The sequence below is a fragment of the Sphingomonas hankookensis genome (genome assembly GCF_022664465.1).
GTDB lineage: Bacteria > Pseudomonadota > Alphaproteobacteria > Sphingomonadales > Sphingomonadaceae > Sphingomonas > Sphingomonas hankookensis.
The window spans coordinates 230687-285275 of sequence record NZ_JAKREV010000005.1 but is presented as its reverse complement, the minus strand read 5'-3'; the positions used below and the strand labels follow the sequence as shown (position 1 = coordinate 285275).

The 54589-nt window shown below is 69.2% G+C and carries 57 protein-coding genes and 1 pseudogene (1 of these 58 only partly in view); 32 read left to right on the top strand and 26 right to left on the bottom strand.

Annotated features, from left to right (window positions below; genetic code table 11):
- The 5 genes in view from MF610_RS14710 to hemC are tightly spaced (at most 30 nt apart) and all read right to left on the bottom strand, a layout consistent with a single transcriptional unit that may run on beyond the window.
- Nucleotides 1-14, bottom strand: the beginning of a protein-coding gene (locus tag MF610_RS14710; RefSeq protein WP_242199041.1) for a GNAT family N-acetyltransferase. It extends 490 nt beyond the left edge of the window; only the first 14 of its 504 coding nucleotides appear in the window; its start codon is at nt 12-14; the stop codon falls past the left edge of the window.
- Nucleotides 14-1198: an acyl-CoA dehydrogenase gene (locus tag MF610_RS14705; protein WP_242199038.1), complete on the bottom strand. Its 1185-nt coding sequence runs from the start codon at nt 1196-1198 to the stop codon at nt 14-16. The genes MF610_RS14710 and MF610_RS14705 overlap by 1 nt, the downstream gene beginning before the upstream one ends.
- Nucleotides 1199-1208: 10 nt before the next feature.
- Nucleotides 1209-2129: a hypothetical protein gene (locus MF610_RS14700; RefSeq protein WP_242199022.1), complete on the bottom strand. Its 921-nt coding sequence runs from the start codon at nt 2127-2129 to the stop codon at nt 1209-1211.
- Nucleotides 2130-2159: 30 nt separating this feature from the next.
- Nucleotides 2160-2831, bottom strand: coding sequence for a uroporphyrinogen-III synthase (locus tag MF610_RS14695; protein WP_242199018.1), 672 nt, complete (start codon nt 2829-2831; stop codon nt 2160-2162).
- Entirely contained in the window at nt 2828-3739 is a 912-nt protein-coding gene (gene hemC, locus MF610_RS14690) for a hydroxymethylbilane synthase (protein WP_242198999.1), read from the bottom strand. The genes MF610_RS14695 and hemC overlap by 4 nt, the downstream gene beginning before the upstream one ends.
- An 84-nt stretch (nt 3740-3823) precedes the next feature.
- Between hemC and tsaD the strand changes: the two genes are divergently transcribed.
- The 3 genes from tsaD to MF610_RS14675 are packed head-to-tail and all read left to right on the top strand — an operon-like array spanning nt 3824 to nt 6236.
- Nucleotides 3824-4864, top strand: a complete 1041-nt coding sequence (gene tsaD / locus MF610_RS14685) for a tRNA (adenosine(37)-N6)-threonylcarbamoyltransferase complex transferase subunit TsaD (RefSeq protein WP_242198996.1) — start codon at nt 3824-3826, stop codon at nt 4862-4864.
- The gene (locus tag MF610_RS14680) at nt 4861-5835 is read left to right on the top strand and encodes an NAD(P)H-dependent glycerol-3-phosphate dehydrogenase (protein WP_242198977.1); all 975 of its coding nucleotides are present in this window, start codon (nt 4861-4863) and stop codon (nt 5833-5835) included. Before tsaD ends, MF610_RS14680 begins: the two co-directional genes overlap by 4 nt.
- A complete protein-coding gene (locus MF610_RS14675; protein WP_242198974.1) occupies nt 5832-6236 on the top strand; it encodes a hypothetical protein in 405 nt (134 codons plus the stop codon). Before MF610_RS14680 ends, MF610_RS14675 begins: the two co-directional genes overlap by 4 nt.
- Here the strand turns inward: MF610_RS14675 and MF610_RS14670 are convergent.
- The 4 genes from MF610_RS14670 to metX form a co-directional block, all read right to left on the bottom strand.
- Complete coding sequence (locus tag MF610_RS14670) at nt 6172-6972, bottom strand: DUF72 domain-containing protein (protein ID WP_242198971.1); 801 nt, start codon at nt 6970-6972, stop codon at nt 6172-6174. The two genes, MF610_RS14675 and MF610_RS14670, sit on opposite strands and share 65 nt — an antisense overlap.
- A 41-nt stretch (nt 6973-7013) precedes the next feature.
- Nucleotides 7014-7730 (bottom strand): hypothetical protein, encoded by a 717-nt coding sequence (locus MF610_RS14665; RefSeq protein ID WP_242198969.1) that lies wholly within the window; start codon nt 7728-7730, stop codon nt 7014-7016.
- Between the two features lie 74 nt (nt 7731-7804).
- Complete coding sequence (gene metW, locus MF610_RS14660; RefSeq protein WP_242198966.1) at nt 7805-8392, bottom strand: methionine biosynthesis protein MetW; 588 nt, start codon at nt 8390-8392, stop codon at nt 7805-7807.
- On the bottom strand, nt 8389-9516 hold the full coding sequence (gene metX / locus MF610_RS14655; protein ID WP_242198962.1) for a homoserine O-acetyltransferase MetX: 1128 nt from the start codon (nt 9514-9516) through the stop codon (nt 8389-8391). Before metX ends, metW begins: the two co-directional genes overlap by 4 nt.
- A gap of 217 nt (nt 9517-9733) precedes the next feature.
- Here metX and hisC point away from each other — a divergent pair, with 217 nt between their 5' ends.
- Both hisC and MF610_RS14645 read left to right on the top strand, forming a co-directional pair.
- Nucleotides 9734-10828, top strand: coding sequence for a histidinol-phosphate transaminase (hisC, locus tag MF610_RS14650; RefSeq protein ID WP_242199224.1), 1095 nt, complete (start codon nt 9734-9736; stop codon nt 10826-10828).
- Complete coding sequence (locus tag MF610_RS14645) at nt 10828-11736, top strand: prephenate/arogenate dehydrogenase family protein (protein ID WP_242198949.1); 909 nt, start codon at nt 10828-10830, stop codon at nt 11734-11736. The genes hisC and MF610_RS14645 overlap by 1 nt, the downstream gene beginning before the upstream one ends.
- Before the next feature lie 138 nt (nt 11737-11874).
- On the opposite strand, the gene MF610_RS14640 is transcribed toward MF610_RS14645, so the two are convergent.
- From MF610_RS14640 to MF610_RS14610, 7 genes are all read right to left on the bottom strand, one after another.
- On the bottom strand, nt 11875-13803 hold the full coding sequence (locus MF610_RS14640; protein WP_242198931.1) for a CocE/NonD family hydrolase: 1929 nt from the start codon (nt 13801-13803) through the stop codon (nt 11875-11877).
- 174 nt (nt 13804-13977) lie between these two features.
- Nucleotides 13978-15939, bottom strand: coding sequence for an ATP-dependent zinc metalloprotease FtsH (ftsH, locus tag MF610_RS14635; RefSeq protein ID WP_277924130.1), 1962 nt, complete (start codon nt 15937-15939; stop codon nt 13978-13980).
- Between the two features lie 69 nt (nt 15940-16008).
- Nucleotides 16009-17127 carry a tRNA lysidine(34) synthetase TilS gene (gene tilS / locus MF610_RS14630; protein WP_242198928.1) on the bottom strand — a complete coding sequence of 373 codons (1119 nt, stop codon included), beginning with the start codon at nt 17125-17127 and terminating at the stop codon, nt 16009-16011.
- A gap of 370 nt (nt 17128-17497) precedes the next feature.
- A complete protein-coding gene (locus MF610_RS14625; protein WP_242198906.1) occupies nt 17498-18487 on the bottom strand; it encodes a tetratricopeptide repeat protein in 990 nt (329 codons plus the stop codon).
- A 68-nt stretch (nt 18488-18555) separates the two neighbouring features.
- A complete protein-coding gene (locus MF610_RS14620; RefSeq protein WP_242198904.1) occupies nt 18556-19380 on the bottom strand; it encodes a helix-turn-helix domain-containing protein in 825 nt (274 codons plus the stop codon).
- A 251-nt stretch (nt 19381-19631) separates the two neighbouring features.
- Nucleotides 19632-21908: a phosphoenolpyruvate--protein phosphotransferase gene (gene ptsP, locus MF610_RS14615; protein ID WP_242198898.1), complete on the bottom strand. Its 2277-nt coding sequence runs from the start codon at nt 21906-21908 to the stop codon at nt 19632-19634.
- A gap of 206 nt (nt 21909-22114) precedes the next feature.
- Entirely contained in the window at nt 22115-22675 is a 561-nt protein-coding gene (locus MF610_RS14610) for a helix-turn-helix domain-containing protein (RefSeq protein ID WP_242198894.1), read from the bottom strand.
- A 100-nt stretch (nt 22676-22775) separates the two neighbouring features.
- Here MF610_RS14610 and MF610_RS14605 point away from each other — a divergent pair, with 100 nt between their 5' ends.
- Nucleotides 22776-23231, top strand: coding sequence for a DUF6456 domain-containing protein (locus MF610_RS14605; protein ID WP_242198876.1), 456 nt, complete (start codon nt 22776-22778; stop codon nt 23229-23231).
- Nucleotides 23232-23268: 37 nt separating this feature from the next.
- Here the strand turns inward: MF610_RS14605 and MF610_RS14600 are convergent, their stop codons facing one another.
- On the bottom strand, nt 23269-25689 hold the full coding sequence (locus MF610_RS14600) for a DUF2339 domain-containing protein (protein WP_242198858.1): 2421 nt from the start codon (nt 25687-25689) through the stop codon (nt 23269-23271).
- A 67-nt stretch (nt 25690-25756) separates the two neighbouring features.
- Between MF610_RS14600 and MF610_RS14595 the strand changes: the two genes are divergently transcribed.
- Together MF610_RS14595 and dapF are read left to right on the top strand one after the other, a co-directional pair.
- Entirely contained in the window at nt 25757-26416 is a 660-nt protein-coding gene (locus MF610_RS14595; RefSeq protein WP_242198855.1) for a glutathione S-transferase family protein, read from the top strand.
- Nucleotides 26413-27363, top strand: coding sequence for a diaminopimelate epimerase (gene dapF / locus MF610_RS14590; protein WP_242198824.1), 951 nt, complete (start codon nt 26413-26415; stop codon nt 27361-27363). Before MF610_RS14595 ends, dapF begins: the two co-directional genes overlap by 4 nt.
- Before the next feature lie 284 nt (nt 27364-27647).
- Here dapF and MF610_RS14585 read toward each other — a convergent pair whose 3' ends face one another.
- Entirely contained in the window at nt 27648-28016 is a 369-nt protein-coding gene (locus MF610_RS14585) for an antitoxin Xre/MbcA/ParS toxin-binding domain-containing protein (RefSeq protein ID WP_242198821.1), read from the bottom strand.
- Complete coding sequence (locus tag MF610_RS14580; protein WP_242198817.1) at nt 28013-28183, bottom strand: hypothetical protein; 171 nt, start codon at nt 28181-28183, stop codon at nt 28013-28015. The genes MF610_RS14585 and MF610_RS14580 overlap by 4 nt, the downstream gene beginning before the upstream one ends.
- A 256-nt stretch (nt 28184-28439) precedes the next feature.
- Between MF610_RS14580 and MF610_RS14575 the strand changes: the two genes are divergently transcribed.
- The 3 genes from MF610_RS14575 (at nt 28440) to MF610_RS14565 (ending at nt 31769) form a co-directional block, all read left to right on the top strand.
- Nucleotides 28440-28928, top strand: a complete 489-nt coding sequence (locus MF610_RS14575; RefSeq protein ID WP_242198814.1) for a hypothetical protein — start codon at nt 28440-28442, stop codon at nt 28926-28928.
- Nucleotides 28925-30232: a DNA-packaging protein gene (locus tag MF610_RS14570; RefSeq protein ID WP_242198811.1), complete on the top strand. Its 1308-nt coding sequence runs from the start codon at nt 28925-28927 to the stop codon at nt 30230-30232. The genes MF610_RS14575 and MF610_RS14570 overlap by 4 nt, the downstream gene beginning before the upstream one ends.
- Nucleotides 30233-30647: 415 nt before the next feature.
- Nucleotides 30648-31769, top strand: a complete 1122-nt coding sequence (locus tag MF610_RS14565; RefSeq protein ID WP_242198778.1) for a phage portal protein — start codon at nt 30648-30650, stop codon at nt 31767-31769.
- Nucleotides 31770-31817: 48 nt separating this feature from the next.
- On the opposite strand, the gene MF610_RS14560 is transcribed toward MF610_RS14565, so the two are convergent.
- Nucleotides 31818-31967 (bottom strand): hypothetical protein, encoded by a 150-nt coding sequence (locus tag MF610_RS14560; protein ID WP_242198775.1) that lies wholly within the window; start codon nt 31965-31967, stop codon nt 31818-31820.
- A gap of 38 nt (nt 31968-32005) precedes the next feature.
- Between MF610_RS14560 and MF610_RS14555 the strand changes: the two genes are divergently transcribed.
- From MF610_RS14555 to MF610_RS14475, 17 genes are all read left to right on the top strand, one after another.
- Nucleotides 32006-32314, top strand: coding sequence for a DUF6127 family protein (locus MF610_RS14555; protein ID WP_242198773.1), 309 nt, complete (start codon nt 32006-32008; stop codon nt 32312-32314).
- Nucleotides 32302-32679 (top strand): HK97 family phage prohead protease, encoded by a 378-nt coding sequence (locus MF610_RS14550; protein WP_242198754.1) that lies wholly within the window; start codon nt 32302-32304, stop codon nt 32677-32679. Before MF610_RS14555 ends, MF610_RS14550 begins: the two co-directional genes overlap by 13 nt.
- 79 nt (nt 32680-32758) lie before the next feature.
- Nucleotides 32759-33790, top strand: coding sequence for a phage major capsid protein (locus MF610_RS14545; protein ID WP_380870562.1), 1032 nt, complete (start codon nt 32759-32761; stop codon nt 33788-33790).
- 75 nt (nt 33791-33865) lie between these two features.
- Complete coding sequence (locus MF610_RS14540) at nt 33866-34360, top strand: head-tail connector protein (RefSeq protein ID WP_242198733.1); 495 nt, start codon at nt 33866-33868, stop codon at nt 34358-34360.
- Nucleotides 34357-34560 carry a hypothetical protein gene (locus tag MF610_RS14535; protein WP_242198730.1) on the top strand — a complete coding sequence of 68 codons (204 nt, stop codon included), beginning with the start codon at nt 34357-34359 and terminating at the stop codon, nt 34558-34560. The genes MF610_RS14540 and MF610_RS14535 overlap by 4 nt, the downstream gene beginning before the upstream one ends.
- Nucleotides 34557-34937 carry a DUF3168 domain-containing protein gene (locus MF610_RS14530; RefSeq protein ID WP_242198726.1) on the top strand — a complete coding sequence of 127 codons (381 nt, stop codon included), beginning with the start codon at nt 34557-34559 and terminating at the stop codon, nt 34935-34937. Before MF610_RS14535 ends, MF610_RS14530 begins: the two co-directional genes overlap by 4 nt.
- Before the next feature lie 295 nt (nt 34938-35232).
- Complete coding sequence (locus tag MF610_RS14525) at nt 35233-35640, top strand: phage major tail protein, TP901-1 family (RefSeq protein ID WP_055788005.1); 408 nt, start codon at nt 35233-35235, stop codon at nt 35638-35640.
- On the top strand, nt 35637-35948 hold the full coding sequence (locus tag MF610_RS14520) for a GTA-gp10 family protein (RefSeq protein WP_242198708.1): 312 nt from the start codon (nt 35637-35639) through the stop codon (nt 35946-35948). The genes MF610_RS14525 and MF610_RS14520 overlap by 4 nt, the downstream gene beginning before the upstream one ends.
- A complete protein-coding gene (locus MF610_RS14515; protein ID WP_242198705.1) occupies nt 35945-36136 on the top strand; it encodes a phage tail assembly chaperone in 192 nt (63 codons plus the stop codon). Before MF610_RS14520 ends, MF610_RS14515 begins: the two co-directional genes overlap by 4 nt.
- The gene (locus MF610_RS14510; RefSeq protein WP_242198702.1) at nt 36129-36677 is read left to right on the top strand and encodes a tail tape measure protein; all 549 of its coding nucleotides are present in this window, start codon (nt 36129-36131) and stop codon (nt 36675-36677) included. The genes MF610_RS14515 and MF610_RS14510 overlap by 8 nt, the downstream gene beginning before the upstream one ends.
- A 3-nt stretch (nt 36678-36680) precedes the next feature.
- Nucleotides 36681-38969: a DUF2460 domain-containing protein gene (locus tag MF610_RS14505; protein WP_242198699.1), complete on the top strand. Its 2289-nt coding sequence runs from the start codon at nt 36681-36683 to the stop codon at nt 38967-38969.
- A complete protein-coding gene (locus MF610_RS14500; RefSeq protein WP_242198696.1) occupies nt 38966-39748 on the top strand; it encodes a DUF2163 domain-containing protein in 783 nt (260 codons plus the stop codon). Before MF610_RS14505 ends, MF610_RS14500 begins: the two co-directional genes overlap by 4 nt.
- A complete protein-coding gene (locus MF610_RS14495) occupies nt 39745-40122 on the top strand; it encodes a C40 family peptidase (protein ID WP_242198692.1) in 378 nt (125 codons plus the stop codon). Before MF610_RS14500 ends, MF610_RS14495 begins: the two co-directional genes overlap by 4 nt.
- Nucleotides 40119-42245: a phage tail protein gene (locus MF610_RS14490; protein WP_242198689.1), complete on the top strand. Its 2127-nt coding sequence runs from the start codon at nt 40119-40121 to the stop codon at nt 42243-42245. Before MF610_RS14495 ends, MF610_RS14490 begins: the two co-directional genes overlap by 4 nt.
- Nucleotides 42242-42742, top strand: a complete 501-nt coding sequence (locus MF610_RS14485; RefSeq protein WP_242198686.1) for a DUF2793 domain-containing protein — start codon at nt 42242-42244, stop codon at nt 42740-42742. The genes MF610_RS14490 and MF610_RS14485 overlap by 4 nt, the downstream gene beginning before the upstream one ends.
- 107 nt (nt 42743-42849) lie before the next feature.
- On the top strand, nt 42850-43965 hold the full coding sequence (locus MF610_RS14480) for an OmpA family protein (protein WP_242198681.1): 1116 nt from the start codon (nt 42850-42852) through the stop codon (nt 43963-43965).
- 121 nt (nt 43966-44086) lie between these two features.
- Complete coding sequence (locus MF610_RS14475) at nt 44087-44896, top strand: APH(3')-I family aminoglycoside O-phosphotransferase (RefSeq protein ID WP_242198679.1); 810 nt, start codon at nt 44087-44089, stop codon at nt 44894-44896.
- Here the strand turns inward: MF610_RS14475 and MF610_RS14470 are convergent.
- Complete coding sequence (locus MF610_RS14470) at nt 44893-45672, bottom strand: DUF5829 family protein (RefSeq protein ID WP_339328535.1); 780 nt, start codon at nt 45670-45672, stop codon at nt 44893-44895. The genes MF610_RS14475 and MF610_RS14470 overlap by 4 nt on opposite strands.
- A gap of 156 nt (nt 45673-45828) precedes the next feature.
- Entirely contained in the window at nt 45829-46065 is a 237-nt protein-coding gene (locus MF610_RS14465) for a DUF3253 domain-containing protein (RefSeq protein WP_242198673.1), read from the bottom strand.
- Nucleotides 46066-46195: 130 nt separating this feature from the next.
- On the opposite strand from MF610_RS14465, the gene MF610_RS14460 reads away from it, so the two are divergent.
- On the top strand, nt 46196-46657 hold the full coding sequence (locus MF610_RS14460; protein WP_242198670.1) for a hypothetical protein: 462 nt from the start codon (nt 46196-46198) through the stop codon (nt 46655-46657).
- 37 nt (nt 46658-46694) lie between these two features.
- On the opposite strand, the gene MF610_RS14455 is transcribed toward MF610_RS14460, so the two are convergent.
- From MF610_RS14455 to MF610_RS14445, 3 genes are read right to left on the bottom strand one after another with little or no spacing between them, the layout of a single operon-like run.
- A complete protein-coding gene (locus tag MF610_RS14455) occupies nt 46695-47948 on the bottom strand; it encodes an ABC transporter permease (protein WP_242198666.1) in 1254 nt (417 codons plus the stop codon).
- Nucleotides 47948-49384 (bottom strand): ABC transporter permease, encoded by a 1437-nt coding sequence (locus MF610_RS14450; RefSeq protein WP_242198663.1) that lies wholly within the window; start codon nt 49382-49384, stop codon nt 47948-47950. The genes MF610_RS14455 and MF610_RS14450 overlap by 1 nt, the downstream gene beginning before the upstream one ends.
- Nucleotides 49381-50118 carry an ABC transporter ATP-binding protein gene (locus tag MF610_RS14445; protein ID WP_242198651.1) on the bottom strand — a complete coding sequence of 246 codons (738 nt, stop codon included), beginning with the start codon at nt 50116-50118 and terminating at the stop codon, nt 49381-49383. The genes MF610_RS14450 and MF610_RS14445 overlap by 4 nt, the downstream gene beginning before the upstream one ends.
- 125 nt (nt 50119-50243) lie before the next feature.
- Between MF610_RS14445 and MF610_RS14440 the strand changes: the two genes are divergently transcribed.
- The 3 genes and pseudogenes from MF610_RS14440 to MF610_RS14430 all read left to right on the top strand — a co-directional run bounded on the left by MF610_RS14440 (nt 50244) and on the right by MF610_RS14430 (nt 53943).
- The gene (locus MF610_RS14440) at nt 50244-52340 is read left to right on the top strand and encodes a TonB-dependent siderophore receptor (protein WP_242198649.1); all 2097 of its coding nucleotides are present in this window, start codon (nt 50244-50246) and stop codon (nt 52338-52340) included.
- Nucleotides 52341-52385: 45 nt separating this feature from the next.
- On the top strand, nt 52386-52658 hold the full coding sequence (locus tag MF610_RS14435) for a hypothetical protein (protein WP_242198646.1): 273 nt from the start codon (nt 52386-52388) through the stop codon (nt 52656-52658).
- A gap of 79 nt (nt 52659-52737) precedes the next feature.
- A pseudogene (locus MF610_RS14430) lies at nt 52738-53943 on the top strand (IS3 family transposase).
- A gap of 203 nt (nt 53944-54146) precedes the next feature.
- On the opposite strand, the gene MF610_RS14425 reads toward MF610_RS14430, so the two are convergent.
- Nucleotides 54147-54494: an Arm DNA-binding domain-containing protein gene (locus MF610_RS14425; protein ID WP_339328534.1), complete on the bottom strand. Its 348-nt coding sequence runs from the start codon at nt 54492-54494 to the stop codon at nt 54147-54149.
- Between the last annotated feature and the right edge of the window lie 95 nt (nt 54495-54589).

The following is a 54589-nucleotide window of genomic DNA, read 5'->3' as shown; positions in this document are numbered from 1 at the left end:
GGCTGGCGGTCCATCAGAACGCGGCGATCCCGGTGATCGCCCGGCCCTGGATCAGCCCATGGACGTCGTGCGTCCCCTCATAGGTATTGACCGTTTCGAGGTTGATCGCATGGCGCATCACATGGAACTCGGCGGCGATGCCGTTGCCGCCATGCATGTCGCGCGCGACGCGCGCGATGGCCAGCGCCTTGCCGCAATTGTTGCGCTTGATGATGCTGATCGCTTCCGGCGCCAGCAGCCCCTCGTCGAACATCCGCCCGGCACGCAACGCCGCCTGCAACCCCAATGCGATCTCGGTCTGCATGTCGGCCAGCTTCAGCTGCACCAGCTGCTTCGACGCCAGCGGCACGCCGAACTGCTGGCGGTCGAGCGTATATTGCCGCGCGGCGTGCATACAGAACTCGGCGGCGCCCATCGTGCCCCATGCGATGCCGTAGCGCGCACGGTTGAGACAGCCGAACGGACCTTTGAGCCCCTCGACGTTCGGTAGGAGGGCATCCTCGCCGACCTCGACCGCGTCCATCACGATCTCGCCGGTGATCGATGCACGCAGGCTCAGCTTGCCCTCGATCTTCGGCGCCGACAGTCCCTTCATGCCCTTTTCCAGCACGAAGCCACGGATCTTGCCGTCATGCGCGTCGGACTTCGCCCACACCACGAACACGTCGGCGATCGGCGAATTGGTGATCCACATCTTGGCGCCGCTGATGCGATAGCCGCCATCGATCTTCTCGGCGCGCGTCCGCATGCCTGCCGGATCGGACCCGGCATCGGGCTCGGTCAGCCCGAAGCACCCGACCCATTCGCCGCTCGCCAGCCTGGGCAAATATTTGCGCCGCTGTTCGTCCGAACCATAGGCGTTGATCGGGTGCATCACGAGGCTCGACTGCACGCTCATCGCGCTGCGATAGCCCGAATCGACCGCCTCGACCTCGCGCGCGACCAGCCCGTACGCGACATAGCCCATGCCCGCGCCGCCGAACTCCGGATCGATCGTCACGCCCAGCAGGCCCAACGCACCCATTTCGACCATGATCTCCCGCGCGAAATCCTCGTCGAGGAACGCGCGGGTCACCCGCGGCAACAGCTTTTCGCGGGCATAGCCATGCGCCACGTCGCGGACCATACGTTCCTCGTCGGTCAGCTGCGCGTCGAGGGCGAAGGGGTCTTGCCAGTCGAACCGGCCCATATCGGCCATGATGATGTCCTTACAGCGTCTGGCCGACCGGATCGGTCTCGGCCGGGGGAATGGGGTCTGCGGGGGCGGGCTGGAGGATCACCGGCGGGGCGACCGGCGCCGGGCGCGGCGTGGTGAGCGCCACCGCTTCGAGGTCGACCAGCGCCTTGCGCGCATCAACATAGCGCTTGGCGGCGGCGGTCCAGCTGGCGGCGCTGGCGGCTCCGGGCATCCGCTCGATCTCCGCCATCGCCATCTCGACCTGTCCGGTATCCAGCCGGCGGCGCGCGCGGTCTAGCCGGTCGACCGGGCGGCTGCTCGGCGTCGGCCCCTGACGCAGCACGATCAGTTGACCGAACTCGCGGCGCAGCGACCGCCACCAGCCCTCGTTCGACGTACCCGCGACCAGCGGCGTCGCCACCGCGTCGAGCGCGCTGCGCAGGTCGTCGAGCGTCACCGGCGATTGCGCGGTGGCGACCAGCGTGCGCACCGCATCGGGACGGCTGGCACCGAACCGGTCGCGCAGCTGCTGTTCGAGATAGTCGAGCGGCCGTCCGCGATCGAGCGCGCGGCGCGTCGCGACGATCACCATCATATCCTCCGCGCGGGTGGCATAGCCTGCGGCGTTGCGCGCGCTACTGTCCAGCCCGACGATCCGCGTTTCCAGATCGGCGATGCGCGCGGCGAGCGCCGCCTCGCGCGCCGACAGGATGGGGAGTGCGGCGACCTGTGCCGGGGGCGGCGCTGCGGTGGCGACCGGGGTCGGCTGCGCGCTCGGCACGGCCGCGACCTGTTGCGTGGTCCAGCCCAGCTGCGGCGCGACATAGCGCAGCACCAGCAGCGTCGCGCCGATCCCGATGGCGAACGCGATGATCGCGATCACCAGCCAGCCTCCACTGCCCCGCCGCCGCGGGCGGTGGGTCGTCGGGAAGGGCGGATCGTCGCTAATCATGCCGCCTTATCCCCGCGCCCGTCCGCCGGGTCAATCGCGGGAGAGCCGGTCGGCCAGCGCCGCCGCCGCCGTGACCACCATGGCATCGTCCGGGCGCCCGGCGATGGCGACGGCACGCCACCCGTCGCCCAGCACCGCCGCGACCGCCGGTGCGATCGCCACGACGGCGATGGTGCCGCGATCGGCGACCAGTTCGACCAGCCGCCGCGCCGCGCGCCGCGAGTGAACCAGCGCGACCGATCCGGCCAGCACCGCAGCATCGACCCCCTCGATCGCCTCGCTGGCATAGACCGCGCGCACCGCCGTCAGCACCGGATGCCGCTCGACCGCCCGGTCGCGCGCGGTCAGCAGCAGCGCGCGGCGCACGCCTGTGCGTTCCGCTGCGTCGAGCAGGGCCTGCCCATCGGCCTCGCCGGTCACCACGACCCGCAGCCCCGCCGCCCGCGCCGCCGTTGCCGTCGCGCCACCCACCGCATGCACCGGCAGTGCCGCATAGGTGGCGAGTGCCGCGCCCGCCTGCCGCACGGCATTGGCGCTGGTCAGGATCAGCGCATCGTGCGCCGCTGCCGCCGGTGGCTCCCACATCATCGGCACGATCCGGAACAGCGGCAGGCGGATCGCCCGCCGCCCGAGTGCTTCGATCGCCTGCGCCGTGGCGGTGTTGCCCGGTTCGGGGCGCAGCACCGCCAGCGGCAGGCTCACCGGGCGAACAGCCGCGCCACGCTATCGGGGGCGCGCGCCAGCATCGCCTCGGCCAGCGCGCGCGGCAGGTCGATATCGTCGATCGCGCCGCTGCCGCTATCCGAAATTTGCGCGCTGCCATCCTGCGCCAGCAATTGCGCGCGCAGTGTCAGAACGTCACCCTCGATCGTCGCCAGCGCCCCGACCGGCGAATGGCAATCGGCCCCCAGCGCCGCGAGGAAGCCGCGTTCGGCGCGCACCGCCTGATGCGTCGGCGCATGGTCGACCACCCGGACGAAGGCGAGGGCGGCATCGTCGTCGGCGCGCACCTCGATCCCGACCGCACCCTGCGACGGGGCGGGCAGCATCGTGTCGATCGGCACGGCGGTCCCGACCTCGTGCCGGCCCAGCCGGATCAGCCCGGCGGCGGCCAGCAGCGTCGCATCGACCTCCCCCGCCGCCAACTTCGACAGCCGCGTGTCAACATTGCCGCGGAACAGCACGATCCGCGCGTCGCTCCGGTGGCGCAATACCTGCGCCGCCCGCCTTGGGCTGCTGGTCCCGACCACCCCGTTCGCCGGCAGATCGGCCAGCGACGCGATCCCGACCAGCCGGTCGCGCACGTCCGCGCGCGGCAACATCGCTGCGATCCGGATCTCGGTCGGACGGATCGTCTCGACATCCTTCATCGAATGGACCGCCGCATCGATCTCGTGCGCGCACAGGGCGCGGTCCAGCTCCTTGGTCCACAGCGCCTTGCCGCCGATCTCCGCCAGCGCGCGGTCCTGCACGCGGTCGCCGGTGGTGCGGATCGCCACGATCTCGATTTCCGCCGGGTCGATCTGGTGGGCCAGCGCCAGCGCATCGCGCGTGGCATGCGCCTGCACCAGCGCCAGCGGCGATCCGCGCGTGCCTAGTTTGAACGTCATGGTTGCTCGCTACGCATCGCGTTCGTCCGGGGCAAGATGAACCAACCTTTCTCCCGCCCCTCAATCCGCGCTACAGCCGGACCAATGGCCAACCCCCTCATCCTCGGTATCGAATCCAGCTGCGACGAGACCGCCGTCGCGCTCGTCCGTGGCGACCGCACCATCCTGTCGCACCGCCTCGCCGGACAGGAAGCCGCCCATGCCCCCTATGGCGGGGTCGTCCCCGAAATCGCCGCGCGGGCACATGTCGAGATACTGCCTTCGTTGGTCGAAGGGGCGCTGGCCGACGCCGGTGTCGCCCTGAGCGACGTCGACGCGATCGCCGCCACCGCCGGTCCCGGGCTGATCGGCGGCGTCATGGTCGGGCTGGTCACCGCCAAGGCTTTGGCACTGGCGGCGGGCAAGCCGCTGGTCGCGGTCAATCATCTGGAGGGGCATGCACTTTCCCCGCGACTGACCGATCCCGACCTCGCCTATCCGTATCTGTTGCTGCTGGTGTCGGGCGGCCATTGTCAGCTGCTGCGCGTCGATGGCGTCGGCCAGTATTGCCGACTGGGCACCACCATCGACGATGCGGCGGGCGAGGCGTTCGACAAGACTGCGAAGGTACTCGGCCTCGGCTATCCCGGCGGCCCGCGGGTGGAGGCGGCGGCGCTGGACGGTGATCCGACCGCGGTACCGCTGCCGCGCCCGTTGCTCGGCACGCCCGATCCGCATTTCTCCTTCGCCGGGCTCAAGAGTGCGGTGCTGCGCGCGCACGATGCCGGCATCCATTCGACCGCGGACATCGCCGCGTCGTTCCAGCAGGCGGTGGTCGACTGCCTGCTCGACCGTACCCGCCTTGCGCTGACGCTGGCCGGGCCGGTGACGGCGCTGGTGGTCGCAGGCGGGGTCGCCGCCAACCGGGCGGTGCGTGGCGCGCTGGAGGGACTGGCGGCTGCCAACGACCTGCGTTTCGTCGCGCCGCCGCTCTGGCTGTGTACCGACAATGCGGCGATGATCGCCTGGGCCGGGGCGGAACGGTTCATGGCCGGGCATAGCGATCCGCTGGACGTGGCGGCGCGCCCGCGCTGGCCGCTCGATCCGTCGGCAGAGAAGGTGCGCGGGGCAGGAGTGAAGGCATGAAGATCGGGGTCATCGGCGGCGGGGCATGGGGCACCGCGCTGGCACAGGTCGCGGCGCGCGGCGGCGACGTCACTCTGTGGGTGCGCGAGGATGAGGTGGCGCAGGCGATCAACGCCACGCGGACCAACCCGCTCTTCCTGCCCGGCGTCACCCTGTCGAGCGCGATCCACGCGACGACCGATGTCGCTGCACTGGACGACGTCGCCGCGCTGCTGGTCGTCGCCCCGGCGCAGCATGTCCGCAGCGTATTGTCGGCGACCGACGTCGGCACCCGCGCGCTCGTGCTGTGCGCCAAGGGGATCGAGGCCGGCACGCGGCTGCTGGTGGGCGAGGTCGCGCGCGCCGTCCACCCGCAGGCGCCGGTCGCCGTCCTGTCCGGCCCGACCTTCGCGCACGAGGTCGCGGCGGGCAAGCCGACTGCCGTCACTCTCGCCTGCGCCGATGCGGCCTTGCGCGACCGGCTGGCCGAGCGGCTCGCGGCACCGGCGTTCCGGCCCTATGCCAGCGACGATGTGATCGGCGCGGAGATTGGCGGGGCGGTGAAGAACGTCCTCGCCATCGCCTGCGGCGTGGTGGAGGGCGCGGGGCTGGGGCAGAATGCGCGCGCCTCGGTGATCGCGCGCGGCTTCGCCGAAATGACCCGGTTCGGGCTGGCGCGCGGTGCCCGGGCGGAGACACTGGCCGGGCTATCGGGGCTGGGCGACCTTGTCCTGACGTGTTCCTCGACCGCGTCGCGCAACTATTCGCTGGGCGTCGGGCTGGGGCAGGGGCGGGCGGCCAGCGACTTGCTGTCCGATCGCCGCACGGTGGCGGAAGGGGCGTTCACCGCACCGGTGCTGTGCGAGGCGGCGACGGAGGCCGGGGTCGACATGCCGGTGACGGCGGCGGTCGGTGCGCTGCTCGCCGGAACGCCGGTGGGTCAGGTGATCGATACGCTGCTCAGCCGACCGCTGCGGCACGAAGGGCTGTGATCCTGTTGCTGGCGATGGCCGGGGCGGTCCGCTGCGCCATGCCGGTACTGTGTCCGACCGATGCCCAGGTCCTCAGCGCGTTGCGCATCCGCGATTCGGCGGTTGCCGATAGCCTGACCGCACAGGCCGTAGCTGGCGATGGCTTCGCGACCTATGCCGCACAACCGGTCGAACGGGTAACCGACGTCTTCTGCGGCAATGCGTTTGCGGACGATCCGATCAAGATCGCCTGCAAATTCACCGCCTATTATCGTTCGGGTCGTGCCTATACCGTCGCACATCTGGTCCAGCGGGGCGAACTCTGGACGATAGCCGACGCGCTGGTAGCGATGCGGCCTAGCGCGACACGCGCTCGACCAGCGCCATCGCCCCATGCGGTGCCCGCACCTTCGCGCCGTTGATGAAGAAAACAAAGGTCTCGCGCGGCCGCTTCGCCGGTGCCGTAGTCTCGACATGGGGCAGCCCCTTCGGCGCCCCGCCGCTTGCCCAGATTCGTGCCGCCGCCGCCCAGCGATCGAGCGCGGCGTCGTCATAGCCGGTGGCGACTGCTTCCTGCGCATTCTCCAGCCGGGCATAGGCAAAATCGCCGGTCACGTCGGCGATCGCCGGATAGTCCGCCGAATCGGCATAGACGATCGCCACCCCGGCCTTGCGCGCCATCGCCACGAATTCCGGCACGGCGAAGCTGTCGTGGCGCACCTGCACCGCATGGCGCAGCTTCACCCCGGCATGGGCATCGGGGAGCAGCGCGAGGAACGCGGCGAAATCGTCGGCATCGAACTTCTTCGTCGCCATGAACTGCCACAGGATCGGGCCGAGCTTGTCGCCCAGCTCGGTAATGCCCGAGCCGACGAACCGTTCGATCGATTCGCCGGCCTCGGCGAGTACCTTGCGGTTGGTGCAATATTTCGACGCCTTGACCGCGAAGACGAAGTCGTCGGGCGCGGTGGCCGCCCAGTTGGCGAAGCTCGCCGGTTTTTGCGTGCCGTGATAGGTCGCGTTGATCTCGATCGCGGTTACCGCGCGCGATGCGAATTCCAGCTCGCGCTTCTGCGCCAGCTTGTCGGGATAGAAGGTGCCGCGCCACGGCGGAAAGCTCCAGCCGCCGATGCCGATGCGAATGGGAGCCTGGGTCATGCCACCGATCGTGCCCCGGCGCGACCGCCCGGGCAAGCGATTCAGCGCGCCGCCATCCGGTATCCGCCGCCGGTCACGTCGGTCGACGCCACCAGTATCTGCGGATCGACGGCCAGCTTCGGCACCTGACCCGCGTGCCACGCCGCCAGTTCGACGCGATACTGGTCATAGGCAAGGTAGAAATCGACGAACGGCTGGTCGAGCGAGGCGATGCCGGGCGCGGCGAAGCCGTCGATCCCGCCTGCCGGCATGTCCGCCACCTGCGCCAGCATCGGTAGTGCGGTGGCACAGAACTGGTCGCGCACCGGCGGCTGGGCGAAGTAGTTGTAGACGCGGGTCATCGAGTCGTCGAACCGGTCCTGCCAGTCGCCCCCGCCGCGGCGATATTCGGCCTCCAGCGCCTTGTGCGCGGCGGCAAAGCGGGCGGCATGGACCTTGAGCAACCGGTTATATTGCGCGACCCCGGTCGGGTCGGCGACGTTGCACTGGAGTGCGGCGACGTTCAGCGCCGACCGCAAATGCCATACCGCGGCATCGGCCGACAGCGCATGGTTCGGCGTCGCGTAATTGCCGTCGGACAGGACGGCGGGAATGGTGAGGCCGGCGGCTGCCCCTAGCGGCGGCCTGGGCTTCGGCGCGGGAGCCGTGGCGACCGGTACCGGCGGCGGCGTCACCACCGCGACCTCGGGCGTCTTGCGCGCGCAGCCATGGAGCAGCGCGGCGCTGCAGGCAGCGAGCAGGAGCAGGCGTGTACGCATCGAACCGATTCCCGTCTTGTCCCCCGACCAACGGAAATATCGGCGCCAAAGCCTTCGTAATGGTTAACGCGACGTCAGCGTTTGAGCAGGAACACCGCATGTTCGGCGCGAAAATTCGCCGCCGCCGCGGTGGTCCGCTTGCCGCCCGACAGGAACCATGCGTCGACGACGGTGATGCCCTGCTTGCCGACATAGGCGCGGAAATCATCGATCGTCAGGTGGTGAATGTTGGGCGTCTCATACCATTCGAGCGGCAACAGCTTCGTCACCGGCATCCGCCCGCCCCACAGTAGCGACGCGCGCACGCGCCAATGGGCGAAGTTCGGGAACGACACGAACGCCTGCGCGCCGATGCGCAGCAGATGGTCGAGCACGACGTGCGGGTGCATCGCGGTCTGCAACGTCTGGCTGAGGATCGCATAGTCGAAGCTGGCATCGGGATAGTCGGCAAGGTCGCGATCGGCATCGCCCTGCATCACCGACAGCCCGCGCGCCATCGCGTCGGCGACATTGCCCGGATCGATCTCCAACCCGCGCGCATCGACGCCGCGTTCGTCGCGTAGCGCCGCCATCAGCTGCCCGTCGCCGCAACCGACATCGAGCACGCGGCTGCCCCGCGCGACATGCGCGGCGATGATCGCGAGGTCGGGACGCAGGCTCATGTCCGTGCCTCCAGAAAGCCGCGCATGATCCGGTCGAGTTCGGGCGAATCGAGCAGGAACGCGTCATGCCCGAACGGCGACGACAGTTCGACGAAGCTGGCCGGTGCCCCGGCGGCGTTCAGCGCATGAACGATGTTGCGCGACTCGGAAGTAGGATACAGCCAGTCGGTGTCGAAGCTGACTACGCAGAACCGCGCCTTCGTCGCGCGGAACGCATTGGCGAGCACGCCGCCATGCTCCTCCGCCAGATCGAAATAATCGAGCGCGCGGGTGATGTAGAGGTACGAGTTGGCGTCGAACCGGTCGGTGAAGGTCAGCCCCTGATGCCGCAGATAGCTTTCAACCTGGAAATCGGCGTCGAAGCCGAAGGTCTTGGCGCCCGCCTGTCCATCGGCGCGCGCCTGCAGCTTGCGGCCGAACTTGGCGGTCAGGCCCGCTTCGGACAGATAGGTGATGTGCGCCGCCATCCGCGCGACCGACAGCCCGGCGGCGGGCGGCGATCCGTCGGCATAATAGTCGCCACCGCGCCAGTTGGGATCGGCCATGATCGCCTGCCGTCCGACTTCGTGGAACGCGATGTTCTGCGCCGAATGCCGCGCGGTCGACGCAATCACCACCACCGCCTCCACCCGGTCGGGCAGCGTCGCCACCCACGACAGCGCCTGCATGCCGCCCATCGATCCGCCGACCACCGCACGCAGCCGCTCAATGCCAAGATGGTCGAGCAGCATCCCCTGCGCCCGAACCATGTCGCGGATGGTCAGCACCGGAAAGCGCATCGCATAGGGGGTGCCAATCGCAGGATCTATGCTGGCCGGACCGGACGATCCCATGCAGCTGCCCAGAACGTTCGAACAGATGACGAAGTGCTTGGTCAGGTCGATCGGCTTGCCGGGCCCCACCATCCGCGACCACCAGCCGGGCTTGCCGGTACGCGGATGGGTGGACGCCACATGCTGGTCGCCGGTCAGCGCGTGGCAGATCAGGATCGCGTTGTCGCGCGCGGGCGACAACGTGCCATAGGTTTCATAGGCGATGTCGATCGATGGCAGCATCGCCCCGCCGTCCAGCGCAAGGCCGGTGGCAAGGGTAGCGCGACGATCGGGGCCGAAACGGGAATCCATGGGGCTTGCGGTTAGGCGGGCGGCGCGGCGGGTTCAAGGGTTGGGGCGTGCGACACCACCCCATCGTCATTCCCGCGCAGGCGGGGATTCATATGCGCTGACGATTGTGCTGGAGCCGCAACCGCTGCGTTTATGGATCCCCGCCTGCGCGGGAATGACGATGGAGGGCATGCCCCAAACCTTGCGTTCACGCCCGGCATTTGCCAGTGCCGACGGCATGAACGCCCCCGCTCCCAAGCCCTGGATTCTCGACATCGCCCCCTATGTCCCCGGCCGGTCGAAGACCGACGATGGGCGTCAGGTGGCGAAGCTGTCCTCGAACGAGAACCCGCTCGGCACCTCGCCGCATGCCCGTGCCGCTTTCGCGACCGCGGACCGCAGCCTCGAGCGCTATCCCGACCCCGCCGCTGCCGACCTGCGCGTCGCGATCGGGCAGGCGCATGGGCTGGACCCGGCGCGCATCATCTATGGCACCGGATCGGACGAAGTGCTGCACCTCGCCGCCGGTGCCTATGCCGGGCCGGGCGACGAGGTGATCTTCGTCCGCTACGGCTTTGCGGTGTATGAGATCGCGGTGCGGCGGGTCGGCGCGACTCCGGTGATCGCACCGGACAAGGATCATGCGACCGATGTCGATGCGATCCTCGCTTGCGTGAACGAGCGGACCCGCGTCGTGTTCGTCGCCAATCCGAACAACCCGACCGGTACCTTCGCCGCGCGCAGCGAGATTGCGCGCCTGCACGCCGGGTTGCCGTCGGACGTCCTGCTGGTGCTCGATCAGGCCTATGCCGAATATCTGGAGCCGGTCGAGGACGATCACGGTCTCGAACTGGCCAAGACCCAGCCCAATGTGCTGGTCACGCGGACCTTTTCGAAGATCCACGGGCTGGCCGCCGAGCGGATCGGCTGGGGCTATGGTTCGGCGGAGGCGATCGACGCGATGCACCGCATCCGCGCGCCGTTCAACGTGACCACCGCCGGGCAGCAGGCGGCGATCGCCGCAATCCGCGACAAGGCGTTCGTCGAGGCGAGCCGGGCGCACAACCGCCAGTGGCGGACGTGGTTCGAGGGCGAGATCGCGGCGATGGGCAATGCCGGCCTGCGCGCCGTCCCGTCCAAGGCCAATTTCGTGCTGGTGCTGTTCGAAGGACCGGTCAGCGCGGGCGATGCCTATCAGGCGTTGATGGACAAGGGCTTCATCGTCCGCTGGCTGCCCGGACAGGGGCTGGCCAACGGCCTGCGCATCTCGATCGGGACCGAGGCGGAGGTGCGCGGGGTCGCCGCCGCGCTGCGCGAGATCGTGGGCGGCTGATGCTGCCCTTCTCCCGCGTCGCCATCATCGGGCTGGGGCTGATCGGATCGTCGATCGCGCGGGCGGTGCGTGCGGAGATGCCGACCGTGCGGCTGACCGGACATGACGCGTCGGCGGAAGCGCGCGAGCAGGTCCGCGCGCTGGGGATCGTCGACGACTGCACCGATCATGCCGGCGCGGCGGTGGTCGATGCCGACCTCGTCATTCTGTGCGTGCCGGTCGGCGCGATCGGTGCGGTCGCCGCCGAGATTGCCGCCGACCTGCCCGAGGGCGTGATCGTCAGCGATGTGGGATCGAGCAAGGCGGGCATCGCCGCCGCGCTGGCGGAGGCATTGCCGGGCGTCGCGATCGTGCCGGCGCATCCGGTGGCGGGCACCGAACGCAGCGGGCCGGATGCGGGCTTCGCCACGCTGTTCAAGGGGCGCTGGTGCATCCTCACCCCCGCCGCCGATGCCGATGCGACAGCGGTCGAGCGGGTTGCCGAATTCTGGCGTCGAATGGGTGCCGAGATCGACACGATGGACGCGCAGCATCACGACCTGGTGCTGGCGGTGACCAGCCATTTGCCGCACCTGATCGCTTATACCATCGTCGGTACCGCGTCCGACCTGGAGGCGGTGACGCAGAGCGAGGTCATCAAATATTCGGCGGGCGGCTTCCGCGACTTCACCCGCATCGCCGCGTCCGACCCGACGATGTGGCGCGACGTGTTCCTCGCGAACAAGGACGCGGTGCTGGCGATGCTCCAGCGTTTTTCCGAGGACCTGTCGGCGCTGCAGCGCGCGATCCGCTGGGACAAGGGCGACGAGTTGTTCGACCTGTTCACCCGCACGCGGGCGATCCGGCGGTCGATCGTTGAGCAGGGGCAGGATGACGCGCGCGAGGATTTCGGGCGGGATCACGGGTAGGGACTTTCCCTCCACCCGTTTCCACAAACGTCACCCTAGCGCAGGCTGGGGTCTCCCGGTTGGATAGCGGATCGCCCACCACGGAGAGGCCCCAGCCTGCGCTGGGGTGACGTTTGTGGCTCGGTCTAGGGGTGCCGGTTATTGCCCCGCCACCACCGGCAACCACACCGCACTCGGGCTGGCACCGCCGCGTTCGATCGTCACCGTCGCCTTCTTGTACGCGTCCTTGGGCGCGGTGAAGATGTTCGGGACGTACGTCTGCGGGTTGCGGTCGTAGAGCGGGAACAGCGACGACTGGACCTGCACCATGATCCGGTGGCCCGGCTGGAACACATGGTTCACCGTTGGCAGGCGGAAGCGGTAGCGCTGCGTCTTGTTCGCCGGGATCGGCGAGGGCTTGGCGAAGTCGTTGCGATAGCGCCCGCGGAAGATGTCGAGGCTGATGGGGAGCTGATAGCCGCCCATTGCCGGCTGGCCCGGTACTACGTCGGGATAGACGTCGATCACCTTCACCACGAAATCGCCATCGGTGCCGGTCGTCTTGGCAAAGATGTCGGCGATCGGCGCGCCGGCGACCTTGACCGATTGGGTCAGCACCGGCGTCTGGTAGGTCATGACGTCACCGCGACCGTCGACATGGCGCTGGTCGCTAACCAGCCATGCCTTCCACCGGCCATCGTCGAAATTGACCGGGCGGGAGAGGTGCGGAACCGGCTTGGCGGGGTCGGAGACATAGCTGTCGCCACCAGCCTTCGCCGGGGCGAAACCGAGGTCGCCGTCCGCACCCAGATAGATGGGTTTGAGCGGGGTGGCGCAGCCCTTCTCGCACGACAGCGGCCATTGGGGCAATTCGTCCCAATGGTTCTCGCCGGTGTTGTAGATCAGCGCCTGCGGCGGGGTGAAGGCGGGGCGGCCATCGCGCAGATACTGGTCGAAGAACGGGAACAGATACCTCTCGCGCCATTGCAGCGCGGTGTCGCCGTTGAACTTGATGTCGCCCAGCGTCGAGCCGTCGTAATTCGCGCCGCTGTGCCGCCAGGGACCCATGACGAGGAAGTTGTTGCCGCCCTTGCCCTTGGCCTTCAGCGCTTCCCATGCGGTGATCGCGCCGTACATGTCCTCCTGATCCCACAGGCCCTGTTCCCACATGGTGGGCACGTTGGAGGGATTGGCGGCAATCAGCTTGTCGAGCGCCTGTCCCTGCCAATAGGCGTCGTAGGATGGGTGCGCGACGAAGCGTTGCCAGAAGGGCAGCTGGGCATAGCCCGACGCCTTGGCCCAGTCGTTGGCGGAGCCGACGTTCCGGAACTGGTCGTAATCGTCATAGGTGGTCGAGGGCGGGGAACTGCCCGAGCCCTTGTAGCCGGTCTGGCTGCCGATCCAGCCGATATTGGCCAGCCGGAAGGCGCCGTAATGGAACCAGTCGTCGCCCATCCAGCCGTCGATCATCGGGCTTTCGGGCGCGGCTACCTTGAGCGCGGGATGCGGGTTCAGCAGCGCCATGACGACGGTGAAGCCCTCGTACGACGACCCGAGCATGCCGACGCGGCCGTTGCTTTCGGGCAGGTTCGCCTTGTTCACCAGCCAGTCGATCGTGTCGTACGCGTCGGTGACGTGGTCAGTATTGGTCGGGTTGAGCGGCCCGCGGACCGGGCGGGTTACGACGTATTCGCCCTCCGACCCATATTTGCCGCGAATGTCCTGGAACACGCGGATATAGCCGGCGCGGGTGAACACCTCATCACCTTGTGGCAGGGCCGCGACATAGCTGGTGCTGTCGGCCCGGGCGACGCGGCCCGAGGCGTTGTACGGGGTGCGGGTCAGCAGGATCGGGGCGTTGGCCGCACCCTTCGGGATCATGATGACCGTATGCAGCTTCACCCCGTCGCGCATCGGGATCATCACTTCGCGCTTCACATAGTCGTATTTGTCGGTCGGGGCTAAGAAGTTCGCCGGGATGTCGCCCTTCGGCGGCCAGATATCGGGGCCGGGCTGGGCGGTCTGTGCGGCGAGGGTCGAGGCACCGAGCGCGAGGGTGCAGGCGAGGAGAAGCGGACGGATACGCATCGGGGGCGGGCTCCACGGATGGGACGATGTTACATCGTTCGACCGCGCGGGCGGGAAGTCAATACGGACGGCTTCGAAGGTTACGAAGTTGGCGCACAGGAACCATTAACGACCAGCGGCGCCCCCCTCTATCCGAAGGGGACGCCGCCGTCGAAGTTGGCATGAATGACGCGGTCAGGCGCCCTGCGGTGTCGGCGATCCGAAGGGACCGCGCGGGCGGCGGGTCTTCGGGATCGAAGTGCCGCCGGCCGCGAGCGGGGTCGACGGGGTCCCCTCGTCACGGCCGATATCCTCGCCCGCGATCAACCGCTTGATCTCGTCGCCCGACAGCGTTTCGAATTCGAGCAGCGCCCCGGCCAGCGTATGCAACTGGTCGACATGGTCGGTCAGCACCTGCCGCGCGCGATCGAGGCCGCCTTCGACGATGCGCTTGATCTCGCTGTCGATCAGTTCGGCAGTCTTGTTCGACATGCGCGCCGGGGCCGACGACGAATAGCCGAGGAAGCTTTCCCCCTGCGGTTCGCCATATTCGACCGGGCCGACCGCATCGGACATGCCCCAGCGGGTGACCATGTCGCGGGCGAGGCTGGTCGCCTGCTGAATGTCGCCCGAGGCGCCCGACGACACCTTGTCATAGCCGAAGATGATCTCCTCAGCGATGCGGCCGCCCATCGCGACCGACAGGTTGGCGTACATCTTGTCACGGTGATAGCTGTATGAATCCCGTTCCGGCAGACGCATCACCATGCCCAGCGCACGGCCGCGCGGGATGATCGTCGCCTTGTGGATCGGGTCCGATGCCGGTTCGTGCAGCGAGACGATGGCGTGGCCGGCCTCGTGATAGGCGGTCATCCGCTTTTCGTCGTCGGTCATCACCATCGAGCGCCGTTCGGCACCCATCATGACCTTGTCCTTCGCCTCTTCGAACTCCTGGTTCGCGACGAGGCGCTTGCCCTTGCGCGCCGCCGTCAGCGCCGCTTCGTTGACGAGGTTCGCGAGGTCGGCACCCGAGAAACCCGGCGTGCCGCGGGCGATGACGCGGGCGTCAACATCGGGCGCCAACGGCACCTTCTTCATATGGACCTGCAGGATCTTGATCCGGCCCTCGATATCGGGGCGCGGCACCACGACCTGACGATCGAAACGGCCCGGACGCAGCAGCGCGGGGTCGAGCACGTCGGGGCGGTTGGTCGCCGCAACGATGATGATGCCCTCGTTCGCTTCGAACCCGTCCATTTCGACCAGCAGCTGGTTCAGCGTCTGCTCGCGTTCGTCATTGCCGTTGCCGAGGCCCGCACCGCGATGGCGGCCGACCGCGTCGATTTCGTCGATGAAGACGATACAGGGGGCCGACTTCTTGGCCTGTTCGAACATGTCGCGGACGCGGCTGGCGCCGACGCCGACGAACATTTCGACGAAATCCGACCCCGAAATCGTGAAGAACGGCACGCCGGCCTCACCCGCGATCGCGCGGGCGAGCAGCGTCTTGCCGGTACCGGGCGAACCGACCAGCAGCGCGCCCTTCGGAATCTTGCCGCCGAGGCGCGCGAACTTCGTCGGGTCCTTCAGGAAGTCGACGATCTCGGTCAGTTCGGCACGCGCTTCGTCAATGCCGGCGACATCGTCGAAGGTGACCTTGCCTTCCTTCTGCGTCAACATCCGCGCGCGCGACTTGCCGAAGCCCATCGCGCCGCCACCGCCGCCGCCCTTCTGCATCTGGCGCAGGACGAAGAAGGCGATGCCGAGGAACAGCAGGAACGGCAGCGACTGGACGAGGATCGCCATCCAGATGTTCGGCCCTTCCTCCGGACGTGCGTTCATGACGACGTTCTTGGCGCGCAGCCGTTCGATCAGGTTGGGATCGTTCAGCGCGTTGGTGCGGAACTTGTCGTCATTGGTGTAGGTGCCGGTGATCGTGCTGGTCGCGATGTTCACGTCGCGCACCGATCCTTCGTCGACCTTGTTCAGGAAGGTCGAATAGGGAATCACCTGCCCCTGACTCTGCGTCGACGGGCCGTTGAACAGCTGGACGAAGATCGCGAGCGACACCAGGATGCCGACCCAGATCAACAGGCTCTTCATCCACGGATTGCCGCCGTTGTTTTCGGGGCCGTTCTGCTTGTCGTTATCGTTCATGCGGACGTGCTACCTCTCAGTGCACCCAAGATAGGCTTGCCCGGGTTAATGGCAATGGAACAACGTCGATCAGTATGATCGGCGCGGCGGGGCGGGGCGGAAATGCCAGATTCCGCGGGTTGCGGAGGCGAGGACGCCGGCGTGGGTCGCCTTTTGGCCCGATTCGAGCGCGTTGAGCAGCGATTCGATGTTGGCGGCGTCGGACCATTGGCCTTCGGTGATGGCATGGTCGCGGCGGACGGCGCCGATCGCGCGGCGGGCGAGTCGGCGGCGCAGTTCGCGGGGCAGGTCGGTCATGTCGATGCGGTGTTCGCCAACTTCGGCGTCGCGGCGGCGGGTGCGCCACAGCCAGTCGACGGTGTCGGTCAGTGCGGCGTCGACCTCCCGGCAATGCGCGGCGGCGGCGGCGAGGGCCACGGGATCGAGGTTGCTGTCGGCCAGCAGTGCGCGGGCGTGGGTGCGATCGTGGCGGGGGTCGGTGTTCGAGGGGTCATCGACGAAGGGCAGGTCGGCGGCGAGGGTGCGCAGTTCGGTGCGGCGCCAGGTGAGGAGGGGGCGGAGGATGGGGATGCGTTTCGTCGCAGTCCCTCGTTCGCCCGGATCGTCACTGCAGCGCAGGTTGTGGTCTCGCGGCTGGCTGGTGTTTCGATCTAGCGAGGGAGATCCCAGCCCTCGCTGGGGTGACGTGTGGAGGTGGGTTGCGTGCCAGCTGGCGGCGTCGAACGCCCAACGCGGGCGGATGCCGGCCAGCCCCGCCGGTCCCGATCCGCGGGCGGCGCGCATCAGGAAGGTTTCGGCCTGGTCGTCGGCGTGGTGCGCGGTGGCGATGGCACAGGCGTTCGCCGCTAGTGCCCAGTCGGCGAGCAGCGCGTAGCGGGCGTGGCGCGCCTGTGCCTGAATGCTGGCGCCAGCGGGGGGGCGGTCGGGGGCGAGCGTGGCGTGGGGGATGTGGTTCGCGTGGCACCAATTTGCGACCATTGCGGCTTCGTGCGTCGAGGCGGCGCGCAGGCGGTGGTCGACGGTGGCGGCGATGATCGCGCCCCGGAAGGCGGTGGTGGCGAGGGCGAGGAGTGCCATCGAGTCGGGGCCGCCGGAAACCGCGATGGCGAGGGGGCGGTCGGTGGTCGGGGCGGGGGTCAGCGCCGTCAGGTCAGTTGTGAAACGGGTGGCGGCCTCGGCGGAGATCATAGGCGTTCTAGTAGTCGTGAGGCAGGGCGGCGGGGCATTAGTTCAGTTCGGCCAGCTACGCCTTCTTCCATGTCTCTAACCCTCCGTTTGCTTCGAGCGCAGGTTCGAGCTTGTCGAGAACCGAAGTCGCGAAGGGGTTGCCCCGAGCAGGGAGTTCTCGACGGACGCTTCTCGACAAGCTCGAAGCTGCTCGAACCGAACGGGGTGGGTGAGGGCGGTCCGTCCACTCCGCTTCACTCCACCCGTTTGTCCTGCATATCTGCCGGGCTTGTCGAAGCAGCGTATCGAAGGAGCCCCAAACGTGCTTCGATACAGGCTTTCGACAAGCTCAGCCCTTACTCAGCACGAACGGAGAGGCACGCGACTGCCTCTACGCCGCACATTTCGCAGCGCTACGACCCCTGGCGACATCGGCCTTCATCGTGGCCGATATCTTCTCGCCATAGACGTCGGTCAGCTCGCCATAGACGTCGCAGGCTTCCTTGGTCTTCTTCAACTTCACCAGCGCATCGGCCAGATAGAACAGGCTGTCGGGGGCGCGTTCGCCTTCGGGCATGTTTTTGTAGTTGTCGTAGAATTCGCGGCTGGCGAGGCTGGGCTTGCCGTCGTCGAGATAGGACCGGCCGATCAGGTTCTGGGCGTAGCTGGCGCGGCGGTGTTTAGGGTATTTCGCGACGACCGGACGCAGCGCGGCGATCGCTTCGGGGTAGAGCTTCGCGCTCCACAGGCGGAAGCCGTAGAGATAGCCGTCCTCCGCTGCATCACCCGAATTGGCCTTTTCGATCGCGGCGATGCGGCTGGCGCGGGCGGGATCGGCGGTTGCGGCGGGGGCGGTGACGACTGGCGGGCGGACCGTGCCGCCGCCCAGCGTCCCGCCGCCATTGCCCGGACCGCGCGGGGGCGGCGCGTCGGTCGAGGTGTCGCCCGCGGCGGCGACCGCGCCGGGGGTGGCGGGGGCGATCGGCGGGGCGCCGGCGCTCTCGATCGCCTTGATCCGCGTGTCGGTCGCGCTCTTGTACGCCTCGAACGACGATTCGAGCTGGCGCAGCTTATACTGCGCCTGTTCGAGCTGGCCGGTCAGCGCCTGTTGCTGCGATTCGAGCGCATCGACGCGCGAGGTCAGCGTGGCGAGCGGGCCGCTCGACGGGCTGCCGGGGATTTCGGTCGGCTGGGTCGGGGCAGTGATCTGCGGTTCGACCTGATTGGGCGCGCCGCCGGGAAAGACCTTCCGCTGCACCGCGCGCATCTCGCGCTCCAGCTTGTTCACGCGCGGTTCGATCTGGGTCGTGGTCTGGGCCGTGGCGGGCAGGGCGGCGAGAAGACCTAGCGCGAGGAGCGGCAGGGCTTTGAGATAACGCATGAAAACTCCCCCCGGAGCATGACGGTGAACAGGCAGTATGACCCTAGGCGACCGACCTGTCGCCATGCTTAACCGACGGGTGCCGGGGTCGGCGATGCTTCGCCGCGGGCGCGTAGCGCCTCGGCGCTGATGCCGACGGTGACCGCGCGTTCGGCGGTGCCGAGCGGCGGCACGTTCGATCCGTTGACGGTGACGGTGATCAGGTCGGGGCGGCCGGTGCGAATCTGCGGGTTCTTCGCGGCCATCGGCACGTCGTAGCGCTCCCCCGCCGCCATTTCCTTGTTCACCAGCGTGCCGGTGTCGTCGAAGATGCGGACCCACGCCGGGCCGGTCGCGGTCAGCGTCACCTGTCCGCCGCCGGCGGGTACGGGGGCCGATGCCGGGGCGGCACCGCCTGTCGTACCGGGGGCCGGGGTCGGCGAGGGCAGCATGCCGAGATCGCCGGCGACGGTCGCGGCGGGGGCGGTCACCGCCTCGTCCCGGCGGAACAGCGACGTGCCGAAATACAGGCCGACACCGAGCAGCAGCACGATCGCGACCGCTGCGGCGATCGCCACCAGCCCGCCCGAGGGGCCACGGCGCATGTCGATCGGTTCGAGGTCCTGCAGCGGTTCGGGCCGCTGATAGTTCGCGGCGAGTTCGGCGCGCAGCGCACGCGCGACCTCGGTCTCATCGATGTTGACGGCGCGGGCATAGGCGCGGCCGAAGCCCATCGCGTAGGTGATCGACGGGAGCGCCTGGAACTTGCCGTCCTCGACCGCTTCGAGGTGGCGCAGCGGAATGCGGGTGCGCTGTGCGACGTCGGACAGGGTCAGGCCCTGCGCCTCGCGTGCCGAACGCAGCATCATGCCCGCCGTCCGCGGCGTGCCCGTGGTGCTGTCGCCGTCCATCATTCGTACCCTTCCAAACCCGCTGTCCGCCCCCGGTCGTCTCGCGGTTTCGGCCAGCGGGCTGCGGCTGTCAACGCCGGAGCGGGCAAGTGGCGAGGAATTGCGGCGAGGACTCGCCTATCCTTCCCGGCACGGGGAGGGGGACCAGCGCAGCTGGTGGAGGGGGTGTCGGCATACACTGCGGTTGCTTTGCGAGGCGATCCCCCTCCACCACCGCTTCGCGGCGGTCCCCCTCCCCGCGGAGCGGGGAGGATTTAGGAGAGTTCCACGTTGTTGGCCCTGGCCCAGTCTTCCAGCGCGGGGCGCAGGGTGCGGCTGGGGGTGGCCAGCAGACGGTCGATCTCGGCCATCGCCGCCTGCCGGTCGAGCGAGCGGATCATCGCCTTGACCGGGCCGACGGCGGCGGGCGTGATCGACAGGCGGTCGATGCCGAGCGCGATCAGCGCCATCGCTTCGAGGGGACGCCCGCCCATCTCGCCGCAGACCGCGACCGGCTTGCCCGCCTCGTGCGCGGCGCGGGTGACGCGGCGGAGGAAGCGCAGGATCGCCGGGCTGAGCCAATCATAACGCACCGCGAGCCGCGGGTCGGCGCGGTCGGCGGCGAACAGGAACTGGGTCAGGTCGTTGGTGCCGATCGACAGGAAGTCGAGTTGCGGCCACAGGAAATCGAGCACGTCGGCGAGCGCCGGCACTTCCAGCATCGCGCCGTAACGGATGTCGGTCGGCAGCGCCTTGCCCCGCCCGCGCAACCATTCGCGCTGCGCCTCGAACAGGGTGCGGGCTTCCTCGAACTCCCAGGGTTCGGACACCATGGGGAACATGACGTTCAGCGTGCGGCCTTCCGCGGCTTCGATCAGGGCGCGGGCCTGTGCCTTCATCAACCCTTCGCGTCCCAGAGCGAGGCGCAGCGCGCGCCAGCCCATGGCGGGGTTCTCTTCGTCATGCCCCTCGGCATGGTCGAGATAGGGCAGCGCCTTGTCGCCGCCGATATCGACGGTGCGGAACACGACCGGGCGGTCGCCGGCCACGTCCAATACGTCGCGATAGAGGCGCTGCTGGCGCTCGCGCTGCGGCAGGGTGGCCGATACGAGGAACTGAAATTCGGTGCGGAACAGGCCGATGCCGTCGGCGCCGGTCAGGTCGAGTGCCGCCACGTCGTCGCGCAGGCCGGCATTGACCATCATCGTGACGCGGTGGCCGTCCTTCGTCACCGGCGGTTCGCCCTTCATCGCGGCGAAGGCGGCGCGGCGCTTCTGCGTGAGCGCCAGCTTGGCTTCGAACGCCTCCTCCATCGCCGGGGTCGGGCGGATGACCAGCAGGTCCTCGACCGAGTTGAGCAGCAGGCGGTCGCCCTCCGCGATCAGGCGGCGGACGTCGCGGACGCGGCCCAGCACCGGCACGCCCATCGCGCGGGCGACGATGACGACGTGCGCGGTCAGCGACCCTTCCTCCAGCACCACCCCTTTCAGGCGGCGGCGGTCATATTCGAGCAGTTCGGCCGGACCCAGATTGCGGGCGATCAGGATCGTGTCCTGCCGCAGGCCCATCTGCGCGGCGGTGCCGAGCTGGCCCGACACGATGCGCAGCAACCGGTTGGACAGGTCCTCGAGGTCGTGCATCCGGTCGGCGAGCAGCGGGTCCTTGATCTCGCGCATCCGCATCCGGGTGCGCTGCTGCACGCGCTCGATCGCGGCTTCGGCGGTCAGGCCGCTGTCGATCGCCTCGTTGATGCGGCGCGACCATCCCTCGTCATAGGCGAACATCTTGTAGGTCGCGAGAACCTCGTCATGTTCGCCGCCGACGCCGAATTCGGCCTGGTTCGACATGCGTTCGATCTGGTCGCGCATCTTGTCGAACGCGGCATAGACGCGGTGGCGCTCCGCCTCGGTATCGTCGGCCACGGTATGTTCGATGACGATGCGCGGCTGGTGGAAGACGGCGACGCCCGCGCCCATCCCCTCGACCAGCTTGAAGCCGGGCACGCGCACCGCGCCGGTCGCCTGCGGCCGGATCGACGCGCCGCCGGTCGCGTCGATCAGGTCGGCATTGGCGATCAGTTCGGACAGCACCATCGCAACGGTCTGCAGCGCCTCGATCTCGACATCGGCATAGCGGCGCGGATCGGCATGCTGCACCGCCAGCACGCCCACCGCGCGTTCGCGGCGGATGACGGGCACGCCGGCGAAGCTGTGATACATTTCCTCGCCGGTTTCGGGGCGATAGGCGAAGTCGGGATGGGTCGCCGCTTCGGCCAGGTTGAGCGTTTCGACATTGGCGACGATGGTGCCGACAAGGCCCTCGCCCGGCGCCAGCTTGGTAACGTGCACCGCCTCCTGCGACAGGCCGACCGTGGCGAAGAGTTCGAGCAGCCCTTCGCGCAGCAGGTAGATCGAGCAGACCTCGCTATCCAGCGCCTCGGCGATGATGCGGACGACCGAGTTGAGCTTAGCCTGCGCCGGACTTCGCGACGCCATCACGTCGTGAAGGTTGGTCAGGATTTCGCGGGCGGAGGCGGTGGCCGAGACGGGCATGGACGAGGGCTAACACGGGAAGGCGGGGGCGTCACGACGCTTTAGGGCGACGTCGGGGAAAGTTGGGGTTGGGGGGCGTCAGCTGCATCGTCATTCCTGCCTGCCGCCGCTTGCGTCACCCCAGCGAAGGCTGGGGTCTCTGCGTGGTGAAGGCTGCGTTCTCCAACCGGGAGACCCCAGACTTCGCTGGGGTGACGTTTGGAGCTTTAGAGATTCCGCACCAGCCGCTCCGCCACCGCGATCCATGGGGCGACCAGCGCCACCGGGCCGGTGCCCAGCGTCGTGGGCAGCAGCGACACCATGTCGCCGTCGAACGCCAGCAGCCGGCCGAAGGCGAAGCGACCGGCGGGGCCGGGGGCCAGCACGTCGCGGTGGAGCGCGGCGATATAGTCGGCGGGGGCGAGGCGGCGGCACCACACCATGTCGCCCGCGCGATAGTCGCCGGTGGCCGCCTGCACGATCATCGCCACCAGTTCGGGTTCGGCGCGCGGCGGGGTGACGCTCATCGCGCGGCGCGGGGCGGCGGCGCCCGACCCGTCGAGAATCGCCGCGACGGGGATGTCGGGACGATCGGGCAGGCGGACGAGGTCGGCGGTGTCGACGGCCAGCGCAGCGGCAATGCGGTTGAGCCAGCCGACGGAGACGGTGCGCGTGCCGGTTTCGAGGCGGCCGATGGTCTGCGCGGTGGTGGGCGGCACGCAGCGGATTGCGACTTCTTCGAGGGTCAGGCCCTGCGCACGGCGGACTTCGCGGATGGCGGTGATCATGGGACGTCCTCTCGAGCGGCAAACCGATTTGGTACAAACGCTTTCCTACAACTATACGTTCGTGACAACCCCGTCGGCGAATCGAACAAGGGAGCGGCGGGTGCGCGAACTGGTGGAACGGCGGCTGGTCGACGGACGGGTGCGGAACGAGGATGGCGGGCGACGGGTGCAGGTCAATCTGCGCGAATCGCCGCTTGACTGGCTGCGGTCGCGCGCGCTGGTCGATGCGCGGCAATATGAGGCGGGCGAGCGTCTGCGCGGCGATTACGAGCGCGCGGCGCTGGGGCTGCGGGTGACGATGCGGTGGGACGCTGCGCCGCGCGGGAGTGCCGGCGTGCCGGCCGATCCGTCGGGTGGGCAGCTGGCGGCGAAGGCGCGGTTCGATGCGGCGATCGCGGCGGTGGGGCCGGGGCTGGCGGATATCCTGTGGCGAACGGTGTGTGCGAACGAGGGGCTGCCGGCGGCGGAGAAGGCGCTGGGCTGGCCGGCAAGGGCCGGGCGGCTGGTGCTTACGCTGGCGCTCGATCGGCTGGCGGGGCATTATCGGTTGAGGTGAAGCCGGCACCGGCCCGCTCCCCGACCCCGCCACCCAATCAGGATACTGTCGTCGGTGGCGGGGTCGGGGAGGGTGCCGGTGCCGCATCGGCTGGCGTGACGAACCGCCGATAGGCCCAGCCGATGCCGATCAGCGCGCCGCCCAGCCCCATGAACGACAGGATGCGCAGCACGCCTTCGAGGGCCGACGCGTCGATCAGGAACACTTTCAGCGTGGTGAGGGTGAGGAGCGCGAGGCCGAAGCGGCGCAGGTCGGCGCTGCGCACGGCCAGCCCGCGCCACAGCCACAGGATGGCGAGCGCGAGCATCGCGGCGGAATAGCCCCAATTCTCCGCGATGCCGACGGGACCGGTAAGCAATGTGCCATGCGCGATCTGGCGGATGGTGGCGAGCGTCGCAGCGAGGGTCAGCAGCGCCGCGATCAGGCTGCGGCGCGGCAGGCCGGTGCAGCGCCACACGACGAGCGCGGCGAAGGCGAGGTGGAGCGTGGCGGCGTTGAGCAGCGGCAGGGATCCGACCTGTTGCGGGACCAGCGCGGGGTTGAGGCCGAGCAGGTCGAACCACAGGATGCGCGCGAGGGCGAGGGTGACCAGCGCGTTCGGCAGCGGGCGGTGGCGGGTCCACAGGAGCCCGCCGGCAAGGAGGGCGAGGTCGCTCAGCAGCGCGCGTTCGATAAAGCCGTGGACGGCGAAGGCTTCGGGAGTCGCGATCGCCAGCGGTTGTTTGAGCAGGACGTAGAGGCCGAGGATGGCGACGGCGGACGCTGCGGGCAGGATCAGGCGGCGGGCGGGGCCGAACAGCGGGCGCTGCCAAGTCGCGGCAGCGAGCAGCGCCAGTGCCGGGAGCAGCAGCAGGCGGGCGGCGTCGCTGGCCGACGGCAGGTGGAGATACGGCAGTTCCTCCCAGATCAGCGATACGCCCAAGGCGAGCGCGACGTCCGACAGCGGGCGGATCGCGAGCGTCAGCAGGACGATGACGGGCAGCAGCGCCAGCCGGTTGGGCACGAGCGGGTCAAATTTGGCGGCTGCGAGCAGCACGCCGAGCGCGGCCAGTGGCGCGAAGACGGCGAACGCCGGCGGGACGATCGCCGCGACCGCGAGGCCGACGCCGAGCGCGGCCACCGCGATGCCGCCGACGAGGCCGATATCGCCGGTGCCGCTGCGGTCGCGCTGGCGCCGGGCGAGGGCTGCGGCGGCGAACGTCAGGATAAGGTTGGCGGCCAGCCAGCCGATCGGCGGCAGCAGGGCCGGCGCGACGATCTGTGCCGCGAGCAGCGGGCCGGCGGTGCCGATCAGCGCGATCGCTGCCCAGCCGGGCGCGCGGCGTCCTCCGGCCGCGGCGAAGAGCAGCAGCGCGATCGGGAGGGCAGCGGGGGTGGCACCCGCGCCTTGCACCAGCCCGATGGCGACCAGCAGCGTCACGAGGATCGCGGCGGCGATGCCGGCGGGGAGCAGCGTCGCGTCGCGCCATGCGAGGAACAGCGCGGCGGCCGACAGCGTCAGGTAGAAGCCCCATGCCAGCGCGGAGAAATCGAGCATCGGTGCGAGTGCGAGCAGCTGGACCAGCGCCGCCAGCAGCGGGGCGCCGCGCAGCCATGGCCGGGCAATGGTGGCGCGCGGTGCGGCCAGCGTGCCGCCGATCGCCAGTGCGATGACGAACGCGCCGATCGCGGCCAGATCGGCGCCGGGCACCAGCGCGATCAGCAGCCCGGCCCAGCCGAACGCCGCGACCAGCGCCGACAGCGCCAGCCATGCCCAGCCGCGCGCGATCGCCAGCGCCAGCAATGCGGCGACGAACAGGCCGAGATAGACGAGCAGCGGCCCGATCCCCGCCGCGTCATAGCCCGCGACCAGCGGCGCGGCGAACCCGCCGAGCAGCGCCATGACCGCGGTCGGCGGCCCGTGGCGCAGCGCCAGGAACAGCCCGAACGCGGTGACGCCCAGCATGAGCGCGAACCCGGCGAGCGGCCCGACCAGATGGTAGAGCGCGGCGGCGAGGTAGAGCGTGGCATAGGCCGAGGCGATGCCCGCCCCGGCCAGCACCTGTCCGATGCGGACATCGTCGCGGGTGGCGGGCAGGCGGCGGGCGACTTCGCTGCCGGCCAGCAGCGCCAGCGCGAACAGCGCGGCGAACAAGGTGCGCAGGCCCGGGGTCAGCCACCCCGCCTCGATCGACAGGCGGACGAGGAAGATGCCGCCGACGACCAGCGCCAGCCCGCCGATCCACACCGGCAGGCGGCTGCCGACCAGCGTTTCGAAATCGATGCGTGGCATGGCCGGGCGCTGGTGGGCCGGGCGGCGTGCTTTCGACGGGATCGGGACCGGGATCGGCGTCGGCACCGCTTCGGCTACGGGGGCTGCCGGGCGATAGTCGCGGGCCTCCAGTGCCGCGACCCGCCGCTGCAGGCGGAACAGCGCAATGCCAAGCGCGATCACGACGATGAGGAGTACTTCCGTCACTGGCGCAGGTTGTGGCACAGGCGGACCATCGGTGTCGCCCCTTTCCGGGCCAACGGAGACCTGCACGATGCAGTTATACGGTTCGACCATCTCGCCGTTCGTCCGCAAGGTCGCGGTCTTTGCCGAGGAAAAGGGCGTCGCGTTCGACCTGATCCCGACCGCGCCCGGCGACGCATCGCCCGCATTCCGCGCGATCAGCCCGTTCGGCCATATCCCGGCGATGGTCGATGGCGACTTCGCGCTGGCCGATTCGAGCGCGATCGTGACGTATCTGGAGGCGAAGCATCCCGAACCGGCGCTGCTTCCCGCCGACTGCCAGGCGCGCGGCCGCACGATCTGGTTCGACGAGGTGGCGGATACGGTGGTGTTTGCGGCAGGGCGGACGATGTTGTTCAACCGGGTGGTCGGGCCGTTGTTTCGCGGCGTAACGGGCGATGCGGCGGCGGCGGATAGGGTGGAGCGCGAGCAGTGGCCGGCGATCCTCGGGTATCTGGACGGGCAGATCGGCGATCGGGTGTATCTGGTCGGCGACGTGCTGACGCTGGCCGATATCGCGGTCACCAGTGCGTTCGCCAGCGCGCTGCACGCCTGTGCGCCGATCGATACGGCGGTCTATCCGAACCTGGCGCGTTATCTCGATACGATGCTGGCGCGACCGGCCTTTGCGACGCGCGTCGCGGGTGAGCGGGCGTTCATCGCGAAGGCGCGGGCAAGGGTAGTGGCATGAGGTTTACGTTCGTGAAGTGCCATGGGTCGGGCAACGACTTTCCGCTGATCGATGCGCGGGCAATCGTGCTGGGCGATGCGGAGTGGGCACAGGTGGCGCGGGCGCTTTCCGATCGGAAGGGCGATGTCGGCGGCGACGGCATTTTGCTGTTGACGGCGTCGGATGACCGTCATGTTTTCGGGATGCGGATGTTTAATCCCGACGGGTCGGAGGCGGAGACGTGTCTGAACGGGCTGCGCTGTACCGCGCGGCTGGGGTTCGAGGTGACGGGGACCGAGGCCGGGCAGGTCCGGTTGAAGCAGAGCGCGGCGCAGGCGCGGGTCGTCGCGCCGATCGCACCGGGCGTGGCGACGATCGAGACGAAGGTCGGGCCGGTGTCGCTCACTCCGCACGATGTCGGGCTGACCGTGGGCGAGGGGCCGTTCGTCGAGGCGGCGATCCCCGGCCTGCCGAGCGACCGTGCCTTCACCGCGGTGGCGATGCCCAACCCGCATCTGGTCGCGTTCGTCGATGCGGTCGACGACGGCGAGCTGGTTCGCCTGGGCGACTGGTGCGAGGGGGCGCCGGCACTGATCCCGACGCGGGCCAATGTGAGCTTCGTCGAGCTGCGCGAGGAGGGGCATGCGCCCGCGCTGTTCGTACGGACCTATGAACGCGGCGTCGGGCTGACCAACAGCTGCGGCAGCGCGATGGCGGCGTCGACGCTGGCGGCGGCGCGGACCGGGCGGATCGGCTGGGGGGTCGAGACCCGCGTCTTCAACCGCGGCGGCATGGTGCGGGCGAAGGCCGAGGTCGGCGACGTGGTGACGATCGCCGGCAATGCGACGTTCGAATGGGACGGCGAGGTCGAGGTCGATCCGGTCAGCGGCGCGCTGGGGCCGCTGCGGATTTTGGGGCGGCGCGAGGACGAGGTTGCGGCGTGGGAGGCGATGCTGGCGGGATTGTGAAGGGGGGCGGTGCCGCCTGTTTAATAGCGCGCCGTTCAGGACCTCGCTGTTCAGGACCAACCCGTTCAAGCACACCCCGTTCAAGGCCTCCCCGTTTGCTTCGAGCGCAGGTTCGAGCCTGTCGAGCACCGAAGTCGAGAAGGGGTGCCTCAAGCGACTAAGTTCTCGACGGACGCTTCTCGACAAGCTCGAAGCTGCTCGAACCAAACGGTGTGGGTGAGACAAACGGTGTGGGTGGAACCGAACCGTGGGGTAGTTCGGTCGGTTTGTCGGCAAAGGCCTCCCTAGGCCGTCCGCTCCGCCATCGCGGCCTCGACCTGCGCCAGCCCTTCCGCACTCGCGATCGCGAGGTCGAGGGGGCGGCCGCCAAGGGCTTCGTCATGGGCGTTGAGGAACGCCACCGCTGCATCGCGCTCGCCGAAGCGGCGGAACGCGCTGGTCGCGACCTGGCCCTGGCGACTGGCCTGTTCGGGGGTCAGGCGGACCGTCGTGTATTTGCGGCGAAACTTCATCGCACCGGGGCGCGGTGCGGGTTCGGCCGGCGTCGCGTCGGCGGGTGCAGCATCGACCGGAGCGGCCGGTGCGGCATCGACCGGTGCGTCCAGCATCTCCGGCAGCATCTCCGGCGCGGTTTGTTCGGCGAGCGCGCTCATGCGGTCACCATCCGGCCCGAGGCGCCGAGCAGGTCACGCAGCGAGGCGATCTGGCGTTCGTAGCCGCGCGCCATGCCGCCATGGGCACAGGCGGCTTCGCGCGTCGTGGCGGAGGCGGCGCGCATCAGCGCGACTTGATGGCGATGCAGCAAATAGTTGAGGTCCATGTTCGACGCTCCAACAGCGTAAGCGGAAGCGCGTGCGTCTCCCGGTCGCTGGCGCCTACGGACCATCTGCCAACGATGGATACGATATGGGGATGCGGTAAGCGTTTCGCCATGGCTGCGAGAAAACGAACCATATGGGAACATCGCGCTTGACATCGTCACGCTGATATGGCACAAAACAGGAACATCGGGAATTGTGGGGATCGGGGCCGGGCGGAAACGCTGTCGGCCCCGCATTGCGTCTGGGGGGCGGGATATGGACAGGGAAGAGGTGCTGACGAGCGGCGGCAACCGTCCGGTGCAGAAACAGCGCATCGCGCAGGGATGGACGCCGAGCCGGCGTGAACGGTTTCTCGATCACGTCGCAGCGACCTGCAACGTGCGGGCCGCGACCGAGGCGGTCGGGTTGTCGCAGGCCAGCGTCTATGCGCTGCGGCGGCGTGATCCGGCCTTTGCCGAGCAATGGCGCATGGCGCTGCTGACCGGGTACGACCGGCTGGAAGCGATATTGGTATCCAAGGCGATCGCTGCGCTGGAGGGAGTGCAGGTCGGCGATCCCGATACGGTCGTGACGGGGACGATCAGTGTCGAACAGGCGATCAAGCTGCTCGACCGGCATCGCGCCGTGGTGAAACCGGGTAGCGGTCGTCGCGAGGCGCAGTTGCGGGCCACCCAAGCCGAAACCGACGCGATGCTGATCGCCCGGATCAAGGCGATGCGCGGCAAGCAGGAGCGGCGGGTATGAGCGGCGTCAACCCGTTGGTCGCGGCGATGGCCGAACTGGATGATACGCAACTCGAACGGTTTCTGTTGAAGGTCACGCCGCACCGCCGGCGCGAGTTGCTGACGCGCTTCACGCTGTGGGCGCATGACGGGCAAACGATCGCCGACAATGACTGGACGGTGTGGCTGATCCAGGCGGGGCGCGGGTTCGGCAAGACGCGCGCCGGATCGGAGTGGGTGTGCGCGCGGGCGGCGGCGCAGCGCGATCTGCGCATCGCGCTGGTCGGGGCGACGCGGCGCGATGTGGAGAGCGTGATGGTGCGTGGCCCCGCCGGCCTGCTGGCGGTCGGGCGGCATTACGGGCCGGTCGTGTACCGGCCGTCGCGCGGCGTGATCGAGTTCGGATCGGGGGCGGAGGCGCATGTCTATGCCGCCGAAAGCCCGGAAGGGTTGCGCGGGCCGGAGCATCATATCGCGTGGTGCGACGAACTGGCGAAATGGCGCAACGCCGATGCGGCGTGGGACAACCTGATGATGGGGATGCGGATGGGGGAGCGGCCGCAGACACTGGTGACGACGACGCCGCGGGTCGTGCCCCTGCTGCGCCGTATCCGCGGGATGCCGGGGGTGCGGATCAGCGGCGGGCGGTCGCGCGACAATGTCCATCTGTCCGAAAGCTATTTCGCGCAGATCGAGGGGGCGTATGCGGGCACGCGGCTGGGGCGGCAGGAGCTGGACGGCGAACTGATCGAGGACGTGGCGGGCGCGCTGTGGTCGCGCGAACTGATCGAGCGGTGCCGGGCGGCGGCGGTGCCGGCGCTGGTGCGGGTGGTGATCGGGGTCGATCCGCCTGCCGGCGTGGACGGCGATGCATGCGGCATCGTCGCGGTCGGGCGCGGGAGCGACGGGCTGGCCTATGTGATCGAGGATGCGACCGTCGCCGGGCTGTCGCCCGAGGGCTGGGCGGGGGCGGTCGCGGCGTGCGCGGCGCGACACGGCGCCGACCGGGTGGTGGCCGAATCGAACCAGGGCGGGGCGATGGTGGCGAGCGTGCTGCGCGCCGCCGATGCCGGACTGCCGGTGACGCTGGTCCATGCGTCGCGCGGCAAGGCGGCGCGGGCCGAGCCGGTGGTGCTGCTGTACGAGGGCGGGCGGGCGTTCCATGCCGGCAGCTTCCCGGCGCTGGAAGACGAGCTGTGCGGGCTGGTCGCCGGCGGCGGGTATGCGGGGCCGGGGCGGTCGCCGGACCGGGCCGATGCGCTGGTGTGGGCGATGCATGAGCTGATGCTGAGCGCGCGGGGCGTGGCGATGATTCGGGTGTTGTGAGGGGGGGCTTTGCAACGGGAGGTCCCGGCCTTCGCTGGGATGACGTTTGGGGGTTGGGGTCGGGATTGGTTCGTCCCGGGCGTATCCCCGCGGAGGCGGGGCTCCAGGGTTGCGGGCGGTGGTGGTTGGGGCTCTGGACCCCCGCCTGCGCGGGGGTTTACGGCTGGGCCGTTCGCCTGCTTTCCTCCTCCCTCCTCTCCCCGCCCGCCCCCGTTTGCTTCGAGCGGAGGTTCGAGCCTGTCGAGAACCGTAGTCGAGAAGGGGTTGCTCCAAACTACCCGTTCTCGACGGACGCTTCTCGACAAGCTCGAAGCTGCTCGAACCGAACGGAGTGGGTGGGTGGGTGTGAGGTGAGGTAGGCGAAATCACAGGCTTCGCGGCGACGCGGGGCCTTTTTTCATTCGGGAGAACAGCCATGAAATGGTTCGGACGCAAGGCTGTGCGCGAGGGCGCGCGGCCGGTGTTGGCGCATGGGGGCGCTACGTTGTGGCGCGAGGGGAGCGGGCCGGCGGCGGGGGGATGGGCGCAGGGGTATGAGGCGCAGGTGCGCGCCGCGTATCTGACCAATCCGATCGCGCAGCGTGCCGTCAGGATCGTGGCGGAGGGAATGGCGGCGATGCCGGTCAGCGGCGATCCCCGCGCGGTGGCGCTGGTGATGGCGCGGTCGGCGGGGCAGGAACTGCTCGAAAGCGTGGCGGCGCAGCTGCTGCTGCACGGCAATGCCTATATCCAGTTGATCGACGACGGCGCGGGCGGGATCGGCGAGCTGTATGCGCTGCGGCCCGAGCGGGTGACGGTCGAGGCGGATGCGACCGGGTGGCCGGCGGCGTATCGGTATCGGGTCGGGGAACGCGTGATGCGGATCGCCGCCGACGATGCTGCGGGGCGACCGGGGCTGGTGCACATCCGCGGCTTCCATCCGGTCGACGATCATTATGGGCTGGGGTGCCTCGGCGCGGCGGCCGGGGCGGTGGCGATCCATAACGAGGCGGCGCGGTGGAACAAGGCGCTGCTCGACAATGCCGCGCGCCCGTCCGGCGCGCTGGTCCATGATCCGGGCGATGGCGGGGTGCTGTCGGGCGAGCAGTTCGACCGGCTGCGCGCGCAGATGGACGATGCCTTTGCCGGCGCGGCCAATGCCGGGCGGCCGATGCTGCTCGACGGCGGCCTCAAATGGCAGGCGATGAGTTTGACGCCGGCCGACATGGATTTCGTCGGGTTGAAGGCGCAGGCGGCGCGCGAGATCGCGCTGGCGTTCGGGGTGCCGCCGATGCTGCTGGGGCTGCCGGGCGACAATACCTTCGCCAATTACCGCGAGGCGAACCGGGCGCTGTGGCGGCAGACGATCGTGCCGCTGGGCAACCGGGTGCTGGGCGCGCTGGGGCAGGGGATCGATGGCTGGTCGGGGACGGGGGCGCTGTCGGTCGATCTCGACCGGGTGCCGGCGCTGTCCGATGAGCGCGACCAGTTATGGGCGCGGGTCGGGGCGGCGGATTTCCTGAGCGCGGAGGAGAAGCGGGGGTTGGTGGGGATGTGACGGCGCTTGTTTGATCCGCTCACGCGGATGGGCGGTGCCGGCCCGCAATCAACGCGGCATGCTGCACGCCAGCGTCGTGCGGTCGAACTGGCCGCCGGCGTCGAGGCAGCGTTTCCCCTTCAGGAACGGCAGCGCGAAGGTGAAGGCGAGGAGGGCGGCGCCGAAGGCGGCGGCGATGATGCGGAGGCGGGGTCTCACCGGGTGGGGCTAGCGTCAGGACAAGCGGGAGGCAAGCGATGGGCGATACGGGGCTGCTGGCGCAATTGATGGGGCAGGCGGCCGACGACGGCGCCGACCTGCAGACACTGCGGGCGATCGCGGAAGAGGCGGGCGAACTGGGCGCGGCACGGGCGATGGCGCGGATCGGGCTGTCGGATGCGGCGGCGGCGGGCGACGTGCAGGAGCTGCGCGAGCTGTTGAAGGCGTGGCGCGATGCGAAGCGGTCGGCGGTGCGGGCGGCGTTCGCGTGGGTGATGCGGATGGTGTTCGCGCTGCTGCTGGTCGGAATCGCGGTCAAGACCGGGTGGCCCGAATGGGCGCGGTGAGGTTCGCAGGGTACGCGGCGATCTTCGGGCGGGCGGACCGGGGCGGCGATGTCGTGCTGCCCGGCGCGCTGGTGGCGGACGGTGCGGTGCCGCTGCTGTGGCAGCACCGGGGCGATCCGATCGGGACGGTCGAGTGGCTGGGCGAGGATGCGCGCGGGCTGGGCGTGATCGGGCGGATCGAGGCGGAAGCGGTGGCGCGGCTGGTGCGGGTCGGGGCGCTGGGCGGGCTGTCGTTCGGCTACCGCGCGACCCGCGTTCGGCAGGGCGCGTGGCGGACGATTGCTGCGGCCGAGCTGATCGAGGTCAGCGTGGTCGCGCGGCCGATGCAGCCGCTGGCCAGAATCCATGCGGTCGAGGACGGGTGATCCGTCGCACGACCGCACAACTTTTCCAAACCGGGGTGTCGCGAGCGTGCGGCGCCCCTTTTTTATGGGGATGACGGGTATGACGATCGAGACGCTGGCGGGCAGCTTTTCGGGTGTGGCGGCAGGCGGGGGTCGGCCGATGCTGAGCGCGGCGGGGCCGGCGCAGGGCTTCGGCGCGTTCGTGCGCAGCGGGACGACGGTGGAGACCAAGGCGGTCGCGGGGACCAGCGATGCGGGCGGCGGCTATGCCGTGCCGCGCGAGATCGACGCGATGATCGGCGCGACGCTGAAGAGCGCCAGCCCGATCCGCGCGATCGCCCAGGTGGTGAGCGTGGGATCGGCGGGGTATCGCAAGCTGGTGACGAGCGGTGCGACGCCGTCGGGCTGGGCGAGCGAGGCGGGCGCGCGGCCGGAGACGGCGACGCCGAGCTTCAACGAGATCGCACCGCCGATGGGCGAGCTGTACGCCAATCCCGCGGCGAGCCAGGCGATGCTCGACGATGCCGCGTTCGATGTCGAGGCGTGGCTGGCGGATGAAATCGCCAGCGAGTTCGCGCGGGCCGAGGGGCAGGCGTTCGTGAACGGCAACGGCACGGGGCGGCCGCGCGGGTTCCTGAACTATCCCAGCAACGCGACCGGCGATGCGGCGCGGGCGTTCGGTACGCTGCAATATGTGCCGAGCGGGGCGGCGGCGGATTTCGGTAGCGATCCCGAGAACCGGCTGATCGACCTGGTGCACGCGCTACGCGGCGCGTACCGGCAGGGCGCGTGCTGGGTGATGAATGCGCAGACCGCCGCGCGCATCCGCAAGTTCAAGACGGCGGACGGCGCGTTCCTGTGGATGCCGGGGCTGTCCGGCGGGCAGCCCGACACGCTGCTGGGCTATCCGGTGGTCGAGGCGGAGGACATGCCCGATATCGCCGCGGGCAACGCGCCGATCGCGTTCGGCAACTTCAAGGCGGGGTATCTGATCGCCGAGCGCGCGGAGACGCAGATTTTGCGCGATCCGTATTCGAACAAGCCGTTCGTCCATTTCTACGCCACCAAGCGCGTCGGCGGAGCGGTGATGAATTCGGAGGCGATCAAGCTGCTGAAGATCGCGGCGGCGTGATCGGTCGGGGCGGGCGTCGCCCGCCCCGAGACGGTTCCGGCCCATCCGCGAGAGCGGAGCAAACAGGAGAATCTTATGAGCGCAGCGCCCTTTCCGGCGGCGGCGATCGCGGGGGTGTGTGCGGCGGCGCGCGATCACCTGCGGATCACGGGACATGCCGAGGATGCGGTGATCGAGCGGCTGGCGGCAAGCGCGCTGGCGCTGGCCGAGGCCTATACCGGCACCGCGCTGATCGCGCGGCCGCATCAGGCGATGATGGCGGCGTCGAACGAATGGCGCGCGTTGCCGGTGGTGCCGGTCACCTCGATCACCGCCGCCCTGCCGGTCGATGCGATCGATATCGATGGCGACGGCACCGGATGGGTGCGGATGACGTCCGCCGCGCCGGTGCATTTCGTCGCCGGGCTGGCGACGGGGTGGGAGGCGATGCCGGCGCCGGTCGCGCAAGGGATCGTGCTGCTGGTCGCGCACCTGTTCGACGCGCGCACGGCGAGCGCCGCACCGCCGGCAGCGGTGGGGGCGCTGTGGCGGCCGTGGCGGCGGATGCGGTTGGCGGGAGCGCAGCGATGATCGGCGCGCTGGAACGGGGCGAGGCGGTTGCCGGGGGACGGGCGGCAGTGGTGCGCGCGCGGGTCGCGGCGGCGGCGGACGCCGTGCCGGGAGTGGCGGTCGAGATGGTCGATGACAGCGTGGTGCTGTCGGGACGGGGGCTGACGCGCCGGACGATCACCGATCCGCGGCTGCACGACATTGCGGGGTGGGGGCGATGATCGCGGGGACGCTGTTGCAGGCGATGCTGGTCGCGCGGCTGCGGGACGTGCTGACGAACGCGAGCGTGTTCGATGCGCCGCCGGTGCGCTCGGCGCGGCCCTATGTGGTGGTCGATACACCGGTGCTGACCGACTGGGGCACCAAGGATGCGGCCGGGCGCGAAGGGCGGGTGGTCGTGCAGCTGTTCGATGGCGGCGAGGTGCCGGAACGGCTGCGCGCGCTGGCGGCGGTGGCGGAGGGGGCGGTGCTGTCGGCGCCGGCCGGGTTGGCCGGATGGCAGGTGGTCAGCGTCGTGTTCGTGCGCGGCCGGGTGCTGCGCGAGGGGGACGGGTGGGTTGGCTCGGTCGAGTTTCGGGTGCGGATGTTGGCGGGGTGAGGGGCTCACCCTCACCATCACCCTCACCCTTCCGCGGCTGCGCCGCTCCCTCCCTCTCCCAGAGGGAGAGGGATTTGGCGATGGGGGCGTGGGACGCGCTGCATCCGATCGGTCACCCCGGCGGAGGCCGGGGTCCAGTTGGTGGCGGTTTCGATCCTTTAGCGGTGGCGCCCAACTGGGCCCCGGCCTTCGGCGGGGTACGGGAGGGTTTGGCAGGTGGTGCGTGATGCGGGGGGAGACCCCAGCCTTCGCTGGGGTGACGGTTTTTGGCGGATGGTAACGACGGAGAAGCGAGATGGCGGCGGAGAAGGGTAGTGCGTTCCTGTTGAAGATCGGGAACGGAGCGGTGCCGGTGGCCTATGCGACGGTCGCGGGGCTCCGGACCACGCAGCTGAGCGTCAATGGCGAGGCGGTGGCGATCACCAGCAAGGATTCGGGCGGGTGGCGCGAATTGCTGTCGGGGGCGGGCGTGCGGTCGGTGAGCGTCAGCGGGGCGGGCGTGTTCACCGGGTCGGCGGCGGAGGTGCGGTTGCGCGGCAATGCGCTGTCGGGCGTGATCGACGACTATCGGCTGAGCTTCGAGAGCGGCGAGACGATGACCGGGCGGTTCCTCGTCACGCGGCTGGACTATGCCGGCGATTATAATGGCGAGCGCAATTATACGCTGGCGCTGGAATCGTCCGGTCCGGTGGTGTCGGCATGAGTCCGGCCGCCAACCCCGTGCGGGGCGAGGCGAGCATTCGTGTGAACGGCGAGGCGCTGGTGCTGCGGCCGAGTTTTGCCGCGCTGGTCGCGGCGGAGGGCGAAGTCGGATCGCTGTTCGCGCTGGTCGATCGGGCGGCGGCGGGCGGGCTGCTGCTGTCCGAACTGGTCGCGCTGCTGTGGCATTGCCTGCGCGATGCGGCGCCGATGTCGCGCGACGATTTCGCCGAGGCGGTGACGGCGGGCGGGATCGCCGCGGCCACCCCGGCGCTCAAAATCCTGATCGCGCAGATATTGGCGGGGCGGTGAGCTTTGCCGAGGCCGCCGCCCGGATGGGTGGACAAGCGGGGGTGGCGTTCGGCTGGGCGCCGGACGTGTTCTGGGCGGCGACGCCCACCGAACTGGCGGCGCTGGTGCAGGCGGTGCGCGGCGATGCGCCCGACCCGTGCGACCGCGCCACGATCGCGACATTGAAGGAGCGTTTTCCCGATGGATGAGGAAATCGAACGGCTGATCGTGCGCGTGCGCGCCGACACCGCCGGGTTCGCACAGGATGTGGCGACGATGCAGGCGAGCCTCGACGGGCCGTTCGCCGGTGGGGTCGATCGCGCCGGGCGCGCGGTGGAAACGACGCTGGCGCGGGCGATTCGCAGCGGCAAGCTGGGGTTCGACGATCTGCGCGACACCGCGCTGAAGGTGCTGGGCGAGATCGCGGCGGCGGCGGTGATCGGCGCGGTGCGACCGGGCGGAGGCGCGGGTGGGCTGCTGGGGTTGTTGGGGCAGGTGATCGGCGGTGCGCCGGGGCGGGCCACTGGGGGGCCGGTCAGTCCGGCGCGGCCGTACTGGGTCGGGGAGCGGGGGCCGGAGCTGTTCGTGCCGACGAGCAGCGGACAGGTGGTGGCGGCGCAGGCGGGAGGCGCGCGCGAGGTGCGGGTGGCGATCACGGTCAACGCATCCGGCGGCGATGGTCCGCGCGCGCTGCAACAGTCGAGCCGGCAGGTCGCGCGCGCGGTGCGCGCCGCGCTGATGGAGGCGTAGACCATGGGACATTGGCTGGCCGAGCGCCGCATGGTGCAGGAGGAGGGCGTGCTGTCGCGCTTCGATCCGGTCTATTGGACAGTCGATTTTCCACGCCCGATGATGGCGTCGGTGGTGACGACCGCGGCGGATGCGCTGCGGGTGGATTGCGTCTTCTATCGGCGCGACGATCTGGCGGGGCTGATCTGGGCGTCGGAAGACCGGCACGACCATGCCTTGCTGCGGTATGAGACTTCGCGCGACTATCGCGATTGCAGCTTGCGGTTCCGGTGGCGATCGCAGGGCATCCGGCCGCTGGATGCGACGCATGGCCCGGTGCTGACGATCGAGGGGCGCGACGCGGACGGGGTGGCGCGGGCGTGGTATGTGCGGCTGTGGAATTACGCCACCGGCAGTCCCGAGGATGCCGCAATCGCGATCGACTTCGCGACCTTGGTGGGCGGATACCGGCTGCCCGACGAGGCGGTGCCGGTGTGGGCGGGCGATGTCGACCGGATGTTCGTGTCGCTGGTGCCGCCGGGCTATGATGCGGGCGACGGGTTTCTGGATGCGCCGGTCGAGGGCTGGGCCGAGATGGCGGGCATCGTGTGCGACGGGCCGGGATCGGTGCTGGCAATCGGCGACGTGGTCGTGCCCGAACATGGGCTGCGGATCGCGAGCGGCTATGACGACAGCTATCACCTGACGCCGGCGCGGTTGCTGCACAATGCGTTGCGGCTGGGGTATCGCGGCGCCCTGGTCCATTATGTCGGGATGAGCCATTATTTCCGGCTCGAACGGTCGGGCGACGGGCTGTACGTGTCGCTGGCCGGGGGCGTGCTGAACGCGGCGTGCGTGGCGTGGCATCGCGATTTTGCGGTGCGCGCCGGGGCGCTGGGGTTCGATCCGATCTGGTCGCTCAGTTACGAATTGTTCGATGCGCATTGCTGGGGCGACTGGAAGCAGCGGGCGGCGGATGGGTCGCCGGCGCTGACCGGATGGGTGCCGCCGTCGACGCTGCTGTCGCCGGCGCATTCGGGGGCGATGGCGTATCTGCAGGAGGTGGCGCGGGCGTTCGTCGGCATCGCGCGCGCGGCGGGCGGGCGCGGGCGGTTTCAGGTCGGTGAGCCGTGGTGGTGGGTGACGGTCGATCATCGCATCTGCCTGTACGACGATGCGGCGAAGGTTGCGCTGGGCGGCGAGCTGCCGGTGGTCGACGATGTGCGTGGGGCGCTGGATGCGCCTAAACGGGCGTTGCTCGATCGGGCGGGGGCGTTGCTGGCCGGATCGACCGCGGCGTTGGTGGCGGCGGCGCGGGCGGCGGGGGCGGAGGAGGCGTTGCTGCTCGCCTATCTGCCGACGATCCTGAATGCGGAGAGTCCCGAGGTGAAGCGCGCGAACCTGCCCCTCGGGTGGGCGCGGCCGGCGTTCGATGTGTTGCAGCTGGAGGATTACGACTGGGCGGCGACCGGCAATGCCGGGGCGACCGCGCGGGGCGTGGCGGCGGCGGGGGCGCGGCTGGGCTATCCGGTGACGGAACAGCATTATTTTTCGGGCTTCGTGCTCAGGCCCGAGGATCGCGGGCAGTGGCGGGCGATCGCGGCGGCGGCGGAGGTCGCGCGCGGGCGCGGCGTGGCGGAGACGTTCGTCTGGGCGCTGCCGCAGGTGCTGCGCGACGGGTTCACCTATTGGGAGGAGGAGCGCGACATGGATGCGTTCGACGATGTGCGCTTTCCGCTGGCGCTGGGCGCGGAAGCCGAAGTGTGTCCCGAGACGTCGACCGCGATCGCGGTGGCGGCGGGGGGTGCGGAGATGCGCAACATCGACTGGGCCGAGCCGCGCACCCGGTACGATGTCGGGCCGGGCGTGCGGTCGGAGGGGGACGTGGCGTTGCTGCTCGATTTCTTTCGCGCGCGGCTGGGGCCGGCGCGGGCGTTCCGGTTGCAGGACCCGTTCGACCACGCGACCGGTATGCCGCCGGGGTTCGGCGACGTCGTGATCGGGACCGGCGACGGGGTGACGACGCGGTTCGCGCTGGTGAAGCGCTACGGACAGATGGTGCGGCGGATCACCCGGCCGGTCGCCGGTAGCGTGCGGGTGGGCGTCGGCGGGGTGGAGACGCAAGGGTTTGCGGTCGGGGCGGGCGGCTTCGTGCTGCTCGATGTCGCGCCGGGCAAGGGTGTGGCGGTGACGGCGGGGTTCGCGTTCGACGTGCCGGTGCGCTTTGCCGAGGACCGGTTGCAGGTCGCGCGCGCGACGCATGGGGCGGGGATCGCCGCCAGCGTGCCGCTGATCGAGGTGCGTGAGGCATGAGCGCGGTGACGACGCTGACCTGGTGCTGGAGGATCGAGCGGCGCGACGGGGTGACGATCGGGTTGACCGCGCACGACCGCGATGTGGTGGTGGACGGCCTGCCGTACCGGGCGGCGCCGGGAATGGTGCCCTCGGCGATCGAGCGCGACGATACGCTCGACGCGCCGGTGATGGCGGTCGAGGGCGCGCTGTCGCATGCGGCGGTGTCGGCGGAGGATTTGCTGGCCGGGCGCTATGACGGGGCGCGGGTGGAGGTGTTCGCGGTCGACTGGGACACGGGCGGTGCGCCGGTGTCGATCGCGAGCGGGCGGATCGGCGCGGTCGAGCTCAGGCGCGGGCGGTTCGCCGCCGAGCTGCTGGGGGCGGAAGCGCGGCTGGAGGCGCCGGTGGTCGAGGCGACCTCGCCCGGATGCCGCGCGATGCTGGGCGACCGGCGGTGCCGCGTGCCGATGGCGGGGCGGCGGCGGGTGGTGCGGGTTAGCGGGCAGGAGGGCACCAGGGTGACGCTGGCGGCGGGCGCGGGGTTCGCGCGCGGGCGGCTGCGGTGGATCGGGGGCGCGAACAGCGGGTTGGCGGCGATGATTGTCGCGGCGGATGCGGACGGCGTGACGCTGGAGCAGGCGCCGCGCTTCGGTGGCGTGGGCGCGCTCGTCGAGATCAGCGAGGGGTGCGACGGGACGCTGCCGACGTGCCGCGACCGGTTCGGCAATGTCGCGAACTTTCGCGGCGAACCGCATCTGCCGGGGATCGACCTGCTGACGCGCTATCCCGGCGGATGAACGCGGTCGCACGGGCGCGAACGGCGCTGGGGTGCCGGTTCCGGCGGCAGGGGCGCTGTCCCGAGGCGGGGTTCGATTGCGTCGGGCTGGTGGCGTGGGCGCATGGGGTCGCGGTGCCGGGGGCGTATCCCGCGCGGGGCGGTGATCCGGGGCGGATCGCTCTGGTCCTGAGGCACAACGGATTTTGTGAAACGGCGGACGCGGCGGCGGGCGATGTGCTGCTGCTGGCGAGCGGGCCGGGGCAGTTGCACCTCGCGCTGTCGACCGGGGACGGCATGATCCATGCCGATGCGATCCGCCGGTGCGTGGTCGAGCGGCCGGGGGCGCCGCCGTGGCCGGTGCTGGGGATGTGGCGACGATCGGGAGAGGCATGATGGCGACGATGGTGTTGACCACGCTGGGCAAGGCGGTGGCGGGGCCGGTCGGGGCGGCGCTGGGCGGGCTGGCCGGACGCGCGATCGACGGCGCGGTGTTCGGGACGCGCGCGCGACAGGGGCCGCGGCTGACCGAATTGCAGGTGCAGCTGTCGAGCTATGGCACGCAGATACCGAAGCTGTTCGGCCGCATGCGGGTGGCGGGGACGGTGATCTGGGCCACCGACCTGCGCGAATCGGCGACGACGACCGGGGGCAAGGGGACGGGCAGGACGACGCGCTACAGCTATTCGGCGTCGTTCGCGGTCGCTCTGTCGGGGCGACCGATCCGTGGCATCGGGCGCATCTGGGCCGAAGGCAAGTTGTTGCGCGGGGCGGCGGGCGACTGGAAGACGCGGACCGGGTTCCGCTGGTATCCGGGCGACGAGGCGCAGATGCCCGATCCGCTGATCGCAAGCATCGTCGGTACCGGCAACGCCCCGGCCTATCGCGGGATCGCCTATGCGGTGTTCGAGGATCTGGCGCTCGCCGATTTCGGGAACCGTATTCCGTCGCTGAGTTTCGAGGTGGAGGCCGATGCGGGGTCGGTCGCGGCGGGAACGATCGTCGAGGTGCTGGGTGCAGGCGCCATCGTCGCGGAGGCGGGCGGGCCAATGCTCGGCGGCTATGCGGCCAGCGGGGCGGCGGGCCGCGATGCGATCGAGGCGTTGGTCGAGCCGCTGGGCGGCTGGTACGCGACGCAGGGCGACCGGGTCGCGCTGCGCAGCGGCATGGGGCCGGCGCGCCGGTTGTCGGATGCGATGCTGCCGGGCGATGCGCCCGATTGGCAACGGCCGCCGGCGACGCCCGCCGACGTCGCGATCGCCTATCACGACATTGCACGCGATTATCAGGCGGGGGTGCAGCAGGTGCTGCGCGGCGGGCCGGCGCGGCGGATGCTGCAAATCGAACTGCCCGCGGCGATGACCGCGGAAGTGGCGGCGGGGATTGCGGGCGACGTCGCTGCGCGCGCGGCGCTGGCGGGTGAGGTGCGGACGGTGGCGCTCGACTGGCGCGCAATCGACGTGGCGCCGGGCGACCGGGTGACGCTGGCGGATGCCGATGGTCTGTGGCGCGTGCGACGGACACGGATCGAGGCGATGCGGATCACGCTGGAGCTGGTGCGGATCGCCCCCGCAACGCTGCCTGCGCCGGCAGCGATCGGTACGCCGCAGCTGGCGGCCGATGTCACGACCGGCGCGACGCGCCTGCTGCTGGTCGAGCTGCCGTCCGACAGTGGCGAGGGTGGGCCGTGGATCGGCGCGATCGCTGTGGGCACGGCGTCCGGCTGGCGGCGGGCGACGTTGCTGGTCGGTGACGATGCGAGCGGATGGAGCGAGGTCGGCGAAACGGCGGCGCCGGGGGTGCTGGGGCAGGTGACGCTGCCGCCCGGCCCCGGCAGCGCGATGATCGAGGATCGCACGAGCGTGATCGAGGTCGAACTGCTGCACGACGCGATGACGCTGGAGAGCATCGACGATGTCGCGCTCGACCGCGGCGGCAATGCGGCGCTGGTCGGCGCAGAGATAGTGCAGTTCGGCAGCGCGCAGCGAATCGGGCCGGCGCGCTGGCGGCTGTCGCGGCTGTGGCGCGGACGGCGGGGCAGCGCGATGACCGGGCACCAGGTGGGCGAAGACTTCGCACTGCTCGACCCGGCGACGATCCGCCGAGTCGAGTCGCCGGGACCGATCGGACAGACGCTGGCGGTGATGGCGGCGGGAATCGTCGAGGGTGATAGGGCGACGACGACGATCGTACCGCGCGGCTGGGCGACGGTGCCGCCCGCACCGGTGCATGTGTCGATCAGCCATGATGGCGATCGCGCGGAACTGCGCTGGGTCCGTCGCAGCCGGCTGTCGGCGCCGTGGCGCGATGCGATCGACACGCCGCTGGGCGAGGAGCGCGAGGCATATCGGCTGACGCTGACCACTGCGCAGCGGGCCGTGCGGACGATCGAGGTGGCCGAGCCGCACTGGCCGATCGCGCCGACGGACGGGGCGTTGACCATCGAGGTGCGCCAGATCGGCACGTACGGCGCATCGGCACCGGCGCTGTTCCATTATCGACCGGAGATGACGCGATGACCGACGAGACCAGCCGCCTGTCGCTGCCGCTGCTGCACATTGCGCAGGCGCAAAAGGAAATGACGCATAACGAGGCGCTTACGCTGATCGACCTGCTGTTGCATGGTTGCGTCGAGGGCGTTGCACAGGACACGCCGCCCGCCGCGGCGCAGCCCGGCCAATGCTGGATCGTCGGCGCTGCGCCGGGCGGCATATGGGCCGGGAAGGCGGGACAGGTCGCCGGCATGACCGACGGTGGATGGCGGTTCGTCATGCCGCGCGAAGGGATGTCGCTGTGGTGGGTCGGTGGCGAAACGATGCTGGTGTTCCGCGGCGGAGCGTGGCGTCCCGGCGAGGTGCGTGCGACGAAAATCCTGATCGACGGCATCGGGGTCGTCGGACCGCAGCGCGGGGCAATCGCCGCGCCCACCGGCGGCGGCGTGCGCGACGAAGAGGCGCGGGCGGCGCTGGACGCGATCCTGGCGGCGTTACGCGGCCACGGGCTGATCGCGGCCTGAATCCGTGTCTTTCCTGCAACACCACAGAATTTGTGCGCTTGCGTGGAAACTAACGCTTCGATACTTGGTTTGCGCTGTCCGTAGGACAACTGTGAAAGGGGACTAGAATGCGGAAGCTTGCCGTCACATTGGCGCTCGCGACCACTGCGCTCGCAACTCCCGCCCTCGCCCGCGACAACGCGTGGTATGTGGGTGTGGAAGGCGGCGCAATGATCGTCGAAGACATCGATTACGATCTGACCACGCCGGCCGGCGGCGTCACCACCGTCGATAGCAACTATGGCTACGACGTCGGTGGCACTGTGGGTTACGATTTCGGTGCCCTGCGCATCGAAACCGAAGTTGCGTACAAGAGCGCGACCGTCGACGAACTGCGTACCACCGGTTCGATCGCAACCGGCCCGACGACCGGCGTGGGTGCTGGCACCTACAGCGGCGGTGGCCGTACCTCGGCGCTGTCGTTCATGGCGAACGCCCTGCTCGACTTCGGCGATGACGATGCCATCAGCGGCTTCGTCGGCGGCGGTGCCGGTGTCGCGCGCGTCAAGGCGCACGACTATCGTGTCAACAACAACTTTGCGGCGCTCGACGACTCGGACACCGTGTTCGCATGGCAGGCTCTGGCGGGTATCCGCGCGCCGCTGAGCGAAAACGTCGACGTGTCGCTGAAGTATCGCTTCTTCAACGCCGATGACGTTCGCCTCGTGAACGTTCGTGGCGTTGGCTATGACGGTCGTTTCCGGTCGCACAGCCTGCTGGGTGGCCTGACCTTCAACTTCGGTGCGCCGACCCCGCCGCCGCCGCCGCCGCCGGTCGAAACGCCGCCGCCGCCGCCGCCGCCGGTCGAAACGCCGCCGCCGCCGCCGGTCGTCTGCACGCCGGGACCGTACATCGTGTTCTTCGAATGGGATAAGTCGGACATCACGCCGGAAGCGGCCGGGATCCTCGACAATGCCATCTCGAACTACCAGTCGTGCGGCAACGCGCAGGTCATGCTGGCCGGTCACGCCGACCGTTCGGGTTCGGCCTCGTACAACGTCGGTCTGTCGCAGCGTCGCGCTGACGCGGTCCGTGCGTACATGGAAGGCCGTGGTATCGGCGGGTCGAACATCTCGACCGAAGCGTTCGGTGAAGGCCGTCCGCGCGTCGAAACCGCCGATGGCGTCCGCGAACTGCAGAACCGTCGCGTGGAAATCACGTACGGTCCGGGTTCGGGCATGTAATTCAGCTTTCCTACGGAAGCAGAATTTCGGAAGGGAGGTCGGGCAACCGGCCTCCCTTTTCGTTTGTTCGGGCCCCGGGCGTGCGGCACCGGGGCGTGGGACGAAGGAACGGAGCCAAGTCATGGGGAAGCGGGAGACACCCTGTGCGCCGGTCGCGGTGCCGGCGGGACTGGCGGAGGCGGTGCGCGACTATCGGTGGGCGCGCGACGGCGTCGGCGAATCGGGCGGGGCGGTCTATCGCCTGTCCGGTCGGCGCGATGCGCCCGACCTGTTCCTGAAACATGGCGAAGGCGCGGTCGCCGACGAGATCGTGGCGGAGATGGTACGGCTGCGCTGGTTGGCGGCGCATCTGCCGGTACCGAAGCTGGTGGCGTTCGCGGCAACGCCCGATGCGGCGTGGCTGCTGACGACGGCGCTGCCGGGTGAGACCGCGTGGCAGCTACTCGATCGCGCGCCCGAACAACGTGGTGCGGTGGTCGATGCGCTGGCGCGGTTCCTGCGGCGGCTGCATGCGATTCCCGTCGCTGCCTGTCCGTTCGATGCCGGACATGCGCATCGAATGCACCTCGCCCGCGCGCGGATCGATGCGGGTTCGGTCGACGAAGACGATTTCGACGATGCGCGGGCCGGGTGGAGTGCCGATCAGGTATGGGAGGCGCTCGCCGCGCATCTGCCGCTCGCGGTCGATCCAGTGGTGACGCATGGCGATTTCTCGCTCGACAACCTGCTGGTGCAGGATGGCGAGGTGATGGGCTGTATCGATCTGGGGCGGGTCGGGATCGCCGATCGCTATCAGGACCTGGCGATCCTGGCGAATGGTCTCGGCGAGTTCGACGCGGCGCTGGTCGCGCGGATGCTCGCAGCCTATGGCATCGCGGCGCCCGATGAGGTGAAAACGACGTTCCACCTGTTGCTGGACGAACTGTTCTAGGCGCCCGGCCGTGCGGTGGCGAAGCGGAGCGTCGCATGTCTGGGGCGGTCGCTGGTCAGTCTTGCCGAGCCCAGCACGCGATCGATCGTTGCCCGTCCGGTCCAGCGAAGGTCGATCGCCCGCAGCACGATCCGCCCGGTTCCCGGGTGCAGCGTGACCGTCCAGTCGCGACCGGTGAGGCGGGTGACGGCGCCGGCGTCATGGCGCCTGAAACCGGCTGCGTGCAACTGTCGGGCGATGGCATCGCGCTGCGCAGGCGAGACGGCGAGCGCGATGCCGGAGACGTCGAACCGCCCGCGGCGTGGCGCCAGCACCGCTGCGCGCCGGACGGATGGCCGGGTCAGGTCGGGTTGCTGCCAGCGAACGAAGTCGGGCCGGTACACCATCGCCCAAAGGGCAAGGTCGGATCGGGTGGCGGTGTCGTTGCAATGGATCGAATCATACCACGGAACGGGGGGCGTGCGGCGGGTCCACGCAACGGTGGCGCGGCTGAACCGGAGGGGGCAATAGGCTTGCCAGCGAAGGGTCAGTGCATCGAACCGCCGGCCGTCATCTTCTCCGATCGCGATGCCGACCTTGCCGACCGGTTCGTCGAAGCGGTTCCCGGGCGCGAACAGCTCGAGATAGCTTTGGCGACCGCGCAGGAAGACGCGGTCGGTGGCAACCGGCGGTGCGGCATAGTCGGGCAGGCCGGCATCGGGTGCCCCGAGCAGCGTCGAAACCACCGGATCGGCGCGCATCGCATCGAAGGTCGGCTGGTCGAGGACGAGATAGATATGGTTTAAGCCGGGGCGGGCGGTGGCCGGTACAGCCGCGGTCAGGGTCGCAATCGGGAGGAAGTGCGCGACGAAGCGCGTTGGGCCCAGCCTGCGGGGTACGCGGCGGTTCGTCGACGGAGCAGACGCTTGTCCGGATGGGAGGTGCGGAACCGGTCAGTCGTCGTTGGGCCGGCTGATCCGATAGGGGCCGGCGCGTGTGGCGAGCGGTTGCCCTTTCCAGCTCAGTCGCACCAGCCCGTCACGGACCAGATCATCGATCGCGGCATGGACGTCGGGCATCGCCGCGCGCCAGTCCGGCGCGATGGCGCGCGCGACCTCGCTCGGGCAGATCGTCGCGTTCGACGCGCGGCGTTCGAGCAGGGACAGCGCTGCGGCCCGTGGATCGGTCATCGCGATGGTGTCGGCTTGGCGCTTTCCCGGGTCAAGCCGGAGCGGGACTGTTGCCTTGCGCGCGCATGGGGCGGATTGCGGATACGGCCGTGATCGATCATGCCTGCCGATCGATACAGGGACGTTCCGGATGGTGTTGACCGCTACGTTGATGGTGTCGCTGGCGGCCGCTGCACCCGTCGAGCTGGTTTCGCCGGACCGTTCGTTCAGTATCATCGGTTTTCTGTGCGACGACCCCGTTTGCGACGATGTTCCGCGCCCATTGCGTGCAAGTCCGATTCTGGATCAGGCGAATGCGGCAACGCTGTTCGCAAACCTGCCGCGCCACGACCGGAACTGGCAGGTCAGCCTCAATTGCGCGGTCAGGCGTGACAGGTTGGAGAAGTGTCGTCTGGATCACGAAGACGATCGAACCGGTGTTGGAACGCCCATCGCCCTTCAACTGACGAAACGCCTGAAGTTGATCGATCCCGACGCAAGGTCGCCGCGTGCGATCGTCGTGGTCCGATATGAGGTTGGCGATTGCCCGAGCTGGATCTGTACCGTCCTGCCGCCAGCGCCTTCCGCCCCGGCAGTTGGGGACGTCCGGTAGGTTGCCGCGGAGCGTCGGTGCGACGTCCGCGACCGGCTCACCTTGCGCTGTCGAACGTCGGCGACCGGGCGAAGTCCGCCTTGGCAAAGGGTCGATCGCGAAACAGGTAGCCGTAGTAGAACTGGCGTAACCGGCGGTGGAAATCGCGGATGCGGTCCTGATAGGCGAGTTGGGCGGCAAGGTCGGTGTGGGCGAGCCGCGTCAGCAGTGCCTGCACGCCGATCGAGGGCAGTAGCCAGCCGAGCGCGTTGGCGGTCGCCGCGCGCTGTTCCAGTCCCGCCCGATACGCCTGCACGCGAGCCGCGACGCTGTCGTCGCCATTCTGGTGGAAGGCGAAATACCATTTGTAATGGAAGCCGGCCGGGAGCGGCGATGAGTCCGCCCATTCCGGATTGCGGGCATAGAAGCGGCGCATCGTTTCCTCGCGCGGGATTTCCCATGCGTGATGGACGTTCTCGCGCTGCGCCAGCGCGATCTTGGCGCCCTCGTCGACCGGGATGGCGCGATTGATGACGACATTGGCGAGCGTCGGGATCACCAGGACGAGTACCAGCCACAGTCCGGCCAGCGTCGCGGCATTGGCGGTCGAACCATGGCCCAACCGCGATATCAGCGCCGACAGCCCGATCCAGAACAGCAGATACCCCGCCGCCACCGTGACGATCAGCAGCAGCGCGCCGATGGCGACGCCCGACAGGATCGCGCCGACGACGAACGGTACGGTCAATGCCACCAGCAGCAACGCGAATCGGACCAGCCCGCGTCGCAGCCACAGCCGCCGCGCCCCCGGCAGCGCATCGAGCATTCGCGCTCTCCCCGCCTCACGCTCGCCCGACTTCAGGTCATGGAACAGCGCGATGGCGAACAGGGGGGCGAGGAACACCAGCACGAAGGCGAAGTCGAACCGGCCCGGCAATGCCAGTTCGGCGTTGAAGGTGTCGCCGTCATAGATCTGCGCCTCCAGCCCCAGCGCACGGACGCGCAGGATATAGGGCGCGACGTCGCGCATGCCGATCGCGGCGAAGGCGAGCGGCGCGGGCGCGTCCCACGTCGGGTGGAAGCTGTAATAGGCGGCGCTGCCGGCGTCCTTCTCGCGATCCACATAGGTCGCGATGGCGCCGATATCCTCGGCCTGCGCCGCGGCGATCGCGGTGATCGCGGCGCGTTGTCGCGCCATTTCGACCATGCCCGCGACGACGGCGGCGGTGCTGAGCACGGCGAGCAGGACCAGCGCGATGGCAGCCATGCGCGAACGCAGCAGCAGCCGGGTTTCATGGAGCCAGATCGCCATCATTTCGCTCCCAGCCGGCGGGTGGCGAGCGCGAGCGCGGCAAGGCCGAGCGCCAGCCAGCCGAGGATGATCGCCAGTCCCGGCAGGCTCGCCTGCACCAGGGTCGCGGCATCGGGTTGGACGAAGGCGAATTCGGGCATTTGCTGCCAGTTGTTCGCGCCGATCCGCTTGCGCCGGTCGGCCCCAGCGTCCTTGGCGGTATCGTCGGCATAGCTGACCGCGTCCGCCTGTAGCTGGTTCAGCCGCTGAACGAGGGCGTAGCGATAGGCCTCCGCCTGTTCGAGAAAACGGCGATGGCCGGCAAAATCGGTGCCCGCCGCGGCCATCGATGCCTGTCGCAGCGCGATCGTCGGGCTAAGCAGGCCGACGCCGGCGACCAGCGCGTTCTGCGACGCCTGCGTCGCGAAACTCTGCCCGGCATAGCGGTCGAACAATTTGCTGGTCATCGCTTCGCCTTCGAGCGCGAGCAGGCCCTTGTAGTTGACCGGCAGGTCCTCGACGCGGGTCACGCCGTATCGTTCGAGGACAGCGGCCTTGAACTGCGCAAAATGCGGGTCGTCGGGATTGTGGCTGTCGCCCATCTGCCGCAGGTCACGGGCGATGGCGACGTCGGTCTGCAACCGGTTGGCGAGCGGATAGGCGCCGCTCGCTATGTCGGGCGCGACGCGCGGCAGCAGCACGACGGTTACCGCCCAGACCGCCAGCAGCGCGAGCAGCGCATCGCGGCGGCGGCGGACCAGCATCGACACCAGCGTGATGGCGACCACCCATAGCGCGAGATAGGCGGCATAGGCGAGCGCGATCACCGCCATCGGCCCGGCAAGGGCGCCGGGCTGTCCGGAGATCAGGACGAAGCCGATCATCGCCGGCAGGCCGACCAGTATCGCGACCAGTCCCAACGCGCCGAGCTTGCCCAGTACGATTGCGCTGGCCGATGCCCCTTGCAGCATCAGCGGGCGCAGCGTGCCGCGTTCGGTTTCGCGCGCGACCGCGCCATAGCCGAGGAAGATCAGCAGCAGCGGCGCCACCGCCTGCAACACGAAGGCGGGGGTCAGCTGCCCGAAGCGGACCAGCAGCGAGCTTTGCCGGACGTCGCCGAAATTGGCGGTGTTCTGACGATGCCCTTCGAGGAACATGTTGTTGCCGGTGAACGCATCGACACCCGGATCGAACGCGGCGAGCGGCCCCAGCGGGCGGAAGATGAAGTGGCCATAATGGACCACGCGGTGCGGGTGGCGGTCGGGCTGCGCCTCGAACGCGTGGTTCGCCTCCGCCTGATGCCGGGCGCGACTGTCGGCGATGCCCTGTTGATGGGTCCACGAGGTGACGACCGCGACCAGCGTCAGGATCAGCAGCAGCACGACGGCGGTGACCGCGACGCGGTTGCGCCGCATCAGTCGCAGTTCGTCGCGCGCGATCAGCGAGATCGCGCTCATGCCAGCGCCGCGCCTGCGAACCGGTCGTGCAGCGCGCGCACGTCGAACCGTTCGCTGCCCTCGGCCGCGACCTCCTCGACGATGCGGCCGCGTTCGAGGAAGCCGATGCGGTCGGCGACGTCGGCGGCGCTGAGCAGGTCGTGCGTCACCATCAGCACGGCGGTGCCGCGCGCGCGGACGGCGTGGAGCAGGGCGTTGAAATCGGCGGTCGCGCGCGGATCGAGGCCGGAGGTCGGCTCGTCGAGCAACAGCACCGGCACTTCGCGCAGCAGCGCCACCGCGATCGCGACCTTTTGCCGCATGCCCTTGGAAAAGCCGCCGAGCCGCTGGTCGAACGCCCGCTCCTGCAACCCCGCCGCCGCCAACGCATCGGTGATGGCGTTTCGCGATCGCGGCGCCCCCGACAGCGCCAGCAGGTAATCGGCATTCTCGACCGCGCTCAGATGTTCGTAGAGCGCGACATTTTCGGGCAGATAGGCGATCCGCCGCCGTGCGGCATCGGGGTCGGTCGCCGGATCGATCCCGCCGACCCGGACGCTGCCGCCATCGGCGTGGACGAAACCGAGCAGCGCCGACAGCGTCGTCGACTTGCCCGCGCCGTTGCCGCCGAGCAGTGCATAGATTTCGCCGGCACCGACCGATAGCGACAGTCCGTCGAGTACGCGGTGCGCGCCATAGGCAAGGGTCGCGCGATCGATCGCGATTTCGGGCAAAAGGGCAGGGGGCGTTTGCATGGCGCCTTCCTGCCCGCCCCCGGGACATATCGTCAAGAGTGATGATGTATCATTGCATTGACAGGGCCGGGATCGTCCGCTTTTAGCAGGATGAGTAACATTATATCACCGATCGGGGGATCTTCATGACGACACGCCTGCGCCGGTTCGCACCGGGCCTGATGCTCGTACCGCTGCTGGCGACGGCGAGCGCGTGGGCGAAGGAGGGCGCGCCGGTCCCCGACGATCAGGTCGGTGGCATCGTCGTTACCGGATCGCGGCAGGCCAATGCCAGCATCAACGGCCTCGACGTCGATCCGCAGCTGCTGCCGCAGAATGTCCGCCTGCTCGACGAGGGGTTGATCGAACGCACCGGCTTTACCGACCTGTCGCAGCTGTTCGATCTGGCGGGCGGCATGTCGCGGCAGAACAGCTTCGGCGGGGCGTGGGACGCCTATGCGATCCGCGGCTTTTCGGGCGATATCAATCAGGGGCCGGACCTGCTCATCAACCGCTTCAGCGCCAATCGCGGGTTCAACGCCCGTCGTGACGTGGCGACGGTCGAGAGCTTCCAGGTACTGAAAGGGCCGGCATCGGCACTGTCGGGCAAGGGGGAACCCGGCGGGTCGATCAACATCGTGACCAAGGCGCCGTTGGACCATTTCCATGCCGGCGGCGAATTCGGCTATGCCAGTTTCGATATCTGGCGCGGCAGCTTCGACTTGGGCGGGCCGGTCGGTGGCGGCGTGTCGACGCGGGTGATCGGCGTCTATCAGGACGGCGCCAGCTTTCGCGACTTCGTCCACAATGATCGCCTGCTGATCGCCCCTTCGCTCGGCTGGCGGGTCGGCGATCGGGTGCGGTTGCTCTACCAGCTGGAATATAATCTGGTCCACTTCACCCACGACCGCGGGCTGGTCGCGGTCGGCGGCAACGGGCGGGCGTTACCGCGCAGCCGCTTCCTCGGCGAACCGAATGACGGCCCGATGACCCAGCGCACGTCGCAGCATCAGGCGACCGCCTATATCGATCTCGGCCCCGGCATCGCGCTGGAAAGTGGGGTGCAATATCGCGACGGATCGCTGACCGGCCAGTCGACGCACAATGCCGCGCTGGTCGGCACGCGGCTGCGGCGGCAGTTGCGGGTCCACGACTATCATTGGCAGGACGTGTCGGGCCGCGTCGAATTGAGCTTGAACCGCACGCTGCTGGGTATCGGGCACCAGCTGCGCGTCGGCGCCGATGCGTTCGATTACGACCAGCGCCGCATCTTCTACCGCTTCAGCCCCAGCGCGGCGCAACCCTATGACATCGACGTGTTCGCGCCGGTCTATGGCCAGCGCAAGCCGGTCGCGCCGCTCAACCAGAACCTGCTCGAGCGGCTGCGGGGGCAGAGCGTCTATGCGCAGGACCTGCTGAGGCTCGACGATCGCTTCTCGCTGCTGCTCGGCGTTCGGCACGACTGGATCGATCAGGACAACGTCAATTACCGCACCGGCCGGACCGATCGCCAGTCGCCGCAGGCGACGTCGCCACGCGCCGCCTTCACCTTCGCGCCGAGCGAGCATGTCTCGGTCTATGTCAGCTGGGGTCGGTCGTTCCGGTTCAACCAGGGCGTCGATGCCGCCGCCGGTCCGTTCGCGCCCGAACGCGGCGAGGCGTGGGAGGGCGGGCTGAAGCTGGCCGCACTGGCAAGGCGGCTTACCGGCACGGTTTCGCTGTTCCGGATCACCAAGCAGAACATCCTCGTCAACGATCCCGCCAATGCCGGCTTTTCGATCGCGACCGGCGAGGCGCGCAGTCGCGGGGTCGAGGCGGATGTGAATTACCGGCTGGACGACCGGCTGACGCTGACCGGTGTCTATGCCCATACCGATGCGCGGGTCACGCGCGACACGCGGCCCGGGCTGAACGGGACGGCGCTGTCGAACATTCCGCGGCACAGCGGGGCGGCCTATGCCTTCTGGCAATCGCGCGGCGCGGAGGCCGGATCGGTCGGCGTCGGCGGCGGTGTCACCTATGTCGGTGGCCGGCCGGGCGACGATGTGGCGAGCGGGTTCCGCCTGCCGGGCTATGTCACCGCGCGGCTCAACCTGTCGTACCGGGTGACCGAGCGACTGTCGGCGCATCTCGATGGCGAGAATCTGTTCGACGCCTATTATCTCGAAAGCAGCTATTCGAACGTGTGGATCACCCCAGGGGCGCCACGCACGATCCGCGCACGGGTCGCCGTGGCGCTGTGAAGGGGGGCGGGCGGATCGCCGCCGGCAACCCCGAGCAGACCAGTCATGGCTACCGGTCCGCGCGTCGCCCTCGCCGGTCCGCTTCAACCGCACTGGGTTCCCAAGATCGGCGTTTCGTTCAAGCGTCACCTCAACGGCAATCTGCTGCCGGTGCAGACGATCGTGAACCTGTTGCAGGGGGGCGGTGCCAAGAGCGCGCGTTTCGATACTATGTGGGCGGACTGCGAAACCAGCCCCGGCGTCTACAATTTTAGCGACTATATGCCCCCCGCCAGCACGTACCAAGTGGTGAACGAGCCGGACAACGCGCAGATGTGAAGCTGAGCTGGCCCCCATTTCGACCGGACGGATTCAAGCCTAGGAAGGAGGCTTGGGGCTATCCCCTGAGCATAGGCTTATGTCCGTGTCCGAGATCATCACCGACGGCGGTCGTCGCCGTCACTGGGGTGCCGCCGAGAAACTGAGGATCGTCGAGGAGACGCTCGACGGTCTCGAGAGCATATCGGTCGTGGCGCGCCGCAACGGTGTCGCGCCCAACCTGCTGTACCGCTGGCGACGACTGATGCTGGAGGGCGGAAGCGTGGCGGTCACCAGCGACGATGACGTGACCAGCAATCGCCAGGTCCGCGAGATGGAAACCCGTATCCGCGAACTGGAGCGCCAGCTCGGTCGCAAGACGCTGGAGGTCGAGATCCTGAAGGAAGCGCTGGAGCGCTCGCGCCCAAAAAAAGCGAGCTTGCTCATGCACTCGCCGCTGCCGGAGACTATCCGGTGAGCCTGGTCGCCAAGACGCTCAGGGTCGGGCGCTCGACGGTGTACGACCGCCTGACCGGCCGCACCCGGACGCGCGGGCCGTACGCCAAGGCCGACGACGCGGACCTGCTGCCCCGTATTCGCCAGATCGCCGCGCAGCGGCCCTCCTACGGCTACCGCCGCATCGCGGCGGTCATCAATCGACAGCGCCGCGCCGATGGACTGGCGCCGGTCAACCACAAGCGCGTCTACCGCATCATGGCGGCGGACCGCCTGCTGCTGGCGCGGCGCTATACCGAGCGGGCCGACTATGGCCATGACGGCGTCGTGGTGGCGATCCGCTCGAACCTGCGCTGGTGCTCGGACGGCTTCGAGTTCCCCTGCTGGAACGGCGAGGTCGTGCGCGGCGCCTTCATCATCGATGCCCATGACCGCGAGATCATCGTGGCGCGCGGTCGCCAATGCGGGCATCAGCGGCTCGGACGTGCGCGACATCATGCTGGAAGCCGTGGAAACCCGCTTCGGCGGTATGCGCGTCGCCATCCCGGTCGAGATGCTGTCGGACAACGGCTCGGCCTATACCGCCCGCGAAACGCGGACCTTTGCCCGACAGCTCGGCCTCAAACCCTGCTTCACCACTGTCCGCAGCCCACAGTCCAACGGCGTCTCCGAGGCCTTCGTGCATACCCTCAAACGAGATTACGTCCGCGTCTCGCCGCTGCCCGATGCGCTCACCGCGTTGACATCGCTGGCCGGATGGATCGAGGACTACAACGACAACCACCCCCATTCAGGGCTCAAAATGCGCTCGCCGCGAGAGCATCGCGCACTGGTTTCTGCAACCGCTTGAACCCGTCCGGTCAAACGGGGGCCAGATCAGTATTTGGTTTCGGCCTTAGTCGCTAAGTCCTTTGCCCGCGCGATGTTCTCAATGTGGGCATAGCTAATGTCCTTCGGCAACATATCGCCAATGGAAAAGCCGGTTGCGGGATAAGCGTACCGTTCAAGGGTGCTTGACCATTGCGCCAGGTGCTTAGCTGAACGGTGCTTTTGCTAGCCGGCCTTGTGGTCAGCTTCGCGCCCTTCCACATAGCGTTCGGCATACCGCCGGAAGGTCATAGCCGCCGGATCGTGCTTGGCGGTGCGAGTGGTGCGGGGGTCAACGCCTTCACGAATCGCTTTCCGCATTTCGGCAGCTTTGTCGCGCGCTTCAGCCAAGCCAACATCGCGCTTGCCGGCCTTGCCTAACCCAACTTCCTTGACCTTGCCGTTCGCCGAGTAGCGGAACACCCAAGATCGGGTTCCAGCCGGCTTTACCTTCAAGATCAGGTTGGGTGCATCCTTCACGCTGTAAGAACCTGGCCCGACGCTATCGACCTGGGTTGCCGCCGATACCTTGATTGCCGCCTTTTCCCGCCATTCCCGCTACCTTCAACGCCAGGAAAGACCCGCCAAATAGCCGCCTTCCCGTTCTTACAGCGGTTCATATAGCAGGA

Excerpts from the sequence above, each read along its gene's own strand:
- MF610_RS14475 (WP_242198679.1), top strand. The coding sequence starts at position 44,087 with ATGGGGAAGCGGGAGACACCCTGTGCGCCGGTCGCGGTGCCGGCGGGA.
- ftsH (WP_277924130.1), bottom strand. The coding sequence starts at position 15,939 with ATGAACGATAACGACAAGCAGAACGGCCCCGAAAACAACGGCGGCAAT.
- MF610_RS14445 (WP_242198651.1), bottom strand. The coding sequence starts at position 50,118 with ATGCAAACGCCCCCTGCCCTTTTGCCCGAAATCGCGATCGATCGCGCG.
- MF610_RS14485 (WP_242198686.1), top strand. The coding sequence starts at position 42,242 with ATGACCGACGAGACCAGCCGCCTGTCGCTGCCGCTGCTGCACATTGCG.
- MF610_RS14680 (WP_242198977.1), top strand. The coding sequence starts at position 4,861 with ATGAAGATCGGGGTCATCGGCGGCGGGGCATGGGGCACCGCGCTGGCA.
- MF610_RS14580 (WP_242198817.1), bottom strand. The coding sequence starts at position 28,183 with ATGGACCTCAACTATTTGCTGCATCGCCATCAAGTCGCGCTGATGCGC.
- MF610_RS14455 (WP_242198666.1), bottom strand. The coding sequence starts at position 47,948 with ATGGCGATCTGGCTCCATGAAACCCGGCTGCTGCTGCGTTCGCGCATG.
- MF610_RS14550 (WP_242198754.1), top strand. The coding sequence starts at position 32,302 with ATGGGCGCGGTGAGGTTCGCAGGGTACGCGGCGATCTTCGGGCGGGCG.
- MF610_RS14665 (WP_242198969.1), bottom strand. The coding sequence starts at position 7,730 with ATGCGTACACGCCTGCTCCTGCTCGCTGCCTGCAGCGCCGCGCTGCTC.
- MF610_RS14465 (WP_242198673.1), bottom strand. The coding sequence starts at position 46,065 with ATGACCGATCCACGGGCCGCAGCGCTGTCCCTGCTCGAACGCCGCGCG.
- MF610_RS14645 (WP_242198949.1), top strand. The coding sequence starts at position 10,828 with ATGCTGCCCTTCTCCCGCGTCGCCATCATCGGGCTGGGGCTGATCGGA.
- MF610_RS14540 (WP_242198733.1), top strand. The coding sequence starts at position 33,866 with ATGAGCGCAGCGCCCTTTCCGGCGGCGGCGATCGCGGGGGTGTGTGCG.
- MF610_RS14460 (WP_242198670.1), top strand. The coding sequence starts at position 46,196 with ATGGTGTTGACCGCTACGTTGATGGTGTCGCTGGCGGCCGCTGCACCC.
- MF610_RS14620 (WP_242198904.1), bottom strand. The coding sequence starts at position 19,380 with ATGATGGACGGCGACAGCACCACGGGCACGCCGCGGACGGCGGGCATG.
- MF610_RS14570 (WP_242198811.1), top strand. The coding sequence starts at position 28,925 with ATGAGCGGCGTCAACCCGTTGGTCGCGGCGATGGCCGAACTGGATGAT.
- hisC (WP_242199224.1), top strand. The coding sequence starts at position 9,734 with ATGAACGCCCCCGCTCCCAAGCCCTGGATTCTCGACATCGCCCCCTAT.
- MF610_RS14595 (WP_242198855.1), top strand. The coding sequence starts at position 25,757 with ATGCAGTTATACGGTTCGACCATCTCGCCGTTCGTCCGCAAGGTCGCG.
- tilS (WP_242198928.1), bottom strand. The coding sequence starts at position 17,127 with ATGATCTCCGCCGAGGCCGCCACCCGTTTCACAACTGACCTGACGGCG.
- MF610_RS14575 (WP_242198814.1), top strand. The coding sequence starts at position 28,440 with ATGGACAGGGAAGAGGTGCTGACGAGCGGCGGCAACCGTCCGGTGCAG.
- MF610_RS14490 (WP_242198689.1), top strand. The coding sequence starts at position 40,119 with ATGATGGCGACGATGGTGTTGACCACGCTGGGCAAGGCGGTGGCGGGG.
- MF610_RS14500 (WP_242198696.1), top strand. The coding sequence starts at position 38,966 with ATGAGCGCGGTGACGACGCTGACCTGGTGCTGGAGGATCGAGCGGCGC.
- metW (WP_242198966.1), bottom strand. The coding sequence starts at position 8,392 with ATGAGCCTGCGTCCCGACCTCGCGATCATCGCCGCGCATGTCGCGCGG.
- dapF (WP_242198824.1), top strand. The coding sequence starts at position 26,413 with ATGAGGTTTACGTTCGTGAAGTGCCATGGGTCGGGCAACGACTTTCCG.
- hemC (WP_242198999.1), bottom strand. The coding sequence starts at position 3,739 with ATGACGTTCAAACTAGGCACGCGCGGATCGCCGCTGGCGCTGGTGCAG.
- MF610_RS14530 (WP_242198726.1), top strand. The coding sequence starts at position 34,557 with ATGATCGCGGGGACGCTGTTGCAGGCGATGCTGGTCGCGCGGCTGCGG.
- MF610_RS14510 (WP_242198702.1), top strand. The coding sequence starts at position 36,129 with ATGGATGAGGAAATCGAACGGCTGATCGTGCGCGTGCGCGCCGACACC.
- MF610_RS14565 (WP_242198778.1), top strand. The coding sequence starts at position 30,648 with ATGAAATGGTTCGGACGCAAGGCTGTGCGCGAGGGCGCGCGGCCGGTG.
- MF610_RS14670 (WP_242198971.1), bottom strand. The coding sequence starts at position 6,972 with ATGACCCAGGCTCCCATTCGCATCGGCATCGGCGGCTGGAGCTTTCCG.
- MF610_RS14610 (WP_242198894.1), bottom strand. The coding sequence starts at position 22,675 with ATGATCACCGCCATCCGCGAAGTCCGCCGTGCGCAGGGCCTGACCCTC.
- ptsP (WP_242198898.1), bottom strand. The coding sequence starts at position 21,908 with ATGCCCGTCTCGGCCACCGCCTCCGCCCGCGAAATCCTGACCAACCTT.
- MF610_RS14450 (WP_242198663.1), bottom strand. The coding sequence starts at position 49,384 with ATGAGCGCGATCTCGCTGATCGCGCGCGACGAACTGCGACTGATGCGG.
- MF610_RS14440 (WP_242198649.1), top strand. The coding sequence starts at position 50,244 with ATGACGACACGCCTGCGCCGGTTCGCACCGGGCCTGATGCTCGTACCG.
- MF610_RS14520 (WP_242198708.1), top strand. The coding sequence starts at position 35,637 with ATGAGTCCGGCCGCCAACCCCGTGCGGGGCGAGGCGAGCATTCGTGTG.
- MF610_RS14700 (WP_242199022.1), bottom strand. The coding sequence starts at position 2,129 with ATGATTAGCGACGATCCGCCCTTCCCGACGACCCACCGCCCGCGGCGG.
- MF610_RS14435 (WP_242198646.1), top strand. The coding sequence starts at position 52,386 with ATGGCTACCGGTCCGCGCGTCGCCCTCGCCGGTCCGCTTCAACCGCAC.
- metX (WP_242198962.1), bottom strand. The coding sequence starts at position 9,516 with ATGGATTCCCGTTTCGGCCCCGATCGTCGCGCTACCCTTGCCACCGGC.
- MF610_RS14585 (WP_242198821.1), bottom strand. The coding sequence starts at position 28,016 with ATGAGCGCGCTCGCCGAACAAACCGCGCCGGAGATGCTGCCGGAGATG.
- MF610_RS14705 (WP_242199038.1), bottom strand. The coding sequence starts at position 1,198 with ATGGCCGATATGGGCCGGTTCGACTGGCAAGACCCCTTCGCCCTCGAC.
- MF610_RS14505 (WP_242198699.1), top strand. The coding sequence starts at position 36,681 with ATGGGACATTGGCTGGCCGAGCGCCGCATGGTGCAGGAGGAGGGCGTG.
- MF610_RS14555 (WP_242198773.1), top strand. The coding sequence starts at position 32,006 with ATGGGCGATACGGGGCTGCTGGCGCAATTGATGGGGCAGGCGGCCGAC.
- MF610_RS14525 (WP_055788005.1), top strand. The coding sequence starts at position 35,233 with ATGGCGGCGGAGAAGGGTAGTGCGTTCCTGTTGAAGATCGGGAACGGA.
- MF610_RS14545 (WP_380870562.1), top strand. The coding sequence starts at position 32,759 with ATGACGATCGAGACGCTGGCGGGCAGCTTTTCGGGTGTGGCGGCAGGC.
- MF610_RS14480 (WP_242198681.1), top strand. The coding sequence starts at position 42,850 with ATGCGGAAGCTTGCCGTCACATTGGCGCTCGCGACCACTGCGCTCGCA.
- tsaD (WP_242198996.1), top strand. The coding sequence starts at position 3,824 with ATGGCCAACCCCCTCATCCTCGGTATCGAATCCAGCTGCGACGAGACC.
- MF610_RS14495 (WP_242198692.1), top strand. The coding sequence starts at position 39,745 with ATGAACGCGGTCGCACGGGCGCGAACGGCGCTGGGGTGCCGGTTCCGG.
- MF610_RS14625 (WP_242198906.1), bottom strand. The coding sequence starts at position 18,487 with ATGCGTTATCTCAAAGCCCTGCCGCTCCTCGCGCTAGGTCTTCTCGCC.
- MF610_RS14640 (WP_242198931.1), bottom strand. The coding sequence starts at position 13,803 with ATGCGTATCCGTCCGCTTCTCCTCGCCTGCACCCTCGCGCTCGGTGCC.
- MF610_RS14535 (WP_242198730.1), top strand. The coding sequence starts at position 34,357 with ATGATCGGCGCGCTGGAACGGGGCGAGGCGGTTGCCGGGGGACGGGCG.